General features: G+C 69.0%; 44 protein-coding genes and 1 pseudogene (2 of these 45 cut by a window edge). 26 read left to right on the forward strand and 19 right to left on the reverse strand.

All coding sequences use genetic code 11. The features are described from left to right. From ACFYXH_RS36815 to argF, 4 genes are all read left to right on the forward strand, one after another. Positions 1 to 1,658, forward strand: partial view of a hypothetical protein gene (locus tag ACFYXH_RS36815; RefSeq protein WP_389572646.1) — the 3' portion only. 469 nt of this gene lie to the left of the window's left edge; only the last 1,658 of its 2,127 coding nucleotides appear in the window; its start codon lies beyond the left edge, outside the window; the stop codon is at positions 1,656 to 1,658. After that, entirely contained in the window at positions 1,658 to 3,673 is a 2,016-nt protein-coding gene (locus ACFYXH_RS36820; protein ID WP_389572649.1) for a hypothetical protein, read from the forward strand. The genes ACFYXH_RS36815 and ACFYXH_RS36820 overlap by 1 nt, the downstream gene beginning before the upstream one ends. A gap of 54 nt (positions 3,674 to 3,727) precedes the next feature. Then, on the forward strand, positions 3,728 to 4,960 hold the full coding sequence (locus ACFYXH_RS36825; RefSeq protein WP_389572651.1) for an arginine deiminase: 1,233 nt from the start codon (positions 3,728 to 3,730) through the stop codon (positions 4,958 to 4,960). A 66-nt stretch (positions 4,961 to 5,026) separates the two neighbouring features. Continuing rightward, positions 5,027 to 6,034, forward strand: a complete 1,008-nt coding sequence (argF, locus tag ACFYXH_RS36830; protein ID WP_389572654.1) for an ornithine carbamoyltransferase — start codon at positions 5,027 to 5,029, stop codon at positions 6,032 to 6,034. Positions 6,035 to 6,325: 291 nt separating this feature from the next. Here the strand turns inward: argF and ACFYXH_RS36835 are convergent, their stop codons facing one another. Beyond that, positions 6,326 to 6,859 carry a hypothetical protein gene (locus tag ACFYXH_RS36835; protein ID WP_389572657.1) on the reverse strand — a complete coding sequence of 178 codons (534 nt, stop codon included), beginning with the start codon at positions 6,857 to 6,859 and terminating at the stop codon, positions 6,326 to 6,328. Positions 6,860 to 7,095: 236 nt separating this feature from the next. On the opposite strand from ACFYXH_RS36835, the gene ACFYXH_RS36840 reads away from it, so the two are divergent. Further along, positions 7,096 to 7,923: an enoyl-CoA hydratase family protein gene (locus tag ACFYXH_RS36840; RefSeq protein WP_389572659.1), complete on the forward strand. Its 828-nt coding sequence runs from the start codon at positions 7,096 to 7,098 to the stop codon at positions 7,921 to 7,923. Positions 7,924 to 7,925: 2 nt separating this feature from the next. Beyond that, positions 7,926 to 10,376 (forward strand): bifunctional salicylyl-CoA 5-hydroxylase/oxidoreductase, encoded by a 2,451-nt coding sequence (locus ACFYXH_RS36845; RefSeq protein ID WP_389572662.1) that lies wholly within the window; start codon positions 7,926 to 7,928, stop codon positions 10,374 to 10,376. A gap of 27 nt (positions 10,377 to 10,403) precedes the next feature. On the opposite strand, the gene ACFYXH_RS36850 is transcribed toward ACFYXH_RS36845, so the two are convergent. Together ACFYXH_RS36850 and ACFYXH_RS36855 are read right to left on the reverse strand one after the other, a co-directional pair. Further along, entirely contained in the window at positions 10,404 to 11,210 is an 807-nt protein-coding gene (locus tag ACFYXH_RS36850) for a PaaX family transcriptional regulator C-terminal domain-containing protein (RefSeq protein ID WP_389572664.1), read from the reverse strand. A 4-nt stretch (positions 11,211 to 11,214) separates the two neighbouring features. Further along, positions 11,215 to 12,831 (reverse strand): AMP-binding protein, encoded by a 1,617-nt coding sequence (locus ACFYXH_RS36855; RefSeq protein WP_389572666.1) that lies wholly within the window; start codon positions 12,829 to 12,831, stop codon positions 11,215 to 11,217. A gap of 130 nt (positions 12,832 to 12,961) precedes the next feature. Between ACFYXH_RS36855 and ACFYXH_RS36860 the strand changes: the two genes are divergently transcribed. The 4 genes from ACFYXH_RS36860 to ACFYXH_RS36875 all read left to right on the forward strand — a co-directional run bounded on the left by ACFYXH_RS36860 (position 12,962) and on the right by ACFYXH_RS36875 (position 17,056). Then, entirely contained in the window at positions 12,962 to 14,116 is a 1,155-nt protein-coding gene (locus ACFYXH_RS36860) for an acyl-CoA dehydrogenase family protein (protein WP_389572670.1), read from the forward strand. Then, positions 14,113 to 14,511, forward strand: a complete 399-nt coding sequence (locus ACFYXH_RS36865) for a RidA family protein (protein ID WP_389572672.1) — start codon at positions 14,113 to 14,115, stop codon at positions 14,509 to 14,511. Before ACFYXH_RS36860 ends, ACFYXH_RS36865 begins: the two co-directional genes overlap by 4 nt. A gap of 61 nt (positions 14,512 to 14,572) precedes the next feature. Further along, a complete protein-coding gene (locus ACFYXH_RS36870) occupies positions 14,573 to 15,418 on the forward strand; it encodes an alpha/beta fold hydrolase (RefSeq protein WP_389572675.1) in 846 nt (281 codons plus the stop codon). 87 nt (positions 15,419 to 15,505) lie between these two features. Continuing rightward, positions 15,506 to 17,056: an MFS transporter gene (locus ACFYXH_RS36875; protein WP_389572678.1), complete on the forward strand. Its 1,551-nt coding sequence runs from the start codon at positions 15,506 to 15,508 to the stop codon at positions 17,054 to 17,056. Positions 17,057 to 17,059: 3 nt separating this feature from the next. Here the strand turns inward: ACFYXH_RS36875 and ACFYXH_RS36880 are convergent, their stop codons facing one another. From ACFYXH_RS36880 to ACFYXH_RS36890, 3 genes are all read right to left on the reverse strand, one after another. Continuing rightward, the gene (locus ACFYXH_RS36880; protein WP_389572680.1) at positions 17,060 to 17,875 is read right to left on the reverse strand and encodes a VOC family protein; all 816 of its coding nucleotides are present in this window, start codon (positions 17,873 to 17,875) and stop codon (positions 17,060 to 17,062) included. Positions 17,876 to 17,999: 124 nt separating this feature from the next. Beyond that, on the reverse strand, positions 18,000 to 19,529 hold the full coding sequence (locus ACFYXH_RS36885) for a helix-turn-helix domain-containing protein (RefSeq protein WP_385301310.1): 1,530 nt from the start codon (positions 19,527 to 19,529) through the stop codon (positions 18,000 to 18,002). A gap of 49 nt (positions 19,530 to 19,578) precedes the next feature. Further along, positions 19,579 to 19,773 (reverse strand): hypothetical protein, encoded by a 195-nt coding sequence (locus ACFYXH_RS36890; protein ID WP_389572683.1) that lies wholly within the window; start codon positions 19,771 to 19,773, stop codon positions 19,579 to 19,581. 489 nt (positions 19,774 to 20,262) lie between these two features. On the opposite strand from ACFYXH_RS36890, the gene ACFYXH_RS36895 reads away from it, so the two are divergent. After that, positions 20,263 to 21,243, forward strand: a complete 981-nt coding sequence (locus ACFYXH_RS36895; RefSeq protein WP_389572685.1) for a GNAT family N-acetyltransferase — start codon at positions 20,263 to 20,265, stop codon at positions 21,241 to 21,243. Positions 21,244 to 21,433: 190 nt separating this feature from the next. Further along, positions 21,434 to 21,982 carry a GNAT family N-acetyltransferase gene (locus tag ACFYXH_RS36900; RefSeq protein WP_389572687.1) on the forward strand — a complete coding sequence of 183 codons (549 nt, stop codon included), beginning with the start codon at positions 21,434 to 21,436 and terminating at the stop codon, positions 21,980 to 21,982. A 221-nt stretch (positions 21,983 to 22,203) separates the two neighbouring features. Here the strand turns inward: ACFYXH_RS36900 and ACFYXH_RS36905 are convergent, their stop codons facing one another. Genes ACFYXH_RS36905 through ACFYXH_RS36915 form a run of 3 tightly spaced genes read right to left on the reverse strand, consistent with a single transcriptional unit; the run spans position 22,204 to position 23,204 of the window. Then, a complete protein-coding gene (locus ACFYXH_RS36905) occupies positions 22,204 to 22,503 on the reverse strand; it encodes a hypothetical protein (protein WP_389572689.1) in 300 nt (99 codons plus the stop codon). A gap of 17 nt (positions 22,504 to 22,520) precedes the next feature. Beyond that, entirely contained in the window at positions 22,521 to 23,033 is a 513-nt protein-coding gene (locus tag ACFYXH_RS36910; RefSeq protein ID WP_389572859.1) for a TnsA-like heteromeric transposase endonuclease subunit, read from the reverse strand. A gap of 12 nt (positions 23,034 to 23,045) precedes the next feature. After that, positions 23,046 to 23,204, reverse strand: a complete 159-nt coding sequence (locus ACFYXH_RS36915; RefSeq protein ID WP_389572691.1) for a hypothetical protein — start codon at positions 23,202 to 23,204, stop codon at positions 23,046 to 23,048. A 296-nt stretch (positions 23,205 to 23,500) separates the two neighbouring features. Here ACFYXH_RS36915 and acnA point away from each other — a divergent pair, with 296 nt between their 5' ends. Beyond that, positions 23,501 to 26,215, forward strand: coding sequence for an aconitate hydratase AcnA (gene acnA / locus ACFYXH_RS36920; protein WP_389572694.1), 2,715 nt, complete (start codon positions 23,501 to 23,503; stop codon positions 26,213 to 26,215). A gap of 94 nt (positions 26,216 to 26,309) precedes the next feature. Here acnA and ACFYXH_RS36925 read toward each other — a convergent pair whose 3' ends face one another. Continuing rightward, the gene (locus ACFYXH_RS36925; protein WP_389572697.1) at positions 26,310 to 27,236 is read right to left on the reverse strand and encodes an FG-GAP repeat domain-containing protein; all 927 of its coding nucleotides are present in this window, start codon (positions 27,234 to 27,236) and stop codon (positions 26,310 to 26,312) included. Between the two features lie 204 nt (positions 27,237 to 27,440). Then, the gene (locus ACFYXH_RS36930) at positions 27,441 to 31,274 is read right to left on the reverse strand and encodes a GH92 family glycosyl hydrolase (protein ID WP_389572700.1); all 3,834 of its coding nucleotides are present in this window, start codon (positions 31,272 to 31,274) and stop codon (positions 27,441 to 27,443) included. Between the two features lie 420 nt (positions 31,275 to 31,694). Between ACFYXH_RS36930 and ngcE the strand changes: the two genes are divergently transcribed. From ngcE to ACFYXH_RS36980, 10 genes are all read left to right on the forward strand, one after another. Next, positions 31,695 to 33,143, forward strand: coding sequence for an N-acetylglucosamine/diacetylchitobiose ABC transporter substrate-binding protein (gene ngcE / locus ACFYXH_RS36935; RefSeq protein ID WP_389572702.1), 1,449 nt, complete (start codon positions 31,695 to 31,697; stop codon positions 33,141 to 33,143). A gap of 49 nt (positions 33,144 to 33,192) precedes the next feature. Further along, the gene (locus ACFYXH_RS36940) at positions 33,193 to 34,116 is read left to right on the forward strand and encodes a sugar ABC transporter permease (protein WP_327326651.1); all 924 of its coding nucleotides are present in this window, start codon (positions 33,193 to 33,195) and stop codon (positions 34,114 to 34,116) included. Positions 34,117 to 34,207: 91 nt separating this feature from the next. Continuing rightward, complete coding sequence (locus tag ACFYXH_RS36945) at positions 34,208 to 35,125, forward strand: carbohydrate ABC transporter permease (protein WP_389572707.1); 918 nt, start codon at positions 34,208 to 34,210, stop codon at positions 35,123 to 35,125. A gap of 294 nt (positions 35,126 to 35,419) precedes the next feature. Beyond that, entirely contained in the window at positions 35,420 to 35,575 is a 156-nt protein-coding gene (locus tag ACFYXH_RS36950; protein ID WP_389572709.1) for a hypothetical protein, read from the forward strand. A 201-nt stretch (positions 35,576 to 35,776) separates the two neighbouring features. Then, complete coding sequence (locus tag ACFYXH_RS36955) at positions 35,777 to 36,976, forward strand: ROK family protein (protein WP_389572712.1); 1,200 nt, start codon at positions 35,777 to 35,779, stop codon at positions 36,974 to 36,976. Positions 36,977 to 37,097: 121 nt separating this feature from the next. Further along, entirely contained in the window at positions 37,098 to 38,210 is a 1,113-nt protein-coding gene (locus tag ACFYXH_RS36960) for a substrate-binding domain-containing protein (RefSeq protein ID WP_389572715.1), read from the forward strand. Between the two features lie 180 nt (positions 38,211 to 38,390). Next, positions 38,391 to 39,179: an ATP-binding cassette domain-containing protein gene (locus ACFYXH_RS36965; RefSeq protein ID WP_389572718.1), complete on the forward strand. Its 789-nt coding sequence runs from the start codon at positions 38,391 to 38,393 to the stop codon at positions 39,177 to 39,179. Continuing rightward, positions 39,176 to 40,465, forward strand: a complete 1,290-nt coding sequence (locus ACFYXH_RS36970; RefSeq protein WP_389572721.1) for a sugar ABC transporter permease — start codon at positions 39,176 to 39,178, stop codon at positions 40,463 to 40,465. The genes ACFYXH_RS36965 and ACFYXH_RS36970 overlap by 4 nt, the downstream gene beginning before the upstream one ends. 165 nt (positions 40,466 to 40,630) lie before the next feature. Further along, a complete protein-coding gene (dxs, locus tag ACFYXH_RS36975) occupies positions 40,631 to 42,544 on the forward strand; it encodes a 1-deoxy-D-xylulose-5-phosphate synthase (RefSeq protein WP_389572724.1) in 1,914 nt (637 codons plus the stop codon). A gap of 143 nt (positions 42,545 to 42,687) precedes the next feature. Next, entirely contained in the window at positions 42,688 to 44,205 is a 1,518-nt protein-coding gene (locus tag ACFYXH_RS36980) for an amino acid permease (RefSeq protein ID WP_389572727.1), read from the forward strand. Positions 44,206 to 44,307: 102 nt separating this feature from the next. Here the strand turns inward: ACFYXH_RS36980 and ACFYXH_RS36985 are convergent, their stop codons facing one another. From ACFYXH_RS36985 to ACFYXH_RS37010, 6 genes are all read right to left on the reverse strand, one after another. Then, the gene (locus tag ACFYXH_RS36985; RefSeq protein ID WP_389572729.1) at positions 44,308 to 44,694 is read right to left on the reverse strand and encodes an NTP pyrophosphohydrolase; all 387 of its coding nucleotides are present in this window, start codon (positions 44,692 to 44,694) and stop codon (positions 44,308 to 44,310) included. 87 nt (positions 44,695 to 44,781) lie between these two features. Then, entirely contained in the window at positions 44,782 to 46,908 is a 2,127-nt protein-coding gene (locus ACFYXH_RS36990; RefSeq protein ID WP_389572731.1) for a 3-hydroxyacyl-CoA dehydrogenase NAD-binding domain-containing protein, read from the reverse strand. After that, positions 46,905 to 48,125, reverse strand: a complete 1,221-nt coding sequence (locus ACFYXH_RS36995) for an acetyl-CoA C-acyltransferase (protein ID WP_327326660.1) — start codon at positions 48,123 to 48,125, stop codon at positions 46,905 to 46,907. Before ACFYXH_RS36995 ends, ACFYXH_RS36990 begins: the two co-directional genes overlap by 4 nt. A gap of 383 nt (positions 48,126 to 48,508) precedes the next feature. After that, entirely contained in the window at positions 48,509 to 49,783 is a 1,275-nt protein-coding gene (locus ACFYXH_RS37000; RefSeq protein ID WP_389572736.1) for an HRDC domain-containing protein, read from the reverse strand. Between the two features lie 77 nt (positions 49,784 to 49,860). Then, positions 49,861 to 50,523: a response regulator transcription factor gene (locus tag ACFYXH_RS37005; RefSeq protein ID WP_005310513.1), complete on the reverse strand. Its 663-nt coding sequence runs from the start codon at positions 50,521 to 50,523 to the stop codon at positions 49,861 to 49,863. A gap of 319 nt (positions 50,524 to 50,842) precedes the next feature. Further along, entirely contained in the window at positions 50,843 to 51,514 is a 672-nt protein-coding gene (locus tag ACFYXH_RS37010; protein ID WP_385301334.1) for a DUF3000 domain-containing protein, read from the reverse strand. 92 nt (positions 51,515 to 51,606) lie between these two features. Here ACFYXH_RS37010 and hemE point away from each other — a divergent pair, with 92 nt between their 5' ends. Next, on the forward strand, positions 51,607 to 52,671 hold the full coding sequence (hemE, locus tag ACFYXH_RS37015; RefSeq protein ID WP_389572740.1) for a uroporphyrinogen decarboxylase: 1,065 nt from the start codon (positions 51,607 to 51,609) through the stop codon (positions 52,669 to 52,671). Between the two features lie 172 nt (positions 52,672 to 52,843). Next, positions 52,844 to 53,695, forward strand: a pseudogene (locus ACFYXH_RS37020) (acyltransferase family protein); the annotation flags it as partial. A gap of 246 nt (positions 53,696 to 53,941) precedes the next feature. Here ACFYXH_RS37020 and ACFYXH_RS37025 read toward each other — a convergent pair. Together ACFYXH_RS37025 and ACFYXH_RS37030 are read right to left on the reverse strand one after the other, a co-directional pair. Then, complete coding sequence (locus ACFYXH_RS37025) at positions 53,942 to 55,321, reverse strand: FAD-dependent oxidoreductase (RefSeq protein ID WP_389572743.1); 1,380 nt, start codon at positions 55,319 to 55,321, stop codon at positions 53,942 to 53,944. Positions 55,322 to 55,349: 28 nt separating this feature from the next. Further along, positions 55,350 to 56,279 (reverse strand): DUF4349 domain-containing protein, encoded by a 930-nt coding sequence (locus ACFYXH_RS37030; protein ID WP_389572747.1) that lies wholly within the window; start codon positions 56,277 to 56,279, stop codon positions 55,350 to 55,352. 126 nt (positions 56,280 to 56,405) lie between these two features. Here ACFYXH_RS37030 and hemG point away from each other — a divergent pair, with 126 nt between their 5' ends. Then, positions 56,406 to 57,671 carry the 5' portion of a protoporphyrinogen oxidase gene (gene hemG, locus ACFYXH_RS37035; RefSeq protein WP_389572751.1) on the forward strand. The gene runs 162 nt beyond the window's last position, so 1,266 of the gene's 1,428 nt are visible here — the first part of the coding sequence; it begins with the start codon at positions 56,406 to 56,408; its stop codon lies off the right edge, out of view.

Genomic DNA, 57,671 nt, shown 5'->3' on the forward strand with positions numbered 1-57,671 from the left:
GGCTCGTACACCGGGCCATCGCGCCGGAGACCGTCAGCTGGGACGGCACCCATGTGCGGCTCACCGAGCCGTACGGCGCGCTGCGCACCGGGGAGCCCAGGGGCGCGTTCGGTGCGGCGCCGTGGGCGTCGCCGGAGCAGCGCGAAGGCAGGGGAGGGGCCGATGCCAGGGACGATCTGTGGGCCGTCGCCCAGCTGATGTACTTCCTGCTCTCCGGACGGGCGGACCAGGGCACGGGCCCGCCTGCCGACCTCGCCGACTTCCGACGGCTGGCCGCGCTCGACCACGGCGGTGTGTTCGCTCCGCTGGCGGCCGACAGGCCCACACCGACGGAACTGATGCGGCTGCTCAATGTCACCGACCCGCTTGTCTCGGCACCCGGAGTCAACGATCCGCTCGGCCGGGCGCGTGCCGACTTCGACGCCCAACTCGCCCGCAAGAGACGAGAGCTGGGTCTCGACCGGCCGGTGGAGGAGGCGACCGCACCGACGCCCGGGCCCACTCGCCGCTCGCTGCGCTCCTTGCTGGGAGCCGTACCTCCGTCGAACGGGGCCGCCCCCCGATCCGTCGCAGAGCCCGCGCAGGAGCCGCCGGCGTCCCCACGCCCCCGGCTGTGCCCGCACTGCCTGCTCCCGGTCACCTTCGACGAGAGCATGCTTCTCACCATCTCCCCCAAGGGCGACCGCATTCCGCTCGACCTCAGTACGGAACACCGCCCCGCGCACCGGCAGGACGCGCTGCGCCAGGCGTTCCACCGCTGCCCGCACGCCGACGGGGACAGGTCGCACGAACTGCCCGTCCCGTATCTCACCAACGGTGAGCCTCTCTCCATCGCCCTGGTGGGCAGCTCGGCCGTGGGCAAGACGCATCTGCTGGCCGCGATGCTCGGCGAGATCGAGCAGGGTGGACTCGAGCCGTACGGACTCAAGTGCCTGCCGCTCAACCCGGCTTCGCACCGTACGTTCCTGCGGGAGCGGGTGCAGGGCCTGCAACAGGGGAAGCAGCTGGCCAGCACCGGCCAGCAGACCTTCGCGCGCTTCGCCGACGGTCTCCTGGTCTCCGGGCGCGGGCCGACCCGGCCGGTTGTCTTCTTCGACCTCGCAGGAGAGGACCTGGCGGAGGAAGGAGAGGTGACCGGGTTTCTGATGGGCGTCGGTGCCTTCATCTTCGTACTGGATCCGCTGCGCGCGCTGCGATTGCCGTTCCTCGACCCGGTGCGCGAGCGGAACAAGCTGCGCCGGCGCGATCTGGGCGACGAGGCGTTCACCACCGTCCTCAACCGGATACCGCGGCGCGGGCCGTACATCGACGCACCGGCGGCGGTCGCGGTGAACAAGAGTGACCTGGTGCGGTTCGACCCCTCCGTGGACCGCTGGCTGGGCCGCGCACTGCCGACGCGATTCGACGCGGACGCGGTGCGCGCGGAGAGCCGTGACGCCTATGCCTTCGTGTCGCACCACGCCAGCTCCGCCTGGCTGAAGCCGTTCGACGACTGTGCCCGCTGCACCCTGCACTTCGTCGCGGCGACCGGTGGCCAGGCGAGGGGCGACGAGTTTCCACACGGTGTCAGACCCCGCCGGGTGCTGGCGCCACTGCTGTCGATCTTTGCCATGTGCGGGCTTCTGCCGGGAGCGGAGCCGAGAGAGGTGGGCGCCTGATGGTCCGGCAAGAGGAGTCGGTGAACCAGATCGTCTTCCGCTGGGACGCCGACAACGCGTCGGGTACCACCGGCTTCGGTCCGGTGGCCTGGTCCTGCGGCCCGGAGCAGGCCGACGGTGTCTTCCGCAGCGCGGCCGCGCTGCTGCGGGCGACCGGCGAGGACACGGTGCCCGCGCTCGTCCGGCTGGAGCGCGACGGCAGCGCGCTGCTGCTGCACCGCACTCCCTGGCGCGATGCGGGCGGGAGTACGAGCACGGTCTGCCATGCGCTGCTCGGATCGTCCCAGGTACTGGATCCCGACACCTGTCTGGGGCTGCACGACTGGTCCTGGGAGGGCAGCGAACTGGCGCTGGGCGAGGTCCGCGGCGCTCTGGACCAGGTGCGCGAGGCGGCGCTGCTGCCCTCGGCCCTCGACGGGCAGCGACGGCTCGCGGCGACCCTGGCCGGAGTGGAGGAAGAGCTGACGGGCGCGGTCGCGGAGTTCCTGCGCCATCCCCGTCAGCGCTTCACTCTGCTGGACCGTCAGGGCGGGGACAGCGCCTGCCGGGTGCTCTGGGGCATGGCCGGCATCTTCAGCGGACTCGTCCCGCGAGGCTGGACGTTCGCGACGCACGACACCGCCGAAACGGCTGCGCTGCGCTTTGTATTCGTACGGAGCTGGCCGGGCTCAGCGGCTCAGGACACCCAGCGGCTGCGTACGGATCCGCGGGAGCGCTGCCGGGACCGCGCGGAGGAACTCGCGGCCGAGCTGGTCCGCCACCATCTGCGCGGGGTGGCGCAGGGGGACGGGCGGGAGTTCGAGGTGGACAGGACGCTGCGGACGGTTGCGACGCAGCGGGTGGGGAACGGCGTCGGCGGGCGGACGCTCCTGGACGCGGTGGAACGCGCGCTGTCGGCGCTGGACGGCGCCGAACGCGGGCACGGCGGCCGCCGGGCGGAGGAGCATCGTCCGCCGCCATGGGAGGAAGCGCCCGGCCGGGAGTTGCCGGCGCGTGAGCCTTACGACGGGCGGGAGTCGTCGACGCTGTCGACGCGGGACCCGTACGACGGGCGCGAGCCGCAGGCGCATTCGTATCACCAGCACCAGCCGCATGCGACGCACCAGCACCAGCCGCACACGCAGCAACACCACCAGCAGCTCCCGGCGCAGCCGCCGCATGCCGGCTCGCCCGCGGCCTCGCGCCCTGCCGAGTCCGAGGTCCGGGTCGTCCCGGCGGAGTGGAAGGCCCCGCAGGTGAGCCCGCGCCGGCTGCGCCGCTTGCGTCGGCTGCGCCGGCGCGGTCGGCGGCCGACGGTGGACTACCAGTACCTGCTGACCGTGCTCTCCGCCTTCCCCGAGCGTTACGCCGGCCCCCCGAGCGATGCCAGGGAGCTGGTGCGGAGCGCCGTGGACCGGGACTTGATTCGCGCGCTGCGGGCCGCCATCCACTACGAGGCGGTGACACTCCTGATGGCGGAGATCGCCGAGAGGTGGCCGTACTGGCACCAGAGCCTGCGGCGGGGACTGCGCGACACCGTCCTCGACCTGGATCTCTTCCTGACGGGTCAGTACGGTCCGGGCGGCGGTGGCGGTGGTCCCGGCGACGAGATCCGGGCCGCCAACGCCGCATCCCTCTACCGCTGGGTGGTACGCCCCCTGCTGGACGACCCACGGCCGAAGGACCGGTTGACCGAGCTGCTGCCACGGCTGAGCACCGGCTCCGACCGGGCCGGCCGGGCCGCGGTCCGGCAGATTGTGGCGGGCGAGCGCCCCGGACTGCCCGAAGCCGCATGGCTGGCACTGCTCAGGGCGGCACACGGAGGGTACGAGCCGAGTGTCGTCGTCGGCGCCCACGATGTACGGGCGACGCCGCGGAGCCTCCCGGATCAGCCGCCGCCGCCGCCGTCGTCGGCCGCCGCCGCGCGTGAGCCTGCCCGTTCTTCGGCACAGGACGGCCGTCTGGTCGTCCTCGTTCTCGGCGGCGTACTCGTGGCCGCTGTGGTTCTGATCGTGACGCTGATGAGCGTCACGTAGGCAAGTCAGGTCGTTCGCCGGGTGAACAGCGCTCCGCGCGGTGAGGATGGGGGCATGGGATTCCATGTCGACTCCGAGACCGGGCTGCTGCGCCAGGTCATACTGCACCGACCAGACCTGGAGCTGAAGCGCCTCACACCCAGTAACAAGGACGCCCTGCTCTTCGACGATGTGCTGTGGGTGCGCCGTGCCCGGCAGGAGCACGACGGGTTCGCGGACGTGCTGCGCGACCGCGGGGTGGAGGTGCACCTCTTCGGCGATCTTCTCCGCGAGTCGCTGGAGATCCCGGAGGCCAGAAAGCTCGTGCTGGACCGGGTCTTCGCCGAGAAGGAGTACGGTCCGCTCGCCACCAGCCACCTCAGAGCCGCTTTCGACGAGCTGTCCACGGCCGACCTGGTCGAGGCGCTGGTCGGCGGGATGACCAAGCGGGAGTTCCTCGCCGGTCATCCCGAGCCGACGTCCGTCCGCTTCCATGTGATGGATCTCGACGACTTTCTCCTCCGGCCCCTGCCGAACCATCTCTTCACCCGCGACACCTCCGCCTGGATCTACGACGGCGTCTCCATCAATGCCATGCGCTGGCCGGCCCGGCAGCGTGAGACCGTCCACTTCGAGGCGATCTACAAGCACCATCCGCTCTTCACCGGCCCGCGCGCGGGCGAGTTCCACCACTGGTCGGAGGGGCAGGACGACTACCCCTCCACCATCGAGGGCGGCGACGTCCTGGTCATCGGCAATGGCGCGGTACTGATCGGGATGAGTGAGCGGACCACGCCGCAGGCCGTGGAGATGCTGGCCCGCGGGCTGTTCGCGGCCGGTTCGGCCCGCACCATCGTGGCGCTGGACATGCCCAAGCGACGGGCTCTGATGCATCTCGACACCGTTATGACGATGGTCGACCGCGACACCTTCACCCAGTACGCGGGGCTCGGCATGCTCCGCTCGTACACCATCGAACCGGCCGAAGGCGCTCAAGGGCTCAGGGTCAGCGATCATCCGCCCGAGCACATGCACAGCGCGATCGCCGCCGCGCTGGGGCTCAAGGAGATCAGGGTCCTCACGCCGACCCAGGACGTCCACTCGGCGGAGCGCGAGCAGTGGGACGACGGCTGCAATGTCCTCGCCGTCGAGCCGGGTGTCGTCGTCGCGTACGAGCGCAATGTCACCACCAACACCCATCTGCGCAAGCAGGGCATCGAAGTGATCGAGATCCCCGGGAGTGAACTGGGCCGGGGCAGAGGAGGCCCCCGCTGTATGAGCTGTCCGGTCGAACGCGATTCCGTATAGCAATGCAGAGTGTCGTATACACTTCCATGGTCACGTCATCGCATTCGCGACCCAGGAGCAGCCACCATGGCGATACATCTCGAAGGCCGCCACTTCCTCAAGGAGCTGGACTTCACCGCCGACGAGTTCCGCGGCCTGATCGGTCTGGCCGCCGAACTCAAGGCGGCCAAGCGTGCGGGCACCGAGGTCCAGCGGCTGCGCGGCAAGAACATCGCGCTGATCTTCGAGAAGTCGTCGACCCGTACGCGCTGCTCCTTCGAGGTCGCGGCCGCGGACCAGGGCGCATCGACGACGTACATCGACCCGGCAGGCTCGCACATCGGCAGCAAGGAGTCCGCCAAGGACACCGCGCGGGTGCTCGGCCGGATGTTCGACGCCATTGAGTTCCGCGGTGATGGGCAGGCCACTGTCGAGGAGCTCGCGGCGTTCGCCGGGGTCCCGGTCTACAACGGCCTCACCGACAACTGGCACCCCACCCAGATGCTCGCCGATGTGCTCACCATGACCGAGCACAGCGACAAGCCGCTCGAGCGGATCGCCTTCGCCTACCTCGGCGACGCCCGCTTCAACATGGGCAACTCCTACCTGGTCACGGGCGCTCTGCTGGGCATGGACGTACGGATCGTCGCGCCGAAGTCGTACTGGCCGGCCGAGGACGTCGTCACCAGGGCCCGCGAGGCCGCCGAGGTCAGCGGCGCGCGGATCACCCTCACCGAGGACATCGCCGAGGGTGTCGCCGGCGCGGACTTCGTCGCCACCGACGTCTGGGTCTCGATGGGCGAGCCCAAGGAGATCTGGGACGAGCGCATCGAGGCGCTCGGTCCGTACGCCGTGACCATGGATGTCCTGCGCGCCACCGGCAACGCGGACGTGAAGTTCTTGCACTGCCTGCCCGCCTTCCACGACCTGGGCACGAAGGTCGGCCGGGAGATCCATGAGAGCCATGGACTGACCGAGCTCGAAGTCACCGACGAGGTCTTCGAATCGGAGCACTCGGTCGTCTTCGACGAGGCGGAGAACCGTATGCACACGATCAAGGCGATCATGGTCGCCACCCTCGGCGACGCCGGATAGTCATACGCGCGGTGGCGCGGACCGGTTCCGGGCCGGATCCCGGCCGGTTCCGGGCCGGTCGGCTCGGAACCGGCTCTTGCGGAGCCGGTCGGCGGTGATCTCCCTGCGCCGCCGCTACCCCGGATGTCCGCCGCCACGGCAGGGTGACGCGGGCGCGGGCCCCGGTCTCAGGTCACGCTGGTTCAGGGCACGCATCAGCTCCGAAGAGCCGCTGAAGATCTGCCCCCGGTCGGTCTTCCGCGATGATCCTCGCGTCCCGTGGGACGGCCTGTGCGGCCGATCATCGAGGCCTCAGTGAGTGGAGGCCGGGGGCATGCAACCGGTCTCGGGGTAGTGGCCGTTGGCGTCGGCCCACACGCGGTCTTTGCTGACGGCTCCAGTGACGCAGGCGGTCTTGCCGATCCAGATGCCGTAAGTGCTGCCTTCGGCCTTGTCCATCCCGGTGCCGATCACCAGCGCTTCCACGGAGAGGTGGGCGGGGGCGGCGAGCTGTGCGAGTGCGGGCCGTACCTCTGCAGGACTGATCCTGCCCCGTCGGCGCAGATCGTCGAGGGCCCGTCCGACCTCAGTGGCCTTCTGCCCGGCTCGCTTCTCGTCCTGCAGACTCATCTCGCCGGGCTGCCGTACCCGGTTGTTGTCGGCGTAGTTCGGTGGTGCGTCGGACCGTGGCGCGTCCGGCCCGGAGGTACTGGTGTCGTGCGAGCTGGATGAGTTGGTGCCATTGAGGTTGGAGAACACGTCGTCCGCGCTCTTCCCGCAGCTGGTCAGAGTAAGGACGGCGGCTGCGGCGGCGATGGTGACGGCAGTGTGTTTCCGCGTAGGCATGATCCGATGCTCTCTGCGGGGTGCTTGAGGTTCATGAGTACCGGTACTCATCTTTGGTTACTCATCCTCGGTCCGTCGGTGGGCGCGGACCTGAAGGGGTCCGCGCCCTCGGACGTTCCTGGCCGTCCCTCCGCTGACACAGCCCGACTCTTATCGCGTTCTCATGACGGAAGTCACGTATAGATGATAGCTTCGTAAGGCAGGTAATAGTCGGCCCGCTGAGGGAGGCCGCTTTCATGAGCCCCTTTTCCAGCTCTGCGCCCCGCACCGAGCAATGGCGCCACATCAGGCTGACCAGGCAGGACGGTGTCGCCACCGTCACGCTCGACCGGCCCGAGAAGCTCAACGCGCTCACTTTCGGTGCGTACGCCGACCTGCGCGACCTGCTCGCCGAGCTGTCCCGGGAGCGGTCCGTGCGGGCGCTGGTCCTCGGCGGAGAGGGGCGCGGCTTCTGTTCCGGCGGCGACGTCGACGACATCATCGGCGCCACGCTCGCCATGGACACCGCCCAGCTGCTCGACTTCAACCGGATGACCGGGCAGGTCGTACGGGCGCTGCGGGAATGCCCCTTCCCGGTGATCGCCGCGGTGCACGGTGTCGCGGCCGGAGCCGGTGCGGTGCTGGCGCTGGCGGCGGACTTCCGTATCGCGGACCCCTCGGCCCGGTTCGCGTTCCTCTTCACCAAGGTGGGGCTCTCGGGCGGCGACATGGGCGCGGCGTATCTGCTGCCGCGGGTCGTCGGGCTGGGACACGCCACCCGGCTGCTGATGCTCGGCGAACCGGTCCGCGCGCCGGAGGCCGAACGGATCGGCCTGATCAGCGAGTTGACGGACGAGGGCGAGGCGGACACCCGGGCGGCCGCGCTGGCCCGCCGACTGGCGGAGGGCCCGGCGCTGGCATACGCCCAGACCAAGGCACTGCTCACCGCCGAGCTCGACATGCCGCTCGCGGCCTCGGTCGAGCTGGACGCGGCGACGCAGGCGCTGCTGATGAACGGCGAGGACTACGCGGAGTTCCACGCGGCATTCACGGAGAAGCGCGCGCCGAAGTGGCAGGGACGCTGACGATGCCCCGGCCGACCGAAAGCACCGCGACGAGCCCGCCCCCTGCCGCGCCGCCCGAGTCGACCCGGGCCTCCGTTTCACCGGCCGAGCAGGAGGTCCGGGTCCGGACGCCGGCGCGACCCGGCCGTGCCCTGCGTGTCGCCGTGATCGGTGGCGGGCCCGGGGGGCTGTACGCCGCCGTGTTGCTCAAGCGGCTCGATCCCGCGCGGGAGATCACCGTCTGGGAGCGGAACGGCCCCGAGGACACCTTCGGATTCGGTGTCGTCCTCTCCGACGAGACCCTCGGCGGGATCGAGCACGCCGACCCCGCCGTCTACCGCGCGCTCCAGGACGAGTTCGTACGCTGGGACGACATCGACATCGTCCACCGCGGCCGGACCCTCACCTCCGGCGGACACGGCTTCGCCGCGCTCGGCCGGCGCAGGCTGCTGGAGATCCTGCACCAGCGCTGCGCCGATCTCGGCGTACGGCTCCGTTTCCGCACCCCCGCCCCGCCCGCAGCCGAGCTCGCCGAGGCGTACGACCTCGTCATCGCCGCCGACGGCCTGCACAGCCTCACCCGAGAGGCGCACGCCGACTCCTTCGCGCCGCGCATCACCTCCCACCGGTGCCGCTACATCTGGCTCGCCGCCGACTTCGCCTTCGACGCCTTCCGCTTCGAGATCGCCGAGACCGAGCACGGGGTGATGCAGCTCCACGGCTACCCCTTCGCCCGCCCGTCTCCCGGCGACCACCCCTCAACGAGGTCCTCCGGGCCGCAGAACCAATTCGGCACCAGCACCGTCATCATCGAGATGCGCGAGGAGGTCTGGCGGGCGGCCGGCCTCGACACCTGCGACGAGGCGCAGTCCACGGACCAGTGCGCGAAGATTTTCGCCGACGCCCTCGGCGGCCGCCCCCTCCGCGCCAACAACTCCGCCTGGATCGCCTTCCGTACCGTCGTCAACGACCGCTGGTCCCACGGCAATACGGTGCTGCTCGGCGACGCCGCCCACACCGCCCACTTCTCCATCGGCTCCGGCACCAAGCTCGCCGTCGAGGACGCGCTCGCGCTCGCCGCCTGCATCGAGGAGCAGCCGACCCTCGGCCAGGCCCTCGCCGCGTACGAGACCGAACGTCGCCCGGTCGTCGAGTCCACCCAGCGCGCGGCCGCCGCCAGCCTCCGCTGGTTCGAGGAGCTCGCCACCTACCTCGACCAGCCGCCCCGGCAGTTCGCCTTCAACCTGCTCACCCGCAGCCGCCGTGTCACCCACGACAATCTGCGGCTGCGCGATGCGGCCTTCACCGACTCCGTCGAGCGCGACTTCGGCTGCCCGCCGGGCACACCCCCGATGTTCACGCCGCTCCGGCTGCGCGGACTGACCCTGCGCAACCGCGTAGTCGTCTCACCCATGGACATGTACAGCGCCGCCGACGGCATCCCGGGCGACTTCCATCTCGTCCACCTCGGCGCACGCGCCCTCGGTGGAGCGGGCCTCGTCATGACCGAGATGGTCTGTGTCAGCGCCGAGGGCCGGATCACCCCCGGCTGCACAGGCCTCTACACCGACGAACAGGGCGCAGCCTGGCGCCGTGTCACCGACTTCGTGCACCACCACTCGCCCGGCACGGCGATCGGCGTCCAGCTCGGCCATTCCGGCCGCAAGGGCTCCACCAAGCTCATGTGGGAAGGCATCGACCAGCCGCTCGACCGGGGCAACTGGCCGCTCTCCGCCGCCTCCGCGCTGCCGTACCGGACCGGGGTCAACCAGGTCCCGCACGCCCTGGACCGGGCCGGACTGAACGACATCCGTGAGCAGTTCGCCGCCGCCACCCGACGCGCCGTCCGCAGCGGCTTCGACCTCCTCGAACTCCACTGCGCCCACGGCTACTTGCTGTCCGGTTTTCTCTCTCCGCTCACCAACCGGCGGACCGACTCCTACGGCGGCTCCCTGGACAACCGCCTCCGCTTCCCCCTCGAAGTCTTCGCCATGATGCGCGACATCTGGCCCGACGACCGGCCCATGACCGTCCGTATCTCCGCGACCGACTGGGCACAGGGCGGCACCACCGCCGATGACGCGGTCGGGATCTCCCGCGCCTTCGCCGCCCACGGCGCCGACGCGATCGACGTCTCCACGGGACAGGTCGTCCCGGACGAGCAGCCCGAGTACGGCCGCTCGTACCAGACTCCGTACGCCGACCGGATCCGCAACAGCCTCGGCATTCCCGTCATCGCCGTCGGTGCGATCTCCTCCTGGGACGACGTCAACTCGCTCCTGCTGGCGGGCCGCGCCGACCTCTGCGCGCTGGCCAGGCCGCATCTCTACGACCCCCACTGGACGCTGCACGCGGCGGCCGACCAGGACTACGCGGGCCAGGGCGCGCCCTGGCCGCTCCCGTACCGGGCGGGCAGCCGCAAACCCCCGACCGGCCGCACGGACGCACCGAAACCGAGGCTCACCCTGGGCTGAGGCAGACGTAGCGGCACGGCACCGGGGTCACGGTTGCACGAACGCCGCGCCCGCGTCCCGCAGCAGCGCGTGCAGCCGGGCGAAGACCTCCGCCGATCGTCCGCCCGGCCAGCCCTGCGGCAGCAGCTCGACCGGCAGGCCCGGATCCACGTACGGCAGCCGCCGCCAGGAGTCCAGCGCCGACAGATAGTCCCGGTACGCGTCCTGGGCAGGCACCTCGTCGCGCGCCTCCCACGCCCGCAGCACCGGCCCGTGCAGATCCAGGAACTCCTCGTGCTGCTTGGCGATCGCCGCCAGATCCCACCAGCGCGCCACCGCCTCCGCCGTGGGCGCGAAGCCGAGGTGCTCGCCGCGGAACAGCTCGACATACGGGTCGAGCTGGAGCCGCCGCAGCGTGTGCCGGGTCTCCTCGTACAGCCGCGCCGGCGCGATCCAGACACCGGGCGCCGCCGACCCGAAGCCGAGCCGGGCCAGCCGGGAACGCAGCAGATGGCGCTTGTGGCGCTCGGCCTCCGGCACCGAGAAGACGGCGAGCACCCAGCCGTCGGACAGCGAGGGGGAGTGCCGGGTGTAGATACGCCGGTCCCCGTCGTCGAGCAGCTGGCGCGCATCCGCCGAGAGCGCGTAACCGGCGGCCCCGTCCGCGGTGCGCTCGGGGATCAGCAGACCGCGGCGTTTGAGCCGGGAGACCGAGGAACGTACCGACGGGGCGTCGACGTCGAGGACCGCCAGCAGACGGATGAGTTCGGCCACGGGGAGAGGCCCCGACCGTTCGCGTCCGTACGCGCCGTACAGGGTGACGATCAGGGAGCGGGGGGTGTGCTGCTCGGCCACGTGATCACTCTAGGGCCCGCAGCCGGTAGCGCTGCAGCTTGCCGGTCGGGGTGCGCGGAAGCGCGTCGAGGAAGACGATCTCGCGCGGACACTTGTACGGTGTCAGCCGCCGTTTCACGGAGTCGGTCAGCGCGGCGGCGGTGTCGTCGCCGGCCGGGACCCCGTCGCGCAGCACGACGTACGCCACCACGATCTGGCCCCGCAGCGGGTGGGTACGGCCGATAACCGCGGCCTCCGCCACATCCGGGTGGTGCAGCAACGCGTCCTCCACCTCCGGTCCCGCGATGTTGTAGCCGGCCGAAATGATCATGTCGTCGGCGCGTGCGACATAGCGGAAATAGCCGTCCGGCTCGCGTACATACGTGTCGCCGGTGACGTTCCAGCCGTCATGTACATACTCCCCCTGGCGAGGGTCGGCCAGATAACGGCAGCCCACCGGGCCGCGTACGGCCAGCAGCCCGGGCTCGCCGTCCGGGACCGGCAGGCCGGCGGTGTCCACCACGCGCGCGTGCCACCCCGGAACCGGGATCCCGGTGGTCCCCGGTCTGATCGACTCGTCCGCCGCCGAGATGAAGATGTGCAGCAGCTCGGTCGCGCCGATGCCGTTGATGATGCGCAGCCCGGTCCGCTCCTGCCAGGCGCGCCAGGTGGCGGCGGGCAGATTCTCACCGGCGGACACACAGCGCCGCAGCGAACCGGTGTCGTGCGCCTCGAGCTCGTCCAGCATCACGCGGTACGCGGTCGGCGCGGTGAACAGGACCGACACCCGGTGCGCGGCGATCGCGGACAACAGCTGCCTGGGGCCCGCCTGTTCGAGCAGCAGCGCCGACGCCCCCGCCCGCATCGGGAAGATCACCAAGCCGCCGAGCCCGAACGTGAAGCCCAGGGGCGGGCTGCCCGCGAAGACATCGTCGGGCTCGGGCCGCAGTACTCGCGCGGAGAAGGTGTCCGCTACGGCCAGCACATCCCGGTGGAAGTGCATGCATCCCTTGGGGCGGCCGGTCGTGCCCGAGGTGAATGCGATCAGCGCGACATCGTCGGCCGCGGTCGCCACCGCTTGGTACGGCTCCGGCGCCGCGCCGGCGGCCAGCCCCAGCAGATCGTCGGGGGAGTCACCGCCGTACGCCGTGATGCGCAGCCCCGGCACTTCCGCCTTCGCCAGATCGTCGACCGACCGGATGTCGCACAGGGCGTGGCTGACGGCGGCGATCTCGCAGACCGTCGCCAGTTCCCTGGCCCGCTGCTGGGCCAGAACGGTGACCGCCACCGCGCCCGCCTTCATCACGGCCAGCCAGCAGGCGGCGAGCCAGGGGCTCGTCGGGCCGCGCAGCAGGACGCGATTTCCGGGGACCACCCCAAGACCGGAGGTGAGGACATGCGCGATCCGGTCGACCTGGTCGCGCAGCTCTCCGTAGGTCCAGACCTCGCCGCCGCCGGTACGGAAGACGGGCCGCTCGGCGCCGAATCGCTCGATCGTACGGTCCAGCAGCTCGGCCCCGCAGTTGAGCCGCTGTGGATAGTTCAGTTCGGGCAGGTCGAGGAGGATTTCCGGCCACTGCCCGGTGGGCGGGAGGTGGTCGCGCGGAAAGGTGTCGAGGTGGGCCGAGGGTGTCAGCTCCATGGTTCGCCCCTTCTCGTGGTGGGGTCGCGAATCGAGCGTATCGTGAAGGTGACGACAGTCAACGGTCCGCGATACCCTGCTTTCCCAGGGGGCACCCCCGGACCCCCGGCCGCAGGAAGTGGGGGCACGGATGCCCGTATTTTCACTCGATCCGGCACAGACCGCCTGGTGTGCGCAGCTGCGCACCCTGGCCGACGAGCGGCTGCGAGCGCTCGCGGAGAAGGCGGAGCCGGGCCGAGTCAACCGCCCCTTGGTCGCCGCTCTCGGCGAACTCGGCTTGCTGCAACGCCTGTTCGGGGCCGGTGCGCTCGAGCTCTGCCTGCTGCGCGAATCGCTGGCGTACGGCTGTACGGAGGCCGAGACCGCCCTCGCCCTCCAGGGCCTGGGCAGCTACCCGCTGGTCCAGGCGGGTACGGCCGCCCAGCAGGAGCGCTGGCTGCCCGAGGTGATCGCGGGGCGTGCCGTTGCAGCCTTCGCGCTGAGCGAGCCGGACGCCGGCTCGGACGCGGCGGCACTCGCCCTCAAAGCCGTGCCGGATCAAGGAGGCTGGCGGCTGAGCGGCGAGAAGCGCTGGATTTCCAACGCCCCCGAGGCCGACTTCTACACCGTCTTCGCCCGTACGACGGAGGGCGCCGGCGCGCGTGGAGTCACCGCGTTCCTCGTCCCGGCGGACCGGCCGGGACTGACCGGGACCGCGCTGGAGATGCTCTCGCCGCACCCCATCGGCGCACTTGCTTTCAACGATGTGCCGGTGACCGGCGACGACGTCCTCGGCGAGACCGACCGCGGCTTCCGTGTCGCCATGAACACCCTGAACCTCTTCCGGCCCAGCGTTGGCGCTTTCGCAGTCGGCATGGCCCAGGCCGCCCTGGACGCGGCCCTCGAGCACACCGCCCGCCGCAGCGCCTTCGGCGGTCCGCTCAAGGAGCTCCAGTCCGTCGCCCACCAGGTCGCCGAGATGGCGACACGGACCGAGGCCGCGCGGCTTCTCGTGTACGCCGCGGCCGCCGCATATGACGAAGGGGCCGCCGACGTGCCGAAGCGGTCCGCGATGGCGAAACTGCTGGCGACGGAGACTGCGCAGTACGTCGTGGACGCCGCCGTCCAGCTGCACGGCGCCCGCGCGCTCCAGCGCGGCCACCTCCTGGAACACCTCTACCGAGAGGTCCGCGCCCCCCGGATCTACGAGGGCGCCACCGAGGTCCAGCGCACGATCATCGCCAAGGAGCTGTACTCCAAGGAGCGGTACGCGAAGGAGCCGCACGCAGAGGAGCCGCACGCATGAGCCTGCACCGCCACAATCCGGCCGAGCTCTCGCCGCCCACCGGCTTCTCGCACGCTGTCACCGCCACCGGCTCACGCCTTGTGTTCCTGGCCGGGCAGACCGCGCTGGACACCGACGGGAAGATCGTCGGCGAGACGCTGCCCGAGCAGTTCGAGACGGCACTGGCGAATCTGCTCACCGCCCTCGCGGCCTCCGGCGGCGCCCCGCAGGACCTCGCCCGGGTCACGGTCTACGCCACCGATGTCGCCGACTACCGCGTTCATGCGGCTGAACTTGGCCGTATCTGGCGGCGGTTGGCGGGACGTGACTACCCCGCGATGGCGGTGATCGGCATTGTCCGGCTCTGGGACGACGAGGCCCTGGTCGAGCTCGACGGTGTGGCTGTGCTCCCCTGACCGGGGTCTGGCGGCCCGGAGCCTCAGTGCATAACATCGTTATGACCCGAGGGGAGCCGTCATGCCGGAGATCGAGCTCAGCGCAGGGACGATCGCGTACGAGGACACGGGAGGCCCCGGCCCCGTCGTTGTCCTGCTGCACGGTCTGGTCCACGACGCGACGGTCTGGCGCAAGGTCGTCGCCGGACTGGGGCGGGACCACCGCTGTATCGCCCCGACCCTGCCCTACGGCTCGCACCGCACCCCGATGCGCCCGGACGTTCCGCTCGGCCCCGACTCCGTCAATGAGCTGATCGCGGAGTTCCTGGACCGCCTGGACCTGCGCGAGGTGACCCTCGTCGAGAGCGACTGCGGACGCGCCCAGACCGTCGCGGGACGCCATCCCGAGCGGCTCGCCCGGCTCGTGCTCATCTCCTGCGAGGCCTTCGACAACTACCCGCCGGGCGCACCCGGCAAGATGATCTCGCTCGTCTGCAAGGTGCCCGGCGGCGTCGCGCTGATGGCCCGGATCCTGGCGCTGAAGCCGCTGCGCCGACTGCCCATCGGCCTCGGCGCGCTCACCAGGCGTCCCGTACCGCACGAGATTGCCGACGGCTGGCTGCGGCCGCTGCTCAATGACAAGGCCATCAGGAACGACTTCCGCCGCTACAACGCGGGTGTACGCAAGACCGAACTCCTCGAAGCGGCCGAAGGACTACGGAAGTTCGACCGGCCCGCGCTGGTGGTGTGGGCAACGGAGGACCGGATGATGCCGCGGGAACACGGCCGGCGGCTGGCCGAACTGCTGGCGCAGGGGCGGCTGCTGGAGATCGAGGACTGCTGCACGCTGATCGCCGAGGACCAGCCGGAGCGCCTGACGGAAGCGCTGCGTGCCTTTATCGCGGAGACTGCCGCGGAACGGTCTTGATCGATTGGTGGTGTGCCTGCCCCGGGTTTACCGTCGATGGGTAGACGGATTCGTCTACTGACCCTCGTAAGAGGGACACGATCCGCCATGACGACCCCACAGCCGATACCCACCTCGCAGACCGCCGCGTCGGACAAGAAACTCGGCGGCAACGGGATCGCGCTCCTCGTCATCGCCTCGTGCCAGTTGATGGTGGTACTCGATGTCACCATCGTGAACATCGCGCTCCCGCACATCCAGAGCGCGCTGAACTTCTCGACCACGAGCCTTTCCTGGGTCGTCAGCGCCTATACGCTCACCTTCGGCGGCCTGCTCCTCCTCGGCGGCCGCGCCGGTGACATACTCGGCCGCCGCCGGGTCTTCATGTTCGGCGTCCTGCTCTTCGCGCTCGCCTCTCTGCTCGGCGGCCTCTCCCAGAACTCGGGCCAGCTCCTTGCCTCTCGCGCCCTGCAGGGCGCCGGCGGCGCCATCGCATCGCCGACCGCGCTCGCACTGATCACCACCACCTTCACCGAAGGCCCGGCCCGCAACCGGGCGTTCGGAGCTTTCGCGGCGGTCTCCGCGGGCGGCGGCGCGATCGGCCTGCTGGCCGGCGGCATCCTCGTCGAATGGCTCGACTGGCGCTGGGTGTTCTTCGTCAATGTGCCGATCGCCCTGCTCATCGTTCTGGCGACGCCCCGCCACATCAAGGAGTCCGAGCGCCATCCGGGCCACTTCGACCTGGCCGGTGCGCTGACCTCGACGCTCGGCATGGTCGCGCTGGTCTACGGCTTCATCCGGGCCGCGCAGGAAGGCTGGCGCGACCGGCTCACGCTCGCGTCGTTCGCCGCGGCGGTGGTGCTCCTCACGACCTTCATCCTCACCGAGCGCCGCTCGAAGCAGCCGATCACGCCACTGCACATGTTCGCCGACCGCAATAGGGCAGGCACCTACGGAATCATGCTGAGCCTCGCCGCCGCGATCTTCGGCATGTTCTTCTTCCTCACGCTCTTCGTGCAGGACGTGCTGGACTTCAGCCCGCTCCAGGCCGGCCTCGCCTTTCTGCCGGTGAGCGCGGTCATCGCGGTGGGCGCGGGCATCGCCTCCCAACTTCTGCCGAAGTACGGCCCGAAACCGTTCATGGTGACCGGTGCGATCCTGGCCGCGGTGGGGCTGTCCTGGCTGACCCTCACCGATATCCATTCGACCTATCTGGGCAGCATCCTGGGACCGATCCTCATCTTCGGCCTCGGCATGGGGATGAACTTCGTCTCGCTGACCCTGATGGCCGTCTCCGGTGTGCCCAGGCATGAGTCGGGCGCGGCCTCCGGCATGCTCAACGCGACCCAGCAGGTGGGCGGTTCGCTCGGCCTGTCCATTCTGGTGACGGTCTTCGGCACGGCCAGCCGCAACGAGGCCAAGGACCAGATACCGCTCTTCATGACCCAGGCCACGCCGGTGGAACGGCTGAGTTTCCGGCGCACGGGACAGCTCCCACCGCCGTGGGGCGATGAGGTGCTGACCTCCGGAGTCTCCGTCGCCTTCACCGTGGCCGCCATCTTCACGGTGATCGCCGCGGTGATCGCCCTCCTGGCCATCCAGGTCCGCCCCTCGGACCTGGCACGCCTCCAGGGAGGGGTCACTCCCGGGCGGCCCTGAGACTCATTCGGGGACTGTGCTGCTGGTGACGGTGAACAGGGCGCCGTCCGGATCGCGCAGCGTGGCCTCCTCGCCCTGCGGCATCGAGCTCTGTCCCAGGACGAGGCCTCCATTGCGGCGGGCCGCCTCCACGGTGGCCTCGACGTCGCCGACCGGGAAGTGGCAGTGCCAGTGGGGCCGGAGCGTGGGGTCCGGTGCCGCCCCCGTCGCGCCGGAGCTGAGGCGCGCGAGCACATGCCCCTTGCTGCGCAGCACGACTTCGTCCTCTTCGTAGTCGACCTGGCAGGAGCCGGGGCGATCGGATGCCCACTCGAGGACTTCGCCGTAGAAGATGGCCGCTTCGAAGGCGTTGCGGGTCCGCAGACGCAGCCAGACGGGCGCCTTCTTGCGCCCGGTCAGCCAGTCGGAGACGAGCAGTCCTTCCCAGATGCCGAAGACGGCGCCGTCGCGGTCGGCAGCCAGCGCCCCCCGCCCCATGGAGAAGGTGAGCGGGCCGACCGCGACGGTGCCGCTGCGTTCCCGGATGCGCGCGGCGGTCTGATCCGTATCGATGACGGCGAAGTACGGGGTCCAGGCGACGGCGACCTGCAACATGGACGCCAGCGCCCCGATTCCGGCGACCGGCGCACCCTCGAGAAAAGCGGTACTGAACTCGTCGCCCAGTACGCCCTTCCGGAATTCCCACCCCATGACCGCGCCGTAGAAATCCTGCGCGCCCTGCAGGTCACGTGTCATCAGACTGACCCAGCACGGCGCGCCGAACACTGCGGCGCTCGATGTCACTCCTGCGGATCCGGCTGCTCTCGTTGGCTTGTCCATCACTCGGCGTCCCGGTCGGATTGGGGCGTTATGCACCCCCAGCCCCCTTATCCTCCCCTGAACACGGCAGGCTCGCGAACCGCGCGCGTACTCTCAGTGACGGACGGGGACGGTGACGAGCCGGTCAGATGTCCCGGAAGATCTCGATCTGCGCGCCCACCGAGTTGAGGCGCTCCGCCAGATCCTCGTAACCCCGGTTGATGACGTACACATTGCGCAGTACGGACGTGCCCTCGGCCGCCATCATCGCCAGCAGCACCACCACGGCAGGCCGCAGTGCGGGCGGGCACATCATCTCGGCCGCGCGCCAGCGGGTCGGTCCCTCGACCAGGACTCGGTGCGGGTCGAGCAGCTGGAGGCGGCCGCCCAGGCGGTTGAGGTCCGTCAGATAGATCGCGCGGTTGTCGTAGACCCAGTCGTGGATCAGCGTCTTGCCCTCGGCGACCGCCGCGATCGCCGCGAAGAACGGGACGTTGTCGATGTTCAGACCGGGGAAGGGCATCGGGTGGATCTTGTCGATCGGCGCCTCCAGTTTTGAGGGCCGGACCGTCAGGTCCACCAGCCGGGTGCGGCCGTTGTCCGCCGCGTACTCCGGCGAGCGGTCGTGGTCGAGGCCCATCTCCTCCAGCACCGCGAGCTCGATCTCCATGAACTCGATCGGGACACGGCGGATGGTGAGTTCGGACTCGGTGACGACCGCGGCGGCGAGCAGGCTCATCGCCTCGACCGGGTCCTCGGAGGGGCAGTAGTCGACGTCCACGTCGATGGTCGGCACGCCGTGCACCGTGAGCGTGGTCGTCCCGATCCCCTCGACCCTGACGCCCAGCGCCTCCAGGAAGAAGCACAGATCCTGGACCATGTAATTGGAGGAGGCGTTGCGGATGACGGTCACACCGTCGTGCCGGGCCGCGGCCAGCAGCGCGTTCTCGGTCACGGTGTCGCCGCGTTCGGTCAGGACGATCGGGCGGTCGGGCGCGGTCGTGCCCTCCACCTTCGCGTGGTACAGCCCCTCGGTCGCGGTGATGTCGAGACCGAAGCGGCGCAGCGCGATCATGTGCGGCTCGATGGTCCGCGTACCGAGGTCGCAGCCGCCGGCATACGGCAGCCTGAACGTGTCCATCCGGTGCAGCAAGGGACCGAGGAACATGATGATCGACCGGGTCCGGCGGGCGGCCTCCGCGTCGATGGCGTCCATGTCGAGCTGCGCGGGCGGCACGATCTCCAGATCCACACCCTCGTTGATCCAACGGGTGCGCACCCCGATGGAGTTGAGCACCTCGAGCAGCCGGAAGACCTCCTCGATACGGGCGACTCGGCGCAGCACCGTACGGCCCTTGTTGAGCAGCGAGCCGCAGAGCAGCGCCACACACGCGTTCTTGCTCGTCTTGACATCGATGGCGCCGGAGAGCCGGCGTCGGCCGACCACCCGAAGGTGCATGGGCCCGGCGTAACCGAGCGAGACGATCTCGCTGTCGAGCGCCTCACCGATGCGCGCGATCATCTCAAGACTGATGTTCTGGTTGCCGCGTTCGATGCGATTCACCGCGCTCTGGCTGGTGCCGAGTGCCTCGGCCAACTGCGTCTGTGTCCAGCCCCGATGCTGACGGGCGTCACGGATGAGCTTGCCGATGCGTACGAGGTAGTCGTCTGCCATGGCTGCACGCTATCTCAGATATGAGATGTGATCGTGCATGGGTAGGCCGTCAGGGTGGCAGCCGGTGGGCAGCCGGGCATCGCGGTTCGTGCAGCGGGAGTTCGGCCATCTCCGCCGGTGGCGGTTCGAAGACGAAGCGGTCGCGCCCGGCGCCGACATGAGCGAATGCGGGCGCATCCTTGATGAAGGCGCGGTCCGCGTTCGCGTCCCGGCTGTGGAGGAGCACATGCGCACCGCCGAACATGCTCCGATACTGAGTCGGGCGCAGGGGCGCGGCAAGCGCACCGCGGCCGTACGGGCGCCCCGCCCGCGTCTTCGGGCGAGGTGTCCTCAGACAACGAAGTTAGTCGATAGGTGGGCGCTGATCTGCGGCGACTATGTTGAGTGACAGGGCCTCGAACATATCCCTGGTGGTTTCGTTCACGGATCACGACGGCGATTGTTCAGCACTCTGGGAGGCGCCCGCCCGGGGCCGAGGTCGATGTTCACGAGAACGGACAGCACCCGTCGACTGACTCCCCGCCCGGGCAAAGGGTGGCCTTCCTGGGCCTCGGTACCCGTAGTAGCCGTTGTTCGACCGGTCGGTATTCGGCCTGGTGACTGCTGCAGTTCCCGGCGGACAGGCAAGGCAGCCCGGCCGGGTCCTCGGTCCCTGGGTATCGGTGGACCTTTCGCCTCGCCTGCGGCGCACGCGCGTGGTGCGATGAAACAGGGGGTCGGGAAGGAGAGAGCGATGGCCCCACCGGCAGGGGAGCGCAAGAGTGGCACGGGCCCTGTGTCGGTCCGCCCGCTGGGTGAGGCGGACCTGGATCGGGCCGACGAGATCTTCAGGGTCGCCTTCGGGACGTTCCTCGGGGCTCCTGAGCCGAAGACGTTCTTTGGGACCGCCGACTACGTCCGTACTCGCTGGGCGGCCGATCCACAGGCGGCCTTCGCAGCGACGGTCGAGGGCGAAGTCGCCGGATCGAACTTCGCCGTCAACTGGGGCAGCGTCGGGTACTTCGGTCCGCTGACCGTGCGTCCGGACCTGTGGGACCAGGGCGTCGGCAGGCGCCTCATGGAGCCGGTCATGGACTGCTTCGACACCTGGGAGAACCGCCACCTGGGCCTGTTCACCTTCTCGCACAGTCCCAAGCACCTTGAGCTCTACCGCCGGTACGGTTTCTGGCCCCGATTCCTCACAGCCATCATGAAGAAGCAGGTCGCAGGCAGTGCCGCAGTCCCCGGCCGAGTGCTGTACGGCCGGCTGCCCGCCGCCGAGCAGCCCGACGCCCTGAGCCTCTGTCGCGCACTGACCGGGGCCGTGTACGAGGGCCTGAGCCTGGAACGCGAGATCGTGGCCACGCACGCGCAGGGGCTCGGTGACACCATCCTGCTCCAGGGCGCCGGCTCCGAGCTCGATGGCCTGGCCGTCTGCCACTGCGGAGCCGGGTCGGAGGCCGGCGAGGACGTGTGCTTCGTCAAGTTCGGCGCCGTGCGCCCTGGCCCGGAGGCGGCCGACCGGTTCGAACGACTGCTTGGCGCGTGCGAGCAGCTGGCCGCCGAGCGCGGACTGGGTCAACTGGACGCCGGGATGAACCTGGGCCGCCCGGATGCCTACCGTCGAATGGTCGACCGCGGTTTCCGCACCTGGTTGCAGGGCGTGACCATGCACAGGCCCAACGAACCCTGCTACAGCCACCCCGACGCCTACGTGATCGACGACTGGCGCTGAGACCCCGCCACACTCGGCCCGCGAGGAAGGCCCGGTGCTGCCCGAACCCGTGAACATTCCGCGTCGGCGCCGACGGCCAGACACCTCCCGGACCACTGTCGAAGTGCTGTCCCTTCTCATGGACAGAGCCACCCTGGCCTGCGCCTTCTCTTTCGGATCACGCTCATGGGCGTGCGATAGGTTCCCCGGCATGACTGAGTTAGGGCCCGTCGCATGGCCACCTGCCCCAATCAGGACCGAAAGGCTCGTGCTCCGCGAGTCCGAGGCTCGGGACCGTGCGGCGTTCATCGAGTTGTTCGCCTCGCCGGAGGTGCGCACCTACCTCGGTGGCGCTCGACCCCGTGACGAGCTCGAACGCGCGGTGCCGGAACTGCCCGGGCGGCGCCCTGGCCTTTTCGTAATCGATCTCGACGGAGCGATGATCGGCACGATCACGCTCGATCGGCGCGACGCGGAGCGTCCGGGGCACGTCCGTCCGGATGCCGGGGAGGCCGAGCTCGGCTATGTGTTCCTGCCGGAGGCGTGGGGACGCGGGTATGCCGCCGAGGCGTGCGCGGCGGCGCTCGGCTGGTTCGCCGACGCGCTTCCCGGCGAGCCGGTGGTGCTCTGCACCCAGACTGCCAACGACCGCTCGATGCGCCTCGCGGCGAAGCTGGGGTTCACCGAGGTGCAACGGTTCGAGGAGTGGGACGCCGAGCAGTGGATGGGCGTGTGGTCTCCGGTCACGCCGTCCGGTTGAGCTTGGACTGGGGGTGCCCGGTGATCTTCGAGGACAGTGCCAACGGACGAAGTAGCAAAGCAGCGAGTAGGACACGGAGACCTCGTAGTCGTCCAGGAGCCTCAGCCAAATCTGTTTGGGCCCGAGGCCCTCATCCACCATGGTTCGGATGTCCTTGATGAGGTCGCTGTCGAGGCCCGAATGGCCCCGTTCGACTCCTCGGGAAGGCGGTTGCATCGTGTCTAGAAGAGGTGCCCGCCTGCGCGCCGGGCGAATACCAGCCCGTCGCGCCGGTAGCGCTCGCGCCGCTGCTTGACGCCGCTGGCCGTCATCGCGTGCCCGGCCGCCGTCAGCTCGGCAGCCTTGGCCCGCTCCCGCTGAGCCAGCGAGTTTCGATCTGGGTCGAACTCCGGCCGTGCCGCCGTCCCCGCAGGAGCATCCGGCGGCAAGCCGTCCAGAACCTCCAGAATGTGCCTCTCCCACCAGCGGGCCTGTTCAGCGGCGTTCTCCGGGAATTCCGCGATCCTGCTCGTCGGAGGCACCCGTCGCCCTTTCCCTGTCACCGGCCGCCTCCGTCCGCCAGGCGCACGATGGTGGACGGCCCCAGCAGCGCGACCGACAGTCCCTCGGCGGCCACTTCCTGGAGCCGGAGGAGATGGAACAAGGCAGGCAGCGTCTCAAGCCGGTCGCCGGCAGCATCGGCCCCGACCATCAGCGGGACCGGGGCCGGGAGCGTTGCCCGGAGCCGGTCCGCGACCGGTCCGTGCAGGCACCGCGGGTGCCGGTAGCGCGACAGCCACCGGACATTCGCCAGCAGCACCGCCTCCGGCATCCCGACCCGCTCGAAGCCCCATCCCGCCTGGCCGCAGGCCAGGCGGGTGACCTCGAACGCCTTCGCGTCCTTCGGCTCGATCCGTTCATCGGCGCGGACGTCGACGACCACCGCCGAGCCGTCCGTGCGGCGTACGAAGTAGTCCGGAGCGTGCCGACGCTCCCGCTCGCCGTCGTGCCAGTGCAGCCAGAACGGCTGCGAGGCGATCCCCACCACTTCGGGATCGAAGTTCATCAGCAGAAGCCGGTGCCGCTACAGCCACGATTCGAACCCGACGTGCCGCCCGGTCGTCGCCGCCCAGTACCAGCCGGAGAAGTGACGCTCACCGCGCGACCAGCGAAACGGCCGTACGGCGGCCACGTCCTCGAACAGCTCGACGTACGGCTCCGCAAGATCCACCCCGACCGGCACGACCACTCATCACCCCCAGCGCGTCACCTCGTACGACTAGGTTCGCTGGCAAGAAAGCCGAAACGACTGGGTTCGCTGTCAAACGCCTCGATTGGATGACAGCGGTCACGAGGTCCGGGCATGACCCGGCAGCGGTCATGTACTAGAGTTATCTCGACATCGAGATATCTGCCGAAGGCGTACCGCGGCCGCCAATCGATAAGGGTTACCTAACTAAGCCTTACCTTAGCGGATCGGCGAGGAGCCGTGGCGGCAGCATTGTGGTAGGTACGCGCACATTGATGAAGGAGACTGTCGTGTCGGCGAACAGCTTCGACGCCCGCAGCACGCTGCGCGTGGGCGACGAGTCGTACGAGATCTTCAAGCTGGACAAGGTCGAGGGCTCCGCGCGCCTCCCTTACAGCCTGAAGGTGCTGCTGGAGAACCTTCTCCGCACTGAGGACGGCGCGAACATCACCGCCGACCACATCCGGGCGCTCGGCGGCTGGGACTCCCAGGCGCAGCCCAGCCAGGAGATCCAGTTCACGCCGGCCCGCGTGATCATGCAGGACTTCACCGGTGTGCCCTGTGTCGTGGACCTCGCCACCATGCGTGAGGCCGTGAAGGAGCTCGGCGGCGACCCGGCGAAGATCAACCCGCTCGCGCCCGCCGAGCTGGTCATCGACCACTCCGTGATCGCCGACAAGTTCGGTACGAAGGACTCCTTCGCGCAGAACGTGGAGCTGGAGTACGGCCGCAACAAGGAGCGTTACCAGTTCCTGCGCTGGGGCCAGACCGCCTTCGACGAGTTCAAGGTCGTCCCGCCCGGCACCGGCATCGTCCACCAGGTCAACATCGAGCACCTTGCGCGTACGGTCATGGTCCGGGGCGGCCAGGCGTACCCCGACACTCTTGTCGGCACCGACTCGCACACCACCATGGTCAACGGCCTCGGTGTGCTGGGCTGGGGCGTCGGCGGCATCGAGGCCGAGGCCGCGATGCTCGGCCAGCCGGTCTCGATGCTCATTCCGCGCGTCGTCGGCTTCAAGCTGACCGGTGAGCTGAAGCCCGGCACCACCGCCACCGACCTGGTGCTCACGATCACCGAGATGCTGCGCAAGCACGGCGTCGTCGGCAAGTTCGTCGAGTTCTACGGTGAGGGTGTCGCCGCCACCTCGCTCGCCAACCGCGCCACCATCGGCAACATGTCGCCGGAGTTCGGCTCCACCGCCGCGATCTTCCCGATCGACGACGAGACCCTGAAGTACCTGCGCCTGACAGGCCGCGACGAGCAGCAGGTCGCGCTGGTCGAGGCGTACGCCAAGGAGCAGGGCCTCTGGCTCGACCCGGCTGCCGAGCCCGACTTCTCCGAGAAGCTGGAGCTGGACCTCTCCACGGTCGTCCCGTCGATCGCCGGCCCGAAGCGCCCGCAGGACCGTATCGTCCTCGCCAACGCCGCCCAGCAGTTCGCCCAGGACGTCCGCAACTACGTCGAGGACGACGACGAGGCGGGCAAGGAGTCCTTCCCGGCCTCCGACGCGCCGGCCGAGCACAACGGCGTCCCGACCCGCCCGACCACGGTCACCGCCCCCGACGGCTCGACGTACGAGATCGACCACGGCGCCGTCACCGTCGCCGCGATCACCTCCTGCACCAACACCTCGAACCCGTACGTCATGGTCGCCGCCGCGCTCGTCGCGAAGAAGGCCGTGGAGAAGGGCCTGACCCGCAAGCCGTGGGTCAAGACCACCCTCGCCCCGGGCTCCAAGGTCGTCACCGACTACTTCGACAAGGCGGGCCTGACCCCGTACCTCGACAAGGTCGGCTTCAACCTCGTCGGCTACGGCTGCACCACCTGCATCGGCAACTCCGGCCCGCTGCCGGACGAGGTCTCCAAGGCCGTCAACGACCACGACCTGGCCGTGACGTCGGTGCTCTCCGGCAACCGCAACTTCGAGGGCCGGATCAACCCCGACGTCAAGATGAACTACCTGGCCTCCCCGCCGCTGGTCGTCGCGTACGCCCTCGCCGGCTCCATGAAGGTGGACATCACCAAGGACGCGCTCGGCATCGACCAGGACGGCAAGCCGGTCTTCCTCGAGGACATCTGGCCGACCGAGGCCGAGGTCAACGAGGTCGTCGCCAACTCCATCGGCGAGGACATGTTCAACAAGTCCTACCAGGACGTCTTCGCGGGCGACGCCCAGTGGCAGGCTCTGCCGATCCCGACCGGCAACACCTTCGAGTGGGACCCGCAGTCCACCTACGTGCGCAAGCCCCCGTACTTCGAGGGCATGACGATGGAGACCACCCCGGTCGAGAACATCACCGGCGCTCGGGTGCTCGCCAAGCTCGGCGACTCGGTCACCACCGACCACATCTCCCCGGCCGGTGCCATCAAGGCCGACACCCCGGCCGGCAAGTACCTCACGGAGCACGGCGTCGAGCGCCGCGACTTCAACTCCTACGGCTCGCGCCGAGGCAACCACGAGGTCATGATCCGCGGCACGTTCGCCAACATCCGGCTGCGCAACCAGATCGCGCCGGGCACCGAAGGCGGCTACACCCGCGACTTCACCCAGGACGGCGCTCCGGTGTCGTTCATCTACGACGCCTCGCAGAACTACCAGGCCGCCGGCACCCCGCTGGCGATCCTGGCGGGCAAGGAGTATGGCTCCGGCTCGTCCCGCGACTGGGCCGCCAAGGGCACCGCGCTGCTCGGCGTCAAGGCCGTCATCGCCGAGTCGTACGAGCGCATCCACCGCTCGAACCTCATCGGCATGGGCGTCCTGCCGCTGCAGTTCCCGGAGGGCGCTTCCGCGCAGACCCTCGGTCTGACCGGCGAGGAGACCTTCTCCTTCACCGGTGTGACCGAGCTGAACAACGGCACCACGCCGCGCACGGTCAAGGTCACCACCGACACCGGTGTGGAGTTCGACGCGGTCGTCCGTATCGACACCCCGGGTGAGGCGGACTACTACCGCAACGGCGGCATCATGCAGTACGTGCTGCGGAACCTGATCCGCAAGTAGGCACGGCAGTACGGCGTAGGCAGCAAAAGGGCCGCATCCCCGGTGACGGGGGTGCGGCCCTTCCGTGTGGGCTACGGTGCCGACAGCTGCCGGATCAGAACAGCTTGGGGTAGATGTTGAAGCCCGCGCCGACCTTGACGCGAGGGGTGTTGAACGGGGCGGTGGCCTTGCCGCTGCCCTTGTACATCCACAGCGCGCCCGCGGCGTCGCGCACGACGACGTCCGCCAGGCCGTCCAGGTTCAGGTCACCGTTGGCGATGACCTTGTTGTAGATGTTCCAGCCGGCGCCGACCTTGGTGCGGGCCGAGAAGGGCGCGGCGGCGTTGCCTGTGCCCTTGTAGAGCCACAGCGCGCCGGTCTTGTCCTTGGCGAGGATGTCCGTGCGGCCGTCGCCGGACAGGTCGGCCTTGCCGGTGATGTGCGAGTAGGCGTTCCAGCCGGGACCGACCTTCACCCGCGCGGTGACCGTGCCGTTGCTGTTGCCCTTGTAGAGCCAGAGCACACCGGCGTTGTCCCGGGCGAGGATGTCGTCCTGCACGGTACCGCCGAGGTTGCCCGGCGACAGGACCTGGTTGTAGATGTTCCAACCCTTGCCCACCTGGCGGCTGCTCGTGTCGTTGGCAAAGAAGACGTTGCCGGCGGTGTCCCAGCTCCAGACGCCGTCGTACTCGCCGTCCGCATTGAGGTCCATCGAGGCCACGTTCTTGACCGGGCCCCAGCCGCTCGAGACGTAGCTGCGGGCGGCGAAGCTGCCCTTCCCGTTGGGGCCGTAGAGGTAGGCGTCGGACTTCTTGTCCACCGCCCAGAGCAGGTAGACCGGGGCGGCGGCGGCCTGTGCCGCGGCGGGCGCGTTCGACGGCGCCGCAAGCAGGCGGCTGACGTCGACGCCCTTCAGCGGCTGAGGAGCCGGGGTGTCGGCCACGGCCGCTCCGGCGGAGGTGCCGACCAGGGCAGCGGCTATGGCTGCGACGGCGAGACGCGACAGCACACGTCCGCGCTTACGGCCGGGAAGATTGGCCACGTATGTACTCCATGTGTGTGATGAGGCGCGATATACCTCAGGTGGTCATCGCGGGATCTTCATGATCGTTGCACAACATCCTTACGAGTCAATCGATTTGAAGGGGAATGAGTGGGTCCGTAGCGGGCCCGGTAGGGGACAAAAGGGCCCGCACCCGGTGGGACCGGGTGCGGGCCTGTGGCGATGTGTGACGAACCCGATACGTCAGGAGAGCAGCTCGACCTCCGCGAGCGTCGCCGCCGTACCTGCCGCCACAAGGCGGTACTTCGAGTACGCACCAGGGTTCCCGACGGTGAAGACCCGGGTCTGCCTGTCCCAGGCGAAGGTCTGACCCGTCCGCCTGTCCAGGTCCTGCCAGGCCGTCCCGTCATTCGAACCCTGCAGCACCCAGCCCGCCGGGGCCTTGTCCTTCGTGGCCGAGGTGAGGGTGTACTGCACCGCGCGGGTCCTCGAAGCCACCGGCAGCTCCGCCGACTGGAACGACGACTGAGTCGCGGAGGAGTTGTCGAAGAGCGGACCGTCCGCCGCGATCACATCGTGGCGCGGCGACGGCACCTTGTCGTCCTGGGTGATGGAGACCGGGGCGGCGTTCTTGCCCGTACCCCAGGAGGACGGCTTCGGGCCCATCGCGAACTCCAGCGTGCCGCCCCGCGCGATCAGATCGTGCGGCAGAGCCGTGGAGTTCCAGGTCCTGCCGTTCACCTTCAGGCCCTGGACATAGATGTTCTGCGCGCTGTTCTTCGGGGCCTTGACCACCAGGTCGCGGCCGTTCTCCAGATGGACGGTCGCCTTGGTGAAGAGCGGCGACCCGATCGCGTACTCGCCACTGCCCATCACCAGCGGATAGAAGCCGAGCGCGGAGAAGAGATACCAGGCGGACTGCTCGCCGTTGTCCTCGTCGCCGTGGTAGCCCTGTCCGATCTCGCTGCCGGTGTAGAGGCGGGAGAGCACCTCGCGCACCTTCTCCTGGGTTTTCCAGGGCTGCGAGGCGGCGTTGTACATGTATGTGACGTGGTGCGCGACCTGGTTGGAGTGGCCGTACATGCCCATCCGTACGTCACGGGCCTCCGTCATCTCATGGATGACGCTGCCGTAGGAGCCGACGAACTCGGGCGAGGCCGTCTCCGGGGTGGAGAAGTAGGTGTCGAGCTTCTTGCCGAGACCGGAGCGTCCGCCGTAGAGGTTGGCCAGACCGCGCGAGTCCTGAGGTGCGGTGAACGCGTATCCGTAACCGTTTGTCTCGGTGTAGTCATAGCCCCACACCCGCGGGTCGTACTGGTCGGACGGAACCCGCCAGTCGCCCTTGGGATCACGGCCCTGGAAGAAGCCGGCCTTGGAGTCGAAGAGCGTGACGTAGTTACGGGCCCGGTTGAGGAAGTACGCGGACTCCTCCTTGTAGCGGGCGTTCTTGGTCTTCTTGTAGAGGGCCTGGCCCATCTTCGACAGGCCGTAGTCGTTGAGGTAGCCCTCCAGCGACCAGGACAGGCCCTCATGCGTGTCGGTGGAGGCGTAGCCGAGGAACGGTGAGGTCTCCATGCCCTTGCGGCCGACGCCCGAGCTGGGCGGTACCACGGTCGCGTTCTTCAGCGCCGCCTCGTACGCAGCCTCGGCGTCGAAGTCAACGCCCTTGACGTACGCGTCGGCGAAGGCCACGTCCGAGCTGGTGCCGGTCATCAGGTCGGCATAGCCCGGCGAGGACCAGCGGGAGATCCAGCCGCCGTCCTTGTACTGCTGGACGAAGCCGTCCACCAGCTCGCCCGCCTTCTTCGGAGTGAGGAAGGAGTATGCGGGCCAGGTCGTCCGGTAGGTGTCCCAGAAGCCGTTGTTGACATAGACCCTGCCATCGACGATCTTCGCGCCGGTACGGGTCGGCGTGTCGGGGCCCGTCATCGGCGAGAACGGGCTCGCGTACTGCTGCTTGGGACGGGACGTGGTGCCGGTGTTCTCGAACCCGGAGTTGGGATAGAGGTATAGCCGGTACAGGCTGGAGTAGAGCGTGGTGAGCTGGTCCCGGTTGGCGCCCTCGACCTCGACCCTGCCGAGCAGATCGTCCCAGGCGTCCTGCGCGCGCTCCTTCACCCGATCGAAGCGGGTGCCGGCCGGAATCTCGTCGGCGAGGTTCTTCTTCGCCTGGTCGACACTGATCAGTGACGTGGCCAGGCGCAGATTGACCGTGCGGTCCGTGCCCGCCGCGAAGCGGAGATGGCCGGTGACGCCGTCGGCGCCCGACGCGGTGACCGGCGCGTCGAAGACGCCGTACACGAAAAGCCGGGTGGCGCCCGTGGACAGCCCGCTCTTGACATCCGAGAAACCGGTGAAGGAGCTGGTGCCCGGATCGAGGGTCAGGCCGCCTTCCTTGGTGACGTTGTCGAAGATGACGCTCGCATCGTCACCGGGATAGGTGAACCGCATCATCGCCGCGTGATCGGTCGGGGCCAGCTCCGCCTTGAGGCCGTTCTCGAACGTGACGCCGTAGTAGTGCGGACGCGCGGTCTCCTTCTCGTGGCGGAAGGGGAGGGCGCGCTTGACCCGGTCGGTGTCCGGGGTGCCGGCGGCCGCGGACGGCATCAGCTGGAAGGTCTGCCGGTCACCCATCCATGGGCTCGGCTCATGGCTGGCGCTGAAGGCCTGCACGGTCGGCAGATTGTCCGCGTTGTTGCCGCGCGCGTACTCGTACACCCAGCTCTTGGACGCGGAGTTCGTCGCCGGAGTCCAGAAGTTGAAGCCATGCGGGACGGCGGTGGCGGGGAAGGTGTTGCCGCGCGAGAAAGAGCCGCTGGAGTTGGTGCCGCGGAGGGTCGAGGCGTAGTCCGAAAGGTGGGCAAGCCGCTTCTCCGGAGCCTTGGACGCCAGGGCGATGTCGTCGATCCAGCCCTGGAACTTCGCCGGGCCCTTGGGGGAGTCGTACGCCACCAGGATCCGGTCGACCGTCTTGCCGGCCGCGACCGTGCCGATCCTGGACGCGACCTGGTTCCACTGGTTGACGTAGAGCCGCTTGGCGGCGCCCTGGCCCTGCGGGGTCAGCAGCCCGCCGTGGGAGTCGGTGGCCTTCAGATCACTCAGATAGGTGCCGTCGGTGAAGGCAAGATCCACCGACACATTCGTGGCCGGGTAGTTGAGATCCGTCTCCGGCAGGGACGGGAAGATCCGGTACGAGAGTTCGGTGTCACGGCGTACGGCCGTGTTGACGTCGAAGACCTTGTTGTACGAGTAGGCCCGGCCGTCCGGCTTGTGGGTACCGGCGTACTTCAGAGCCCGCTTGCCGGTGAATCCGGCATTCGCCTTGGCGGTGGGGGAGCCGCCGGGACCGCGGTCGACCTGGGTGCGCATATCGACCGGCGCGGGCGTGCTGGTGTCGCCGTTGGAGAACTGGACATCGGCGAGCTGGGTGGCATCGGAGGCGCCGTTGTTCTTGGTGATCTCCAGGCGATAGTGCGCGTACGCCGTCACGTTCGCCGGATCGGCGATGTCGTACGTCTTGGTCTCGAAGCGCTTTTCAAAGGTCTGGCCCTCGCGGGTGTCCAGGACCTTCCACGCCTTGCCGTCGGTGGAGCCCTTCAGGGTCCAGTCCCTGGGGTCGCGCTCGGCGTGGTCGTTCGCCGATGTCAGCGCATAGGTGACGACCTTGACCGGCGCATCCGCGTCGAACTCGATCCAGGCGGTGGGCTCGAATCCCAGCCATTTGGTGCCCGGCTGGAGATCGACCAGATTCTCCTTGGTCTCGCCTGCGCCGGAGTTTTCGTCGCTGGCACGCAGTTCTATTACCTTGTCGGTGACGTTGCCCGGAATTCCACTGGCGAATCCGCCATCGACTCCTTCTGCCCGTTTCTGTCCGTCCGCTCCGATATCAACGGTATTACGCCAGTCCGGCTGGGGTTCGTCCGCTTCGAAGGAGGAGCGGAACTCCCCGTCGAGTCCGGCGGGTTGGGCGGGCCGGGCGATGGCGGCCGACTGGGCCGTCACCACGAGAAGTGATGCGGCCAGCACCACCGCGGCCGTATGGGCGTGTCTGTGCCGAGGTCCGGTTCTGGGCTGCATCCTGATCTTTTCCTCCCGTGGAAAAGTGTTGGACAACGTTGTCAGGCGCGATCCGCAGGATCCAGTAGGGAGGCAAGTGTGCGGTGGTGTCAAGGGTGTTGAATATCCGGGATATCCGCGAGGTCTCAACTCGGGAAAGACTGCCGCTCAAACCTGCATTCGATCTTGCCCAGCTGGCGGGAAGTGGACTATACCTGTCGGCGTCTGCATAGCCTTGGCACAGTCGCTCGGCGGCGGACACGGGGGACGGGGGATGGCGGATGCCTCAGTACTACACCTGCCGGTATTCCGCCCGTCCCTCATGCCCAACCCTGCACGACCCAAGCGCAACTGACCGCGGTGGCGGGGCCCTTCGCCTAGGCGAATACGAACGGGTGACCGGTACACCGCCTGAGTCCTGGAGAAGGCGAGGACTTGAGCATGGGATCCACCTCCGCCCACAACAATGAGGGCCTTGGCCGTCGCGATCTGATCAAGCGGTCTGCCGCACTCGGCCTGATCGCCGTTCCGACGATGAGCTTCCTGTCCGCCTGTGCGAGCAGTGACAGCGGCGGCGGCAAGAAGGTCGACAAGGGCAAGAAGACTGCCAAGAATCCGCTCAGCGTCAATGAGACGGCGCAGCTCGAGGTCGTCATTTTCGACGGTGGTTTCGGCCAGCAGTACGCCCTGGACGCCGAGAAGAAGTACCAGGAGGCCTTCCCGAAGGCCCCCAAGGTCAAGCACCGTGCGACGCAGAAGATCCAGTCCGAGCTGCAGCCGCGCTTCAACGGTGGAACCCCGCCGGACCTGATCGACAACTCCGGCGCCCAGCAGATGGACATGGGCGTCCTGGTGGGCAAGAAGCAGCTCGCCGACCTCACTCCGCTGCTGGACGCTCCGTCCATCGACGACCCGAACAAGAAGGTGCGCGACACCCTGCGCCCGGGCATCGTCGAGATGGGTCAGTTCGACGGCGACCCGGTCTGGATCCTCTACTACGCCTACACCGTGTACGGCGTGTGGTACTCCCAGACCGCGCTGGAGAAGCTCGACGCCACGTACCCGGAGACCTGGGACGACATGCTCGCCCTGTGCGAGAAGGCGAAGAAGAAGGGCATCGCCGGCTGGACCTACGCGGGCAAGTACCCGTACTACCTGCCGTTCTCGCTGTACCCCTTCATCGCCAAGATCGGTGGCCGCGAGGTCCTCGACGCGATCGACAACCTGGAGCCGAAGGCCTGGGAGCACCCTGCCGTCAAGGCCGCGTTCGAGGCGTACTACGAGCTCTACAAGAAGGGCTACATCCTCAAGGGCACGCCCGGCATCGACCACATCCAGTCCCAGACGGCCTGGACCCAGGGCAAGGCGCTCTTCATCCCCAACGGCTCCTGGGTGGAGAACGAGGCGGCGAAGACCACGCCCAAGGACTTCAAGATGATGGTGGCCGCGCCCTCCAGCCTCGACAAGTCCGACAAGCTGCCGTTCGGCACCATCTGGGCCTCGGGCGGTGAGCCCTTCGTCGTCCCGGCGAAGGCGAAGAACGCCGAGGGTGGCATGGAGCAGCTGCGCATCATGCTCAGCGAGGCCTCGTCGAAGAGCTTCACCCAGCAGGTGAAGTCGCTGACCGCGTTCAACGGCGGCACCGACGGCCTCACCCTGTCGACGGCGATGCAGTCCGGCGTCGACGCGCTGAAGAAGGCCGGTGACAATGTCGTCAACCCACGTCTTCAGGACTGGTACGTGAAGCTCCAGAAGGAGCAGATCGGCGTCGCCGGTCTCGGCGAGATGATGGCCGGCCGCGCGACCCCCGCGGAAACCATCAAGAAGATCCAGGGCTTCGCCGACGCGGCGGCCAAGGACCAGTCGATCAAGCACTACAGGCACCAGTGAGCAGGCGTCACCAGCGGCGGCACTCGCCGGAAGATCGGGGTCGGTAACCATGCAGCACGGCAAGTACCGGTTCATTGTGGGGTTCTTGGCGGCCCCCTTGGCGTTGTACACAATCTTCGTCATCTGGCCGTTCATCCAGTCCATCTACTACTCGTTCACGGACTGGACAGGCCTGAGCCCGGACTTCAAAATGGTTGGCTTCGACAATTACAGTCGAATGCTGGACGACGACGTCTTCTGGAAGTCGCTGCAGCACAGCCTGTGGTTCGCGCTGCTGCTGCCGCTGGTGACGATCGGCCTTGCGCTGTTCTTCGCCTTTATGCTCAATGTCGGCGGGCGGCGCCGAAAGGGCGCCGCCATCGCCGGTGTGCGCGGTTCGTCCTTCTACAAGATCGCGTACTTCTTCCCGCAGGTGCTGTCGATCGCGATCGTCGCCCTGCTGTTCCAATTCGCGTACAACCCCAACGACGGTGCGATCAACGGGGCGTTGCAGGCCGTCGGCCTCGACGACGTACAGCCGCAGTGGCTGGGCGACCCCGACCTGGCGCTCTGGTGTGTCATGGCGGTCCTGGTGTGGAGCACGGTCGGCTTCTTCGTCGTCCTGTTCTCGGCGGGGATGGCGTCCATCCCCAAGGACTTCTACGAGGCGGCGCTGCTGGACGGCGCGAACCGGTTCACCACCTTCTTCCGTATCACCCTGCCGCTCCTGTGGGACACCGTGCAGTCGGGCTGGGTCTACATGGGAATCCTGGCTCTGGGCGCGGAGTCCTTCGCGGTCGTCCAGATCATGACCGTGGGGCCCGGCGGACCCGACTACTCGACCACGGTTCTCACGCTGTACGTCTACCAGACCGCGTTCCGGGACGGCCAGGCGGCATATGCGACCACGATCGGTGTCGCCCTGCTCGTCGTCACGCTGGCTTTCGCAGCCCTCGTGATGAAGCTGGGCAGGCGTGAGCGGCTGGAGTTCTGATGCTGTGTCTTCCCGGGGGACACCCCCCGGACCCCCGGCAGAAAAGCAGCTCGGTCGCGGTGGCCGGCATGACAGCACGAGGTGAATCCCGGTGAAAACCACTGACGCCCCGCCCGCCGGCGCCTCCCAGGAGCGCCCGCCGGTGGCGAAGACGAACGCCGCGCCCGCCAAGTTGAAGAGCAGTGAGGGCGGTGTCCTCAATCTCTTCTCGCACGGTGTGCTCGTCATCTGGGCGATCATGGTCATCATGCCGCTGCTCTGGTCGGTGATGACCTCCTTCAAGAGCGACAAGGCGATCTTCACTTCGCCGTGGTCACTGCCCGACTCGCTGCACTTCGAGAACTGGTCGCGGGCCTGGAGCCAGGCGCACATGAGCGACTACTTCCTCAACACCGTTCTGGTGGTGGGCGGTTCGCTGGTCGGCACCTTGCTGTTCGGCTCGATGGCCGCGTATGTCCTCGCGCGCTTCGACTTCCCGGGGAACCGCTTCATCTACTTCCTCTTCATCGGAGGAATGAGCTTCCCGATCATGCTGGCGCTGGTGCCGCTCTTCTTTGTACTGAACAACATCGCACTGCTGAACACGCTGCACGGCCTGATCCTGGTCTACATCGCGTATTCGCTGCCGTTCACGGTGTTCTTCCTGACCGCGTTCTTCCGTACGCTGCCGACCTCGGTCGCCGAGGCGGCCATGATCGACGGGGCTTCGCACACCCGGGCCTTCTTCCAGGTCATGCTGCCGATGGCCAGGCCCGGACTGATCAGCGTCGGCATCTTCAACTTCCTCGGGCAGTGGAATCAGTACATGCTTCCGACCGTGCTGAACACCGACCCGGACAAGAAGGTGCTCTCGCAGGGTCTGGTGGAGCTGGCCGTCAGCCAGGGCTACAAGGGCGACTGGTCCGGCCTCTTCGCCGGTCTGGTGATGGCGATGCTGCCGGTGCTCGCGGCGTACATCATCTTCCAGCGGCAGGTGGTGGCGGGCCTGACGGCGGGCGCGGTCAAGTAGCGGTCGAGTAATGGCAGCGAATGGCGTTCGCGGTCCGCGACAGCGGAGCCCGTATGCCGCGGCCCGGTCCCGGACGGGGATGCGTCCCCGTCGGCCGGGCAGCGGCCGCTGTGCGGGCGAAGCGCTGTGTGCCGGGGCGGGCTGAGGACGACTGGCTCCCGGCCGGGCTTCCGGCGCACGCCGGTTCCTGACTCCACCTTCTGTACGAGAAACATCCGGCCCGGTCTTTCGGGACGGATGTTCCGGGGCCCGGACCGCGGAGCTCCGCCGCTGACGTCACGAGGCGATCTCGACGTGGCTGAAAGTCGCCTATCTTCCGGCCGTCTGCTGGTCGGCGCCCTTGCCGTCGTGATCGTCGCCGTGATCGCGGTCGCGGTCGCGGTCGGTCGCGTCCGCGATCACGGCCGTGGTCGCCCGCGCCTTGCGGTGCCGGAGGTCTACATCTGCTGAATCCGCCCCCGCGCCCCCTTTCCCTCCGGATTCGCTCCTGCGTGCTCATCCGTGGTTGGCGCCGCTCAAGGTCTTGACGCGATAAGGCTCGGGAGTTGTGCTTAGGGTTCACAAGTTGGAGAAACGTCGGGCTCGCCGCACGGTGGTCCCGGCCGGGGGCGGTCGTCGTGCCGCCCACCGGGGGCAGGAGTGGATGAGTCGATGGAGACTCCGGGATCGCAGACATCTCTGCACCGGGCCAACCTCGAGCGGGTCGTGCGTGCCGTACGCATGGCGGGCTCGCTCACGCAGGCGGAGATCGCGAGAGGCACAGGCCTCTCCGCGGCGACGGTCTCCAATATCGTTCGCGAACTGAAAGACGGCGGGACCGTTGAGGTCACACCCACGTCCGCGGGCGGCCGCCGGGCCCGCAGCGTCTCGCTCAGCGGCGACGCGGGCATCGTCATCGGCGTCGACTTCGGGCACACCCATCTGCGGGTCGCCGTCGGCAACCTCGCCCACCAGGTGCTCGCCGAGGAGTCCGAGCCGCTCGACGTCGACGCCTCGTCCGCAGAGGGCTTCGACCGGGCGGAACAGCTGGTCAACCGGCTGATCGCGGCGACCGGGATCGGCCAGGACAAGGTGATCGGCGTCGGGCTCGGCGTACCCGGGCCGATCGATGTGGAGTCCGGCACCCTCGGCTCCACCTCGATCCTGCCGGGCTGGACCGGCATCAACCCGAGCGAGGAGCTCTCGGGGCGGCTCGGCGTGCCCGTCTACGTCGACAACGACGCGAACCTCGGAGCGCTCGGCGAGCTGGTCTGGGGCAGCGGCCGCGGGGTCCGGGATCTCGCGTACATCAAGGTCGCCAGCGGTGTCGGCGCCGGTCTGGTGATAGACGGCCAGATCTACCGCGGCCCGGGCGGTACGGCCGGCGAGATCGGCCACATCACGCTGGACGAGTCCGGCCCGGTCTGCCGCTGCGGCAACCGCGGCTGCCTGGAGACCTTCGCCGCCGCCCGGTACGTCCTGCCGCTGCTCCAGTCCAGCCACGGGGCCGATCTGACCATGGAGCGCGTGGTCCAGCTGGCCCGCGAGGGCGACCCCGGCTGCCGCCGGGTCATCGCGGACGTCGGCCGCCACATCGGCAGCGGTGTGGCGAACCTCTGCAACCTGCTCAACCCCAGCCGCGTTGTGCTGGGCGGAAATCTTGCCGAAGCGGGAGAATTGGTTCTCGGACCGATTCGAGAGTCGGTCTCCCGATACGCGATTCCCAGCGCGGCACGCCAGCTGTCCGTCCTTCCGGGGGCGCTCGGAGGCCGGGCGGAAGTGCTGGGCGCCCTGGCCCTCGTGCTCAGCGAAATGGGCGATTCGACCCTTCTGGACAGTTCGCTCCCCGTCGGGGCACCTGCCTTCACTTAGAGAATGAATGGCACCGTTGTCATCTCGTTAAGGATTTACTCCTTGACGTCGGCCTAACGGCCGAGTTGACTTCCAGCCACCTCGGCCGCAGCGACGCGGCCTCGTCAGGGAGGTTCCGAAGATGAACATGCGTATGCGTCGTGCCGCCGTAGCCGTAGCCGCGACCACGATGGCTGTGTCCCTCGCCGCTTGTGGCAGCGCCAAGGAGTCGGGCGACAAGACCAAGGAGAGCGGCGCCGCCAAGGGCGACGCGATCACGATCGGTCTGCTCCTGCCGGAGAACCAGACCGCGCGCTACGAGAAGTTCGACAAGCCGCTCATCGAGAAGAAGATCAGCGAGCTGACCAACGGCAAGGCCAAGGTCGTCTACGCGAACGCCAAGCAGGACGCGACGCTGCAGAACCAGCAGGTCGACACGATGATCACCAACAAGGTCGACGCGCTGATCGTCGACTCGGTGGACTCCAAGGCCATAGCCGGCTCCGTCAAGAAGGCCAAGGACGAAGGCATTCCGGTCGTCGCCTTCGACCGTCTCGCCGAGGGGCCGATCGACGGATACACCTCGTTCGACAACGAGCAGGTCGGCCACGTCCAGGGCAAGGCGCTCCTCGGGGCTCTCGGAGCCAAGGCCAAGGACGGCCAGATCGTGATGATGAACGGCGCGATCACCGACCCGAACGCCGCCCTGTTCAAGAAGGGTGCCAAGGCCGAGCTCGACGGCAAGGTGAACGTCGGCCGCGAGTACGACACCAAGGAGTGGAAGCCGGAGAACGCCAACGCCAACATGGAGGCGGCGATCACGGCTCTCGGCAAGGACAAGATCATCGGTGTCTACTCGGCCAACGACGGCATGGCGGGCGGCATCATCACCGCTCTGAAGGCTGCCGGCCTCGCCAAGCTCCCCCCGGTCACCGGCCAGGACGCCGAGCTCGCGGGCGTGCAGCGCATCGTCGCGGGTGAGCAGTTCATGAGCGTCTACAAGCCGTACGCGCCCGAGGCTGCCGCCGCCGCCGAGATGGCCGTCGCGCTCGCCAAGGGCGAGAAGCTCGACTCCATCGCCAAGTCCAAGACGGACAGCCCGACCACCAAGGGCATCCCGGCGGTGCTCGTCCCGGTCGTCTCGCTGACCAAGGACAACATCAAGGACACCGTCGTGAAGGACGGCGTCTACACCGTCGCCGAGATCTGCACCCCGAAGTACAAGGCCGCCTGCGACGCACTCGGTCTGAAGTAAGTCCCCAAGCGTTACGGGACTTACGCACCCACGAAGCCTGTCCGGTGTCCCGCCCCACTCCAGCCCCCGCTATCGGGGCGGGGCACCGGGCAGAAACGCTTCTTCCCTCTGTTCGCTTCTGCTCAACCTCCGCGCCTGTTCCCTCGGCGCGGCATCCCCGCCGGTCAGGCGGCGAAGGAGATGGTTCACGTGTCCGCTACGCCCGTGTTGGCGTTGCGCGGGGTCTCCAAGCGATTCGGTGCCGTTCAGGCGCTCACCGACGTAGAGCTTGAGGTCCACGCCGGTGAAGTGGTCGCCCTGGTGGGCGACAACGGCGCCGGAAAGTCCACGCTGGTCAAGACGATCGCCGGCGTGCATCCCATCGATGAGGGCGTCATCGAGTGGGACGGCAGCACCGTTCACATCAACAAGCCGCACGACGCCCAGAATCTCGGTATCGCGACCGTCTACCAGGACCTCGCGCTCTGCGACAACATCGACGTCGTCGGCAACCTCTACCTCGGCCGCGAGCTCCGCAAGCGGGGCATCCTCAACGAGGTCGAGATGGAGCGCCGCGCCCGCGAGCTCCTCAACACGCTGTCGATCCGCATCCCCAGCGTGCGTATCCCGATCGCCTCGCTCTCCGGAGGCCAGCGGCAGACCGTGGCCATCGCCCGCTCGATGCTCGGTGAGCCGAAGCTCGTCATCCTCGACGAGCCGACCGCGGCCCTCGGCGTCGAGCAGACCGCGCAGGTCCTCGACCTCGTCGAGCGGCTCCGCGAGCGCGGTCACGCGGTGATCCTCATCAGCCACAACATGGCCGATGTGAAGGCCGTCGCCGACAAGGTGGCAGTGCTGCGCCTCGGCCGTAACAACGGCGTCTTCGAGGTCAAGACCACCTCCCAGGAAGAGATCATCTCCGCCATCACCGGCGCCACGGACAACGCCGTGACCCGTCGTGCGGCGCGCACCACGGAGGTTCAGAAGTGAACACCGAAAAGACCTCCACCCCCACCGACGCGCCGGTCGTGAACCCGGAGGCCGCCCACGACGCGGTCACCGCGGTCGACCCACGGCTGCTGGTCCGCGAGCAGGGCTTCGCCGGCTACATCACGGAGTTCAAGCGCAAGCTCCACGCCGGCGACCTCGGGTCCATCCCCGTCGTCATCGGCCTGATCGTCATCTGCGCGGTCTTCCAGAGCCTGAACTCGAACTTCCTCTCCGCGAAGAACCTCAGCGACATCTCCGTCGCGATGGTCGCCACCGGCATGATGGCCGTCGGCATCATCTTCGTACTGCTGCTCGGTGAGATCGACCTGTCGGTCGGTTCGGTCAGCGGTGTGTCCGGAGCCGTCGTCGCCGTACTGAGCGTCACCCACGGGATGAACGAGTGGCTGGCGGTGATCGTCGCGATCGCCAGCGGCGCGGCCATCGGCGCGCTCCACGGCTTCTTCTTCGCCAGGATCGGCGCACCCGCATTCGCCGTGACGCTGGCCGGTCTGCTCTTCTGGCTGGGCTTCATGCTCCAGCTGCTCGGCGACCAGGGCACCATCAACCTGGACGGCGAGGGAGTGGTCGGCAAGCTGACCACGTACTACTTCTCGGACGTGGCCGCCGCCTACGGTCTCGCCGCGGTCGCAGTGGCCGGGTTCTTCCTGTCGGCATTCGTCGACAACCGCCGCCGTGAGGCCGCGGGCGTCCCGTCCCGGCCGCTCGGCGACATCGTGCTCCGCACGGTGTTGCTCGGCGTGATCGCCTTCGCCGCCGCGGTGATGTTCAACCAGTACCGCGGCCTGCCGCTGGCGCTGGTCCTCTTCCTGGTGGTCCTGGTGCTGACGGACTTCGTGCTCCGCCGCACCACGTACGGCCGCAAGATCTTCGCGCTCGGCGGCAGCGTCGAGGCCTCCCGGCGTGCCGGTATCAACGTCACGGCGGTGCGTATCTCGGTCTTCGCGATCGCGGGCACCTTCGCCGCCATCGGCGGACTGTTCTGGGCCTCCAAGATCGCCGCCGCCAACCAGAGCGCCGGCGCCGGTGATCTCCTGATGAACGTCATCGCGGCGGCCGTCATCGGCGGTACCAGCCTGTTCGGTGGACGCGGCAGGACCTGGAACGCGCTGCTCGGTGTCATGGTGATCGTCTCGATCCAGTACGGACTGTCGCTGCAGGGCATCGCCACCCCGATTCAGTACATGATCACGGGTGGAGTTCTGCTGGCCACCGTGGTGATCGACTCCGTCACCCGGAAGACGCAGAAGACCGCGGGCCGCGCCTGACCGCGGCTCCGCAGAAGTGCCCGGCACCGTTCGCGGTGCCGGGCACCTCTGTGTGTTCACCCGACTGCGTGATGTACATCGCACCGCCCGGCGACCGGCGTCGCGGACGGAACACTAGACTCGACGGACCGGCAAGCTAGACCGCACAACTGCAAGGAGGCACGGGTGGCGCTGCTGACCCGCATCACGGGACCGCGCGATCTGGATCGGCTCAGCCCGGAGCAGCTGGAGCAGCTGGCTGCCGAGATCCGGACCTTCCTCGTGGACGCAGTCTCCAAGACCGGTGGGCACCTCGGTCCCAACCTCGGCGTCGTGGAGCTGACCATCGCTCTGCACCGTGTCTTCGACTCTCCGAAGGACAAGGTTCTCTTCGACACCGGCCACCAGAGCTACGTACACAAGCTGCTCACAGGCCGTCAGGACTTCTCCAAGCTCAAGATGAAGGGCGGCCTTTCCGGCTACCCGGCGCGTGCCGAGTCCGAGCACGACATCATCGAGAACTCCCACGCCTCGACCGTGCTCGGCTGGGCCGACGGCCTCGCCAAGGCCAACGAGGTACTGAGGAAGGACGACCACGTCGTCGCCGTCATCGGCGACGGAGCGCTCACCGGCGGTATGGCCTGGGAGGCGCTGAACAACATCGCGGCCGCCAAGGACCGCCCGCTGGTGATCGTCGTCAACGACAACGAGCGCTCGTACGCCCCCACCATCGGCGGCCTCGCCAACCATCTCGCCACGCTCCGTACGACCGACGGCTATGAGCGTTTCCTGGCTCGCGGCAAGGACATCCTGGAGCGCACCCCCGTCGTCGGGAAGCCGCTCTACGAGACCCTGCACGGCGCCAAGAAGGGCCTCAAGGACTTCATCGCCCCGCAGGGCATGTTCGAGGACCTCGGCCTCAAGTACGTCGGCCCCATCGACGGCCACGACATCGAGGCCCTGGAGTCCGCGCTCGCCCGCGCCAAGCGCTTCGGCGGCCCCGTCATCGTCCACTGCCTCACCGAGAAGGGCCGCGGCTACCAGCCGGCCCTCCAGGACGAGGCGGACCGCTTCCACGCCGTCGGCAAGATCCACCCCGACACCGGACTGCCGATCGCCTCCTCCGGCGTCGACTGGACCTCGGTCTTCGGCGAGGAAATGGTCAAGCTCGGCAAGGAGCGCGCGGACATCGTCGCGATCACGGCGGCGATGCTGCAGCCGGTCGGTCTCGACAAGTTCGCCAAGGCCTTCCCCGACCGGGTCTACGACGTCGGCATCGCGGAGCAGCACGGCGCGGTCTCCGCGGCCGGCCTCGCGACCGGCGGACTGCACCCCGTCTTCGCCGTGTACGCCACCTTCCTCAACCGCGCCTTCGACCAGGTGCTGATGGACGTGGCCCTGCACAAGTGCGGCGTGACGTTCGTACTCGACCGTGCGGGCGTCACCGGCACCGACGGCGCCTCGCACAACGGCATGTGGGACATGTCGATCCTGCAGTGCGTGCCCAGCCTGCGGATCGCGGCTCCGCGCGACGCCGACCAGGTCCGCGCCCAGCTGCGCGAGGCCGTCCAGGTCGACGACGCGCCGACCGTGGTGCGCTTCTCCAAGGGCGCGGTCGGCCCGGCCGTGAAGGCCGTCGGCAAGGTCGGCGGCATGGACGTGCTGCGCCACGCCGACGCGGACCGGCCCGATGTCCTCCTCGTCTCCGTCGGCGCGCTCGCGCCGATGTGTCTGGAGATCGCCGGCCTGCTGGACGCGCAGGGCATCTCGACCACCGTCGTCGACCCGCGCTGGGTCAAGCCGGTCGACGAGGCGCTCGCGCCGCTCGCCGAACAGCACCGCGTCGTCGTCACGGTCGAGGACAACAGCCGGGCCGGCGGCGTCGGTTCAGCGATCGCCCAGGCGCTGCGCGACGCGGGAGTCGACGTACCGCTGCGCGACTTCGGCATCCCGCCGCGCTTCCTCGACCACGCCTCCCGCAAGGAGGTCATGGCGGAGATCGGCCTGACCGCACCGGACATCGCCCGGCAGGTCACCGGTCTCGTCTCCAGGCTGGACGGCCGGTTCGAAACCGAGGCGGTCGAGCCCGCCCGCGACTGACCCGTAGCGCCGAAGGGCCGGTTGGTTCACCCTGTATGGGTGGTCCGACCGGCCCATTCGCGTGAAATCCACCCGTACGGAGCCCTCTCGGACCGCCGTTGTCCCAATCATGGCGATCACGACGAGTGCGTGGAGGTACGCCGGTGAGTACGCAGCAGGACACGGGACCAAGCGGAGACGGCCTGTTCCGGACCAAGACGGTCGAACAGTCGATCCGTGATACCGAGGAGCCGGAGCACGCGCTCAAGAAATCCCTCTCCGCGCTGGACCTGACGGTCTTCGGGGTCGGGGTCATCATCGGCACCGGCATCTTCGTGCTCACGGGCAAGGTGGCCAAGGAGACGGCGGGACCCGCGACGGCCCTCGCCTTCGTGGCCGCGGGCATCGTCTGCGCCCTCGCCGCGCTCTGCTACGCCGAGTTCGCATCCACCGTCCCGGTGGCAGGATCGGCGTACACCTTCTCGTACGCCTCGCTCGGCGAGCTGGTCGCCTGGACCATCGGCTGGGACCTGGTCCTGGAATTCGCCCTCGGTACCGCCGTGGTCGCGGTCGGTTGGTCGGGCTATGTCCGCTCGCTGCTGGACAACGTCGGCTGGCACATGCCCGCCGCGCTCTCCGGGCCCGATGTGGCGGAAGGATTCGGCTTCGATCTCCTGGCCTTCTTGCTGGTGCTGCTTCTCACGGTCATCCTGGTGCTCGGTATGAAGCTGTCCGCGCGGGTCACGGCGGTCGTGGTCGCCATCAAACTGACCGTGGTCATGATCGTGATCATCGCGGGCGCCTTCTTCATCAAGGCCGACAACTACTCGCCCTTCATCCCCCCGGCCCAGCCACAGGCCGCCGGAGCGGGCTGGGACGCCCCGCTGGTCCAGCTGATCTTCGGCTACCAGCCCACCAACTTCGGCATCATGGGCATCTTCACCGCCGCATCCGTCGTCTTCTTCGCCTTCATCGGCTTCGACGTGGTGGCCACCGCCGCCGAGGAGACCAAGGTCCCGCAGCGGGACATGCCGCGCGGCATCCTCGGTTCGCTCCTGATCTGCACCGTGCTCTATGTCGCCGTGTCGCTGGTGGTCACCGGCATGCAGCACTACACAGAAATGTCGGTGAGCGCTCCGCTCGCCGACGCCTTCAAGGCCGTCGGGCACCCTGTCTACGCCGGAATCATCAGCTTCGGCGCCGCGGTCGGCCTCATCACGGTGTGCATGATTCTGCTGCTCGGACAGACCCGGGTGTTCTTCGCGATGAGTCGCGACGGGCTGCTGCCGCGGTTCTTCTCCGTCACGCACCCGCGCTTCCGCACGCCCTACCGGCCGACCATCCTGCTCGGCGTGATCATCGCGATCATCGCGGGCTTCACCAGCATCAACGAGCTCGCGACGCTGGTGAACATCGGCACGCTCTTCGCGTTCGTCGTCGTCGCCCTCGGCGTGATCGTCCTGCGCCGAACCCGGCCCGAACTGCACCGCGCCTTCCGCACCCCCTGGGTGCCTTTCCTTCCGATCGTTTCGGTGGCCGCCTCGGTCTGGCTGATGCTCAATCTGCCGGCCGAGACCTGGCTGCGGTTCGCCGTCTGGATGGCGTTGGGCTTCCTGGTGTACTTCCTGTACGGCCGCAGCCACAGTCGTCTCGGCCGCCTCGGTCCCGAATCCGAGTACTAAGCCTTCTTGCCCGGCTCGGTTCTCCCCGGCCCCGTACGTCCTGCTCCGGCAGTGGCTGCGGGGCCGGACACGGTAATTTCCCGGGTTTGACGGAGCGTTGCGCTATCTGCGCCTGCCCGGCGGCAGCACGGTCCGTGGGCCCACGCACTCCGCGCCGTACGCCTCAACCCGCCGACACAGCTCCCGGTCGGCCGTGACGACGACACACGCCCGGTCCGCCTCCCGCTCCGCCACAAGCTCCACGATCCGGTCGTCGCCGCTGCCGGGTGCCGACTCCACCCGCACGCCGGGCACGGACTCCACCCCCTTGGCGGCGCCCTCCACGACGAGCACCATCTCGACGGGGCCGGGCCACCCGGGAATCCCGTCAGCGGCAAGGCCGACGAGCCGGTCCCTGAGCCGCTCGGCCGCCCCGCGCCGGTCCCGCCACCAGCCGTCGGGCACCGAGCCGACCACATTCGCCCCGTCGACGATCACCAGAGTCCGCATATCAGCAGGATGACAGGCCCCCGGGACAGACAGCAGCCCCGGCACCGAACGACGGTGCCGGGGCTGCTGCTTGCTCGGGATCAGACGTTACGCCGGGACGCTCGCCACGCCCTGCGCCAGGAACGTCTTGCCGTTCACGCGCTCGGAAACACCCTCGCGGTCCAGGTACGGCGTGATGCCGCCCAGGTGGAAGGGCCAGCCGGCGCCCGTGATCAGGCAGAGGTCGATGTCCTGGGCCTCGGCCACGACACCCTCCTCCAGCATCAGACCGATCTCCTGCGCCACCGCGTTCAGTACGCGCTCGCGGGTCTGCTCCTCGGTGAGGACGACATCGCCCTGCTTGAGGAGTGCCGCGACCTCCGGGTCCAGCTCCGGCTTGCCGGAGTCGTAGACGTAGAAACCGCGCTTGCCCGCCTTGACGACCGCGGCCAGGTTCTCGGAGACCGTGAAGCGCTCCGGGAAGGCGCGGTTGAGGGTCTCGGAGACATGCAGACCGATCGCCGGGCCCACCAGCTCGAGCAGGACCAGCGGCGACATCGGAAGCCCCAGCGGCTCGACGGCCTTCTCGGCCACCTCGACCGGAGTGCCCTCGTCGATGACGTTCTGGATCTCGCCCATGAAGCGGGTCAGGATGCGGTTGACCACGAAGGCCGGCGCGTCCTTGACCAGTACGGCGGTCTTCTTCAGCTTCTTCGCGACACCGAAGGCGGTGGCGAGGGCCGCGTCGTCCGTCTTCTCGCCGCGGACGATCTCCAGCAGCGGGAGGATCGCGACCGGGTTGAAGAAGTGGAAGCCGACCACGCGCTCCGGGTGCTGGAGCTTGGACGCCATCTCGGTGACCGACAGCGAGGAGGTGTTGGTGGCGAGGATCGCGTGCGCCGGGGCGACCGCCTCGACCTCCGCGAACACCTGCTGCTTGACGCCGATCTCCTCGAAGACGGCCTCGATGATGAAGTCGGCGTCGGAGAAGCCCTCGGCCTTGTCCAGCACACCGCTGACCAGGCCCTTGAGGCGGTTGGCCTTGTCCTGGTTGATACGGCCCTTGCCGAGCAGCTTCTCGATCTCGGCGTGGACGTAGCCCACACCCTTGTCGACGCGCTCCTGGTCGATGTCGGTCAGCACGACCGGCACTTCGAGGCGGCGCAGGAAGAGCAGGGCCAGCTGCGAGGCCATCAGACCGGCGCCCACGACGCCGACCTTGGTGACCGGGCGGGCCAGGGACTTGTCCGGGGCACCGGCAGGGCGCTTGCCGCGCTTCTGCACCAGGTTGAAGGCGTAGATGCCGGAGCGCAGCTCGCCACCCAAGATCAGGTCCGCGAGCGCGGTGTCCTCGGCGTCGAAGCCGGCCTGCAGGTCACCGTCCTTGGCGGCGGCGATGATGTCCAGCGCGCGGTACGCGGCCGGGGCGGCGCCGTGCACCTTGGAGTCGGCGACGAAGCGGCCGCGCGCCACGGCGTCGTCCCAGGCCTGACCGCGGTCGACCTCGGGCCGCGCCACAACGATCTCGCCCTTGAGTACGGACGCCGTCCAGATCAGCGACTGCTCGAGGAAGTCGGCGCCCTCGAAGATCGCGTCGGCGATACCGAGTTCGAAGACCTGCTTGCCCTTGAGCTGCTTGTTCTGGTTGAGCGAGTTCTCGATGATGACCGAGACGGCCTTGTCCGCGCCGATCAGGTTCGGCAGCAGTGCGCAGCCGCCCCAGCCCGGGACGAGACCGAGGAAGACCTCGGGCAGCGAGAAGGCGGGGATCGCCTGGGAGACGGTGCGGTACGAGCAGTGCAGACCGACCTCGACACCGCCGCCCATCGCCGCGCCGTTGTAGTACGCGAAGGTGGGGACGGCCAGCGCCGAGAGGCGCTTGAAGACGTCGTGGCCGCCCTTGCCGATGGCGAGTGCGTCGGAGTGCTGCTTGAGCAGCTCCACGCCCTTGAGGTCGGCGCCGACCGCGAAGATGAACGGCTTGCCAGTGATACCGACGCCGACGATCGCGCCCTCGGCCGCCTCCTTCTCGACCTGGTCGATGGCGGCGTTCAGGTTCGCCAGCGACTGGGGGCCGAAGGTGGTCGGCTTGGTGTGGTCCAGGCCGTTGTCCAGCGTGATGAGGGCGAACTTGCCCGCGCCGGCCGGGAGGTCGAGGTGGCGTACGTGCGCCTGCGTGACGACCTCGTCGGGGAAGAGCTCGGCGGCGCCCTTCAGGAGTTCGGTGGTGCTCACTTGGTGCCTCCGTCGAAGTGCGGGTTCTCCCAGATGACCGTCGCGCCCATGCCGAAGCCGACGCACATGGTGGTCAGGCCGTAGCGGACGTGCGGCTGCTCCTCGAACTGGCGGGCCAGCTGCGTCATCAGGCGGACACCGGAGGAGGCCAGCGGGTGGCCGTACGCGATGGCGCCGCCGTACTGGTTGACGCGCGCGTCGTCGTCCGCGATGCCGTAGTGCTCGAGGAAGGCCAGCACCTGGACGGCGAAGGCCTCGTTGATCTCGAACAGGCCGATGTCGTCGATCGACAGACCCGCCTTGGCGAGGGCCTTCTCGGTCGACGGGATCGGACCGTAGCCCATGACCTCGGGCTCGACGCCGGCGTACGCGAACGACACGAGCCGCATCTTGACCGGCAGGCCCAGCTCGCGCGCGACGTCCTCGGAGGCGAGGAGGGAGGCGGTGGCGCCGTCGTTGAGACCGGCGGCGTTACCGGCGGTGACCCGGCCGTGCGCGCGGAAGGGGGTCTTCAGGCCCGCGAGCGACTCCAGGGTCGTGCCCGGACGCATCGGCTCGTCCGCCGTGGCCAGGCCCCAACCGGTCTCGCCCGCTTCGGCGTTGGTGCGACGTACGGAGACCGGCACCAGGTCCTGCTGGATCTTGCCGTTGGCGTACGCCTTCGCGGCCTTCTCCTGCGAGCGCACGGCGTACTCGTCGGTGCGCTGCTTGGTGATGGTCGGGTAGCGGTCGTGCAGGTTCTCGGCGGTCATACCCATGAAGAGGGCGGACTCGTCGACGAGCTTCTCGCTCACGAACCGCGGGTTCGGGTCGACGCCCTCGCCCATGGGGTGACGGCCCATGTGCTCGACACCGCCGGCGATCACGACGTCGTACGCGCCGAAGGCGATGGAGCCGGCGGTCGTCGTCACGGCGGTCATCGCGCCCGCACACATGCGGTCGATGGAGTAGCCGGGGACGGACTGCGGCAGACCCGCGAGGATGCCGGCGGTGCGGCCGAGGGTGAGGCCCTGGTCACCGATCTGCGTGGTCGCGGCGATCGCGACTTCGTCGATCTTGGCGGGGTCGAGGTCCGGGTTGCGGCGCAGCAGCTCCCGGATCGCCTTCACGACGAGATCATCGGCCCGGGTCTCGTGGTAAATGCCCTTCGGGCCCGCCTTGCCGAACGGGGTGCGGACGCCGTCGACGAAGACGACGTCCCTGACGGTACGAGGCACGATGGCTCTCCTCCAGGGTGCGGGATGGCACTGCTGCGACGCGCCTAAGCGCGCTTCCTCCGCTCATGCTACTTGCGGGTAACCACCCTGCCCACCCCCTGCGCCGGGAGCGGCGAACGTCACACGGAGGGGTGGGCGCGGGCTCTGCCCCCGGACCCCCGCGCCTCACGGCCGGCGGGGCTGGAGTTTCCCGCCCAGTGGGGCTGATTTTTCCGTCGGTCGGCCCGAAGATTCAGGCCGACCGACGGAAATCAAGCCCGTCCGGCGATTGAGGACACGCCCGAAGGGCGTACCGGGGGCCGGGGCAGCCCCCTTCGCGGCGGAGCCGCAAAAGAACACAGTCGGGAAGGAAGGGGCGGGCAGGGGAAGGCCCGCCGCAGGCGTCAGGCCGTCGCCGTCAGCGCACGCGCAAGGAGCGGGGCCACCAACTCGATCTGCCAGGCGCGCGCACCATGGCCCGCCAACGCCTCCGTCACCGCGGCCACCGTCGCCTCCGCCGGCGGCTCCCAGCAGACCCGGCGCACCGTGTCCGGCGTGATCAGGTTCTCCTGCGGCAGATTGAGCTCCTCCGCGAGTGCGGAGACCGCAGCGCGTGCCGCGGAGAGCCGGGCCGCGGCCGCCGGGTCCTTGTCCGCCCAGGAACGGGGCGGCGGCGGACCGTTCAGCGGCTGGCCGGGCTGCGGCAGCTCCGCGTCGGGCAGCGCCTTGGCCCGGTCCACGGCCGCCTGCCACTGCTCCAGCTGACGCCGTCCCATCCGGTGGCCGAAGCCGGGCAGTGCGGTCAGCGCCTGAAGGTTCGCCGGCACCGCGAGCGCCGCCTCGACGATCGCGGAGTCGCTCAGCACCTTGCCCGGCGACACATCGCGTCGCTGGGCGACCTTGTCGCGGGCCGTCCACAGCTCCCGTACGACCGCCATCTGACGGCGGCGGCGCACCTTGTGCATCCCGGACGTACGACGCCAGGGGTCCTTGCGCGGCGGGGCCGGCGGTGCCGCGGCGATCGCGTCGAACTCCTGGCGGGCCCACTCCAGCTTGCCCTGCCGGTCCAGCTCCTTCTCCAGCGCGTCGCGCAGATCCACCAGCAGCTCCACATCGAGCGCGGCGTAGCGCAGCCAGGGCTCGGGCAGCGGGCGGGTTGACCAGTCGACGGCCGAGTGGCCCTTCTCCAGGGCGTAGCCGAGTACGGACTCGACCATCGCGCCGAGCCCGACCCGCGGGAAGCCCGCAAGCCGCCCGGCCAGCTCGGTGTCGAAGAGCCGGGTCGGGATCATGCCTATTTCGCGCAGGCACGGGAGGTCCTGGGTTGCCGCGTGCAGGATCCACTCCGCACCGGCGAGCACCTCGCCGAGCCCCGAAAGGTCGGGGCAGCCCACGGGGTCGATCAGCGCGCTGCCCGCGCCCTCGCGCCGCAGCTGTACGAGATAGGCCCGCTGGCCGTACCGGTAGCCGGACGCGCGCTCGGCGTCGACGGCGACGGGGCCGGTGCCCCTGGCGAAGGCGTCGATCACTTCGGCGAGGGCATCGTCGGTGGCCACCACCGGTGGAATGCCTTCACGGGGCTCCAGCAAGGGAATCGGCGCCGGTTCGACGTCGTCCGGGGGAGCGCCCCCGGTGGTTCGCAGTGCTGTCTCTGCTGCGGTCTCTTGGGCGTCGGTCACGTGTCAAGGGTATCCGTCAACGGACGGCGCCCGTCGACGGAACGTTCCGTCGACGGGCGTGAAGAAATGTAGAGCGGTCAGTGGATGATCCCTGTGCGCAGAGCAACGGCCACCATTCCGGCTCGGTCGCCGGTGCCGAGCTTGCGTGCGATGCGGGCCAGGTGGCTTTTGACGGTCAGTGCGGACAGGCCCATCGAGACGCCGATCGCCTTGTTGGACTGGCCCTCGGCGACCAGGCGGAGCACCTCGACCTCGCGGCCGGAGAGCTCGCGGTAGCCGCCCGGGTGGCTCGGGGCACCCGGGGGGCGGCGGTGCATCCGGTTGGCCGCGGCGCCGATGGGGGCGGCCCCGGGGCGGGTCGGGTGCCCGATGTTCGTACGCGTACCGGTGACGACATAGCCCTTGACGCCGCCCGCGAGGGCGTTTCGCACGGCGCCGATGTCGTCGGCGGCGGAGAGGGCCAGGCCGTTGGGCCAGCCCGCGGCTCGGGTCTCGGACAGCAGGGTCAGCCCGGAACCGTCGGGCAGGTGGACGTCGGCCACGCAGATGTCGCGCGGGTTGCCGACGCGGGGGCGGGCCTCCGCGATGGACGACGCCTCGATCACGTCACGCACTCCGAGGGCCCACAGGTGGCGGGTGACGGTGGAGCGGACGCGCGGGTCGGCCACGACGACCATGGCCGTCGGTTTGTTCGGGCGGTAGGCGACCAGGCTTGCGGGCTGCTCGAGAAGAACGGACACCAGGCCTCCTGGGAAGGTGCGGGACGGAGCCGGCTCGGGGAGGAAGCCGGGGCGAACCGTGCTTGAAGGGTCACGAACCTCTTCGGCACCAAACCCGCCCGCCTTTAGAGAATGATCACGATTTGGTGAGTAACAATTGGGGCAATTCGGACGCGTGATCGATCATCCTACGAGCGAGCCCGTCCCGGATCACGAAGCACGCACGCATCACGAGCATCCCGAGCATCGAGCTGCGACTGCCGAACTGCGACTGCCGAACTGTGACTGCCGAGCTGTGACCACCCGGGCTCAGTCTCCCGGGCCGCGCCCCGGGTACGGACTACGGCTGCTGCGGACCGCGCCGCTGCGGCAACGACACCACGCCCGTCGCCGAGTCCGCCGTACCGGCCGACGACGGCGGCAGCCCGGCGACCTGACAGAGCAGATCGCACCAGGCCGCGAAGTGTGCCGCCGAGTCCGGGACTCCGCCGACCCCCTCCCGCGGCGTCCACGAGGCCCGGATCTCGATCTGCGTCACCGGCTGTCGCTCGGAGAGTCCACCGAAATAGTGAGACCCCGCGCGGGTGACGGTCCCGCTCGGCTCCCCGTACGACAGACCGCGCGCCTCCAGGGCGCCCGTCAGCCACGACCAGCAGACCTCGGGCAGCAGCGGATCGGCCGCCATCTCCGGCTCCAGTTCCGCGCGTACGAGTGTCACCAGCCGGAAGGTGCCCTGCCAGGCGTCATGGCCGGCCGGATCGTGCAGCAGGACGAGCCGGCCGTCCGCCAGATCGTCGTCGCCGTCGACGACCGCGGCCTCCAGGGCGTACGCATGCGGGGCGAGGCGCTGCGGCGGGCGCGTCGGGTCCACCTCGATCTCGGGTCGCAGTCGCGCGGCCCGCAGTGCATCGACCGCCTGCCGGAACGCGCGCGGGACGGCATTCCCCTCCGCGCTGTCCGCATCGTCAGCGCCGTTGGAATGATCGGAAAAATGTCCCTGAGCCGCAGCCATGCGGGGAAGAGTAGGCGGAACGGGGGCTTCGCGCAGGGAGGGACACCCGGCCCGGGGCGGCCACTTCAGGTGTACGTGCGAAGATTCTGGGCGTGAGTGCCAATGACAGCCCCTCGGGCATGCCGACCAAGACGTACGACTCCGCTTTCCTGAAGGCGTGCCGGCGTGAGCCGGTGCCGCACACACCGGTCTGGTTCATGCGGCAGGCGGGGCGCTCACTGCCCGAGTACCTCAAGGTGCGCGAGGGCACTCAGATGCTCGAGTCGTGCATGCAGCCCGAGCTGGTCACCGAGATCACGCTCCAGCCGGTGCGCCGGCACAAGGTTGACGCCGCGATCTACTTCAGCGACATCGTCGTACCGCTCAAGGCCATCGGCATCGACCTCGACATCAAGCCGGGCGTCGGCCCGGTCGTCGCCGAACCGATCCGCACCCGCGCGGACCTGGCGCGGCTGCGCGACCTCACGCCGGAGGACGTCTGGTACGTCACCGAGGCGATCGGGATGCTCACCGGCGAGCTCGGCCCGACTCCGCTCATCGGTTTCGCCGGTGCGCCCTTCACCCTCGCCAGCTACCTCGTCGAGGGCGGTCCCTCGCGCAACCACGAGCACACCAAGGCGCTGATGTACGGCGACCCGCAGCTGTGGGCCGATCTGCTGGACCGCCTCGCCGAGATCACCTCCGCCTTCCTCAAGGTGCAGATCGAGGCGGGCGCGAGCGCCGTGCAGCTCTTCGACTCGTGGGTGGGCGCGCTGGCCCCCGCCGACTACCGGCGCTCGGTGATGCCGGCCTCGGCCAAGGTCTTCGACGCGGTGGCCTCGTACGGCGTCCCGCGCATCCACTTCGGCGTCGGCACCGGCGAACTCCTCGGCCTGATGGGCGAGGCGGGCGCGGATGTCGTCGGCGTCGACTGGCGGGTCCCGCTGGACGAGGCGGCCCGTCGGGTCGGCCCGGGCAAGGCGCTCCAGGGCAACCTCGACCCGGCGGTCCTCTTCTCCACGCAGGAGGCGGTGGAGACAAAGACCCGCGAGGTCCTGGACGCGGCGGCGAGCCTGGAGGGGCATGTCTTCAACCTGGGCCACGGTGTGCTGCCGACGACGGACCCGGACGCGCTGACGCGTCTGGTGGAGTACGTGCACACGCAGACCGAGCGCTAGACGCGCAGACCACGCGCTAGACCCGGGGGATCAGGACCACGCGACACAGGACGCCCCGACGTTTGCCCTGCCCCGCCTGGGGCAGCGAGCGGCGCCGACGCACATATCCATGCCCGCGCCCAGGCGCGGGCGAATAGCCGCACTGGACGGCCTGCGACTGCTCGCCGCGCTGATGGTGGTGGCCTACCACTACCTGGCGCGCGGCGAGGGCTGGTCGGCATCCGGGCAAGCCAAGTTCCCCACCACCGCCTTCCCCTTCGCCGCCTACGGCTGGCTGGGCGTGGAGCTCTTCTTCCTCATCAGCGGCTTCGTGATCTGTATGAGCTGCTGGGGCCGGTCGGTGGGAGACTTCTTCGTCTCCCGCGTGACCCGCCTCTACCCGGCCTATTGGTTCGCCGTTCTCGCCACCACGGCGGTGCTGCTGCGCATACCCGGCGGCCAGAAGCCGCTGCCGTGGCCGGACGTCCTGACGAACCTGGCCATGCTTCAGGAGCCGCTCGGGGTCCGCATGGTCGACGGCGTGTACTGGACCCTCTTCGCCGAACTCCGCTTCTGTCTGCTGTTCGCGGTCGTGGCCTGGTGGGGTCTGACCTACCGGCGAGTCCTTGTCTTCTGCTGTGTGTGGGCGGTGGCGGGGATGGCCTTCAGCAAGTTCGGCGACGACGCCTTCCGGTTGATGGTCATGCCGAACCACTGCTGGTACTTCATCGCCGGAATGGCGTTCTACCTCATGTACCGGTTCCGGCCGACGCTGCTGCTCACAGGCATCGTCCTGGTGTGCTTCGGGGCGGCAGTGCCCGCCGCGCGCACCACCTGGAGCCGCACGCTCGGCTATTTCGACCACCCCATTCCCTTCTGGCCGGTCATGGCGGTCATGGCGACGTGCTTCGGGGTAATGGGCCTGGTCGCGGCCGGAAAGCTGTCGTGGATGACGTGGCGATGGCTGCCCTACGCGGGCGCTGCCACGTACCCGCTCTATCTGCTGCACCAGAACATCGGCTGGGAACTCATCAGGGTGCTCGAGCCTCGCGTACCGGCGTATGCGCTCGTCGGCCTGCTGGTTGGCGGAATGCTGCTGGCAGCCTGGGCTGGTGCACCGGCTGATAGAGCGACCGCTGGTCCGGCCGCTGCGGCGCCGGCTCGACAGGGCGCTCGCCGACGCGAGGGACCACGGCGAAAGCCACCGGGCCGGCCTCCCGCTGAGCTTGCCCCGCCCGACTCCTGTCCGCACGGGCGGGCCGCTGCCTCAGGTCCCGGCCTTGCGGATGCCTCAGATCCCCGCCTTGCGGACCGCGGACACCGCCTTGCGCGCCGCCACCAGGACCGGGTCCCAGACCGGGGAGAACGGCGGGGCATAGCCAAGGTCCAGGGACACCATCTGTTCCACCGTCATTCCGGCGGTCAGCGCCACCGCCGCGATGTCCACGCGCTTTGCCGCGCCCTCGCCGCCGACGATCTGGACGCCGAGCAGACGGCCCGTACGGCGTTCCGCGAGCATCTTCACCGTCATCAGGGTGGCGCCGGGGTAGTAGCCGGCGCTGTTCGTCGACTCGATCGTGGTGGTGACGTACTGCAGGCCCACGGCGCGGGCGTCCTTCTCGCGCAGGCCGGTGCGCGCGATCTCCAGGTGGCAGACCTTGCTGACGGCTGTTCCGACGACACCCGGGAACATTCCGTAATCCCCGCCCACGTTGGAGCCGATGATCTGGCCGTGCTTGTTCGCGTGCGTGCCCAGTGCGATATGGCGTTCGCGGCCCGAGATCAGGTCGAGGACCTCCACACAGTCGCCGCCCGCCCAGATGTTCTGGTGGCCGCGCACCCGCATCGCCGGATCGGTGAGCAGACCGCCGTACACACCGAGCGGCAGGCCGGCGGCGCGGGCGAGCGTCGTCTCCGGCTCGACTCCGATGCCGAGAACCACAACATCCGCCGGGTACGAGGCGGACTCCGTGGCGACCGCCGACACCCGGCCGTCCTGGCCCGTGAGGACCTTGGTGACCGCCGCGTCTGTCACCGTCGTGATGCCCAGACCGTCCATCGCCTGGTGGACCAGGCGGCCCATGTCCGGGTCGAGCGTGGCCATCGGCTGCTCGCCGCGGTTGAGGACGGTCACCTCGTAACCGCGTTTCAGCAGCGCCTCCGCCATCTCGACGCCGATGTAGCCGGCACCGACGACGACCGCGCGCCGGCCGCTCGTAGCGGCGAGAGTGTCCAGCAGGGCCTGGCCGTCGTCGAGGGTCTGCACCCCGTGGACGCCCGGTGCGTCGATGCCCGGCAGCGCGGGGCGGGTGGGACGCGCGCCGGTCGCGACGACCAGCTTGTCGAAGCCCGTCCAGGAATCGGTGCCCGCTTCGAGGTCGCGGGTGCGCACGCGCTGCCCGGCGACGTCGATCTCCGTCACCTCCGTACGCATCCGCAGATCGATCCCGCGCTCGCGGTGCTCGGCGGGCGTACGGGCGATCAGATCGTCGCGCTCCGGCACATCACCGCCGACCCAGTACGGGATCCCGCACGCCGAGTACGAGCTGAAGTGCCCGCGCTCGAACGCGACGATCTCCAGCTCCTCCGGGCCCTTGAGCCTGCGTGCCTGCGATGCGGCGGACATGCCTGCCGCATCGCCCCCGATGACCACCAGCCGCTCCGTTGCCATGGAGAACACGCTACGGGGGAGCGGCGGTTCAGTCCTGGCCGGGCCCGTGCACGGGCAGGGGGGCCGGCTGCGCGGTCTCCGGCGCGGGGCGCTTCGGCAGACGGGGCCGTATCGCCCAACGCCACAGGGCGTACAGCAGCGCGAACGCCGCGGCCCACGGAGCGACCGCCGCGATCGCGATCCCGATCCACAGCGCTGCCGTCACCAGCGCGTGCCAGCCGCCGCCGAGCGCGTCAAGGAAACCGGGGCCGTCGTCCTCCGCCTGCTGCCCCTTGTCCTCGTTCTCGGAGAGCGACAGGGTGATGGTGGCCAGCGTCGTACGGTCCTTGAGCGCGGCCTGCTGGGCGAGCAGCGACTCCAACTGCGCCTGGCGGCTGCTCAGTTGCCCCTCCAGCGTGACCACGTCGCTGAGCTTGGTGGCCCGGTCCATCAGCGCCCGTACGCGGTTCACGCTGGCCCGCTGCGTCGCTATACGGCTCTCCACGTCCACGACCTGGTCGGTCACGTCCTTGGCGTCGGCCTTGCGGGAGAGCAGCTTTCCGGCACCGGCCAGCTCGGCGAGGACCGCGTCGTACTTCTCCTGCGGGACGCGCAGGACGACGCGCGAGGTCACATGGGTGTCGTCGATCCGTTCGGTGCTCTCGTTGGCGATATGGCCGCCGGCTTTCAGGGTCGTCCCGCGGGCGGCGGCGAGCGCCTTCGGGGCGTCCTTGACCTCCACGTCGAGCTCGGCCGTGCGGATGATGTGGGACGGAGCCAGGGAGACCGGCTGCTTCGGTGGCGTCCGCCGGGCGCCGGAAGCCGACTCGTCGGCCTGGTAGCCGCCGCCCTTCGCGCCCTCCGCCGCGGGCTTCGCGGCCTTGTTGTCCTGGGTGGATCCGGCATCGGCCCCACTGCACCCCGCGAGGGCGAGTGAAGCGGTGAGAAACAGTGCCGCGACCGTACGACGTGCACGCATACAAGCCCCCCGGGACAGATGCTGAGTGTTGCCGGTTCGACGTTCGAGGCCGTGCCGGAGGTTGCCCCTTTCCGGTCCCGAAGCGGTCACGGTCAGGACTCGTTACGGGTCTGAGAGAGTTGATCCATGAACGCGGACACACGTACGGGTCATGTCGTCGTCATCGGAGGCGGCATCGCCGGTCTTGCGGCCGCGCACCGGCTGATCGCCTCCGGTGTGCGCGTCACCCTCCTCGAGGCCACCGACCGGCTGGGCGGCAAGCTGCAGGCCGGCGAGATCGAGGGCGTCCCGGTCGACCTCGGTGCCGAGTCGATGCTCGCCCGCCGCCCCGAAGCGGTCGAACTGGCCCGCGCCGTCGGTCTCGCCGACCGGCTCCAGCCGCCGGCCACCGCCTCCGCCTTCGTGTGGACACGGGACGCGCTGTGCCCGATGCCCAAGGGCCATGTGATGGGCGTGCCGAGCGACCCGGCGGCACTCGCGGGACTGCTCTCCGCCGAGGGCATCGCCCGTATCGGGCACGAACGCGACCTCGCACCCGTCGAGCTCGGTGACGATGTCGCCGTCGGCGCGTACGTCGCCGAACGCCTCGGCCGGGAGGTCGTCGACCGGCTGGTGGAACCGCTGCTCGGCGGGGTGTACGCGGGAGACGCGTACCGCATCTCGATGCGCGCCGCCGTCCCTCAGCTCTTCGAAGCGGCGAAGACCCACGACTCGCTGCTCGCCGCCGTACAGGACATCCAGGCGAAGGCCGCGCGGCAGCAGTCGGCCGGCCCGGTGTTCATGGGCATCGAAGGCGGCGTGGGGCAGCTGCCGACCGCCGTTGCCGACGCCGTACGCGCGCAGGGCGGCGAGATCCTCATGGAGACGCCCGTCCTCGGTATGACCCGCAGTGCCGAAGGCTGGCAGATCCGCACCGACCAGCGCGTCATCGCCGCCGACGGCGTGGTGCTCGCGGCCCCCGCCTGGTCCTCGGCCGCACTGCTCGCCGCCGAGTCACCGGCGGCCGCCGCGGAGCTCGGCCGGATCGAGTACGCCTCCATGGCCCTGGTCACCATGGCCTTCCGCCGCGCGGACCTGGCCGGGATGCCGCAGGGAAGCGGTTTCCTGGTGCCGCCCGTCGACGGCCGCACCATCAAGGCGTCCACCTTCTCCACCCGCAAGTGGGGCTGGGTCGACGAGAGCTCCGCCGACCTGTTCGTGCTGCGCACCTCCATCGGCCGGTACGGCGAGGAGGAGCATCTGCACCGCGAGGACGCCGAGCTCGTCGGCGTATCGCTGCGCGACCTCGGTGAGGCGACCGGACTCGCGGCCAGGCCCGTGGCCACCGAGGTGACCCGGTGGATCGGCGGACTGCCGCAGTACCCGGTCGGGCATCTCGCGCGCGTCGCCCGG

The organism is Streptomyces sp. NPDC002730, from assembly GCF_042888805.1.
Lineage (GTDB): Bacteria > Actinomycetota > Actinomycetes > Streptomycetales > Streptomycetaceae > Streptomyces.

Excerpts from the sequence above, each read along its gene's own strand:
- ACFYXH_RS36895 (WP_389572685.1), top strand. The coding sequence starts at position 20,263 with ATGGCCCCACCGGCAGGGGAGCGCAAGAGTGGCACGGGCCCTGTGTCG.
- ACFYXH_RS37010 (WP_385301334.1), bottom strand. The coding sequence starts at position 51,514 with ATGGCTGCGGCTCAGGGACATTTTTCCGATCATTCCAACGGCGCTGAC.
- ngcE (WP_389572702.1), top strand. The coding sequence starts at position 31,695 with ATGGGATCCACCTCCGCCCACAACAATGAGGGCCTTGGCCGTCGCGAT.
- ACFYXH_RS36870 (WP_389572675.1), top strand. The coding sequence starts at position 14,573 with ATGCCGGAGATCGAGCTCAGCGCAGGGACGATCGCGTACGAGGACACG.
- argF (WP_389572654.1), top strand. The coding sequence starts at position 5,027 with ATGGCGATACATCTCGAAGGCCGCCACTTCCTCAAGGAGCTGGACTTC.
- ACFYXH_RS36880 (WP_389572680.1), bottom strand. The coding sequence starts at position 17,875 with ATGGACAAGCCAACGAGAGCAGCCGGATCCGCAGGAGTGACATCGAGC.
- ACFYXH_RS36840 (WP_389572659.1), top strand. The coding sequence starts at position 7,096 with ATGAGCCCCTTTTCCAGCTCTGCGCCCCGCACCGAGCAATGGCGCCAC.
- ACFYXH_RS36860 (WP_389572670.1), top strand. The coding sequence starts at position 12,962 with ATGCCCGTATTTTCACTCGATCCGGCACAGACCGCCTGGTGTGCGCAG.
- ACFYXH_RS36890 (WP_389572683.1), bottom strand. The coding sequence starts at position 19,773 with ATGTTCGGCGGTGCGCATGTGCTCCTCCACAGCCGGGACGCGAACGCG.
- ACFYXH_RS36960 (WP_389572715.1), top strand. The coding sequence starts at position 37,098 with ATGAACATGCGTATGCGTCGTGCCGCCGTAGCCGTAGCCGCGACCACG.
- ACFYXH_RS37025 (WP_389572743.1), bottom strand. The coding sequence starts at position 55,321 with ATGGCAACGGAGCGGCTGGTGGTCATCGGGGGCGATGCGGCAGGCATG.
- ACFYXH_RS36835 (WP_389572657.1), bottom strand. The coding sequence starts at position 6,859 with ATGCCTACGCGGAAACACACTGCCGTCACCATCGCCGCCGCAGCCGCC.
- ACFYXH_RS36845 (WP_389572662.1), top strand. The coding sequence starts at position 7,926 with ATGCCCCGGCCGACCGAAAGCACCGCGACGAGCCCGCCCCCTGCCGCG.
- ACFYXH_RS36940 (WP_327326651.1), top strand. The coding sequence starts at position 33,193 with ATGCAGCACGGCAAGTACCGGTTCATTGTGGGGTTCTTGGCGGCCCCC.
- ACFYXH_RS36820 (WP_389572649.1), top strand. The coding sequence starts at position 1,658 with ATGGTCCGGCAAGAGGAGTCGGTGAACCAGATCGTCTTCCGCTGGGAC.
- ACFYXH_RS37030 (WP_389572747.1), bottom strand. The coding sequence starts at position 56,279 with ATGCGTGCACGTCGTACGGTCGCGGCACTGTTTCTCACCGCTTCACTC.
- ACFYXH_RS36825 (WP_389572651.1), top strand. The coding sequence starts at position 3,728 with ATGGGATTCCATGTCGACTCCGAGACCGGGCTGCTGCGCCAGGTCATA.
- ACFYXH_RS36865 (WP_389572672.1), top strand. The coding sequence starts at position 14,113 with ATGAGCCTGCACCGCCACAATCCGGCCGAGCTCTCGCCGCCCACCGGC.
- ACFYXH_RS36900 (WP_389572687.1), top strand. The coding sequence starts at position 21,434 with ATGACTGAGTTAGGGCCCGTCGCATGGCCACCTGCCCCAATCAGGACC.
- ACFYXH_RS36930 (WP_389572700.1), bottom strand. The coding sequence starts at position 31,274 with ATGCAGCCCAGAACCGGACCTCGGCACAGACACGCCCATACGGCCGCG.
- ACFYXH_RS36965 (WP_389572718.1), top strand. The coding sequence starts at position 38,391 with ATGGTTCACGTGTCCGCTACGCCCGTGTTGGCGTTGCGCGGGGTCTCC.
- ACFYXH_RS36985 (WP_389572729.1), bottom strand. The coding sequence starts at position 44,694 with ATGCGGACTCTGGTGATCGTCGACGGGGCGAATGTGGTCGGCTCGGTG.
- ACFYXH_RS36855 (WP_389572666.1), bottom strand. The coding sequence starts at position 12,831 with ATGGAGCTGACACCCTCGGCCCACCTCGACACCTTTCCGCGCGACCAC.
- ACFYXH_RS36955 (WP_389572712.1), top strand. The coding sequence starts at position 35,777 with ATGGAGACTCCGGGATCGCAGACATCTCTGCACCGGGCCAACCTCGAG.
- ACFYXH_RS36885 (WP_385301310.1), bottom strand. The coding sequence starts at position 19,529 with ATGGCAGACGACTACCTCGTACGCATCGGCAAGCTCATCCGTGACGCC.
- ACFYXH_RS36875 (WP_389572678.1), top strand. The coding sequence starts at position 15,506 with ATGACGACCCCACAGCCGATACCCACCTCGCAGACCGCCGCGTCGGAC.